This window comes from Cellulosimicrobium sp. TH-20 (assembly GCF_002105775.1).
GTDB lineage: Bacteria > Actinomycetota > Actinomycetes > Actinomycetales > Cellulomonadaceae > Cellulosimicrobium > Cellulosimicrobium funkei.
This window is the reverse complement of the sequence record NZ_CP020857.1, coordinates 2,976,923-3,033,218: the sequence shown is the minus strand read 5'-3', so window position 1 is coordinate 3,033,218 and position 56,296 is coordinate 2,976,923. Positions and strand designations below refer to the sequence as shown.

Sequence of the window (56,296 nt, the reverse complement as noted above, 5' to 3'; positions counted from 1 at the left end):
GTGCGCGGCCCGCACGAACGCCGAGTCCACGACCCGGACCCAGCCCTCGCGCACCGGCACCTGGAGGCAGTCGACCGAGCGGGCCGCGAGGCGAGCGAGCGCGTCCGCCCGCGCGCGCCCCGCGAGCAGCATGCCCACGACCGCGCCTCGCGCGCCGGACACGGTCACGGGGCGCGAGAGCCGCGCCACGGTCGCCTCTCGCCGCGACGCGGCGAACGACGCGACGCACACGCGGTCGTGCGTGCGCGTGCGCTCGATCGCGCGCGCGACGGGCTCGGCCGCCGCGGCCGACTTGACGTCGACGTTCACGCGGAGGTCCGGCCACGTCCCGAGGACATCCTCCAGCGACGGTACCGGCTCGCGACCGCCGATCCGGGCGGTGCGCACCGTGCGCCACGGGAGGTCGGCGACCAGGCCGCGCGCGTCGGTCGTCCGGTCCAGCGAGGCGTCGTGGAGCGCCACGGCGACGCCGTCCGACGTCGCGTGGGCGTCCGTCTCGACGTACCGGAGCCCCAGCTCGCGGGCCGCCGCGAACGCCGCCATCGAGTTCTCCAGGCCGTCGCGCGAGAAGCCGCGGTGCGCGAGCGCCGCGAACGGGGCGTCGAGGTAGCGCGTCGCGCTCATGCTGCTGTCCGCGGACGCGCGCCGGACGGCGCGGGGACGGGCGCGGAGCGCAGGTGCGGGTGCCGTGCCGGAGGTCGGGGGCGGGCAGCGCTGAGGGTCACCCCGCCAGCCTGCCCGAGGCCGTGATCCGTCGCCCGTCGGGAGCGGCCCCGGACGTGTCGCCGTCGCTCGCTCCGGCACGGCTAGGCTCGGGCGCCATGGAACGCGTGCTCGTCCTCAACGGACCCAACCTCGGCCGGCTCGGCGTGCGCGAGCCGGAGATCTACGGCTCGGCCTCGATGGCGGACCTCCGCGAGTCGGCGACGACGTGGGGGAGCGCGCTCGACCTCGCCGTCGACGTGCGGCAGACCGACGACGAGTCCGAGCTCGTCGGCTGGCTGCACGAGGCCGTCGACGCGCGGGCCCACGTCGTGCTCAACCCGGCCGCGTTCACGCACTACTCCTACGCGGTGCGCGACGCCGCCGCGCAGGTCACGACGTCCGGCCTGCTGCTGGTCGAGGTCCACCTCAGCAACCCGGCGGCGCGCGAGGCGTTCCGCAGCCACTCCGTCGTGGGGGCGGTCGCGACCGGCACGGTCGCGGGCTTCGGGTTCGACTCCTACCGGCTCGCGCTCGAGGCCGTCGCCGCGCGCCTGCGCGCGAGCCAGGCCTGATCTGCCCTGATCAAGCCTCAGGGCTTGATGGTCGACGAACAAGGGTCTAGCCTTGATGTCATGTACGTACTGACTGTCGACCAGCGGGGGAGCACAGGTCGTCCCGACCGCGTCCCCGAGGTGCTCGCGCGGCTCGACGAGATGCTGGCGGGCCGCGGCGTCGTCGTCCCGTTCGCCCGGACGGTCGGCGACGAGGTCCAGGGTGTCCTCGACGACCCGGAGGCCGTCGTCGAGGTCGTGCTCGACCTCCTGCGCGACGGCGGCTGGAGCGTCGGCCTCGGCGTCGGGCCGGTCGACGAGCCGCTGCCCGCGGTCTCGCGCGAGGCGTCGGGCACGGCGTTCGTGCGCGCCCGCGAGGCGGTCGAGCAGGCGAAGTCGCGCGCGGCCACGGCGCCCGTCGCCGTTCGCGGGGAGCCCGCGGCGCGCGCCGCGGAGGTCGAGGCGCTCCTGCGCCTCCTCGCGGCCGTCGTGGACCGGCGCACCGCGCCCGGGTGGGAGGCCGTCGACGCGCTGGCGCGTGTGGGTGGGACCCAGAAGGATGTGGCTCGCGCGCTCGGCGTGTCCGAGCAGGCGGTCAGCCAGCGGCTGCGCACCGCGCTGTGGCCCGAGGAGGCGGCGGCGCGGCCCGTGGTCGCGAGGCTGCTGGGCGAGCTCCACGAGGGGCCGCCGGCGGATCGGCAGGAGGAGAAGGCGTGACGGACCCGGTGACGGTCGTGCTCGTGGTGCTCGTCTGGGTGGTCGCGCTCGCCGCGAGCGTCCTCGGCGGCGGCCCCGTGACCCAGGGGGTCCTGCGCGCGGCGGCGCGTGCGGGCGGCTCCGCCGCCCCGGGCCGCGCCGGCCGGCCGCGGCGTGGTGCCCCGGCGGACCCGGCGGCCGTCCCGGTGCCCCCGCCGCCCCCTCCGACGACGGGGCCGATCGGGACGGAGGCCGTCAAGGCCCTGCGCGGCGGGACGTGGATCGGGATCCTCGAGCGGTTCGCGATCACCGGCTGCCTCCTCGCGGGCGAGCCGGGCGGCATCGCCTTCGTCGTCGCGATCAAGGGCCTGGGCCGCTACCCCGAGCTGCGTGAGCACCCCGTCGCGTCGGAGCGCTTCGTCATCGGGACGCTCGCCTCGATGTGCTGGGCGGCGACCCTGGGCGTCGTGGCGAACGCGGTCCTCGCCGCGCTCCGGTAAGATCGTCAAGGCCCATTTCCGCATCCCGCTCTCGTGGCCCCGTCGTGCCGTCCCGGCACGCGGCAGCGCGTCGACGGGACCGCTGACCCTCCGACAGGAAGACGAACGTGGCGACCACCAACGACATCAAGAACGGCACCGTGCTGCGACTCGACGGCCAGCTGTGGACCGTGATCGAGTTCCAGCACGTCAAGCCCGGCAAGGGTGGCGCGTTCGTCCGCACCAAGATCAAGAACGTCATGACGGGCAAGACGATCGACAAGACGTTCAACGCCGGCCTCAAGATCGAGACCGCCAACGTCGACCGCCGTGACTTCCAGTACCTGTACCAGGACGGCGCGGACTACGTGTTCATGGACACCTCGACGTACGACCAGATCACGGTCGGTGCCGAGATCGTGGGCGACGCCAAGGACTACATGCTCGAGAACCAGAACGTGCTCATCGCGTCGAACGACGGCCAGCCGCTCTACATCGAGCTGCCCGCCTCGGTCGTCCTCGAGATCACGTACACCGAGCCGGGCCTGCAGGGCGACCGCTCGACGGGCGGCACCAAGCCCGCGACGCTCGAGACGGGCGCGCAGATCCAGGTCCCGCTCTTCCTCGAGCAGGGCACCAAGGTCAAGGTCGACACGCGTGACGGGTCGTACCTCGGCCGCGTGAACGACTGACCGCCGGCACCGACGGACAGACGACGGACTGACATGGCCGCACGCACCAAGGCGCGCAAGCGCGCGCTCGACGTCCTCTTCGAGGCGGAGCAGCGTCACGTGGACCCGACGACCCTCCTCGCGGAGCGCGTCGCCGACCCCGGGACGGCGCAGACCGCGCTGCCGCAGTACGCGGTCGACATCGTCGAGGGCGTGCTCGCCCACCGCGAGCGCATCGACGAGCTGCTCGAGACGTACTCCCACGGGTGGACGCTCGAGCGCATGCCCGCCGTCGACCGGGCGCTGCTGCGCATCGGCGGCTGGGAGATCCTCTTCAACGACGACGTCCCGGACGTCGTCGCGATCGACGAGGCCGTCGACCTCGCGCGCTCCCTGTCGACCGACGACTCGCCGTCGTTCGTCAACGGGCTGCTCGCGCGCATCGTCGAGATGAAGCCGACGATCACGGCCTGACCGCGGCGCCCGGCCGCGGCCGGGCGCCGCCTCGCGCGGCGTCGGTCACGGGTGTGACCGACGCCGCGTCCCACCGGGCGGGACGCGCACCCGGCCGCCGGACCACCGGCGGTAGGGTGGGTGACCGTCAGACATCCTTTAAGGCCCGTCCTGTGAGGCGGGGAAGGAGGTCGCCGGACATGAGCTCTGGCGCTGCTGTGCCCACACCATCCGCACCCCGGCCGGGGTCCGACCCCGAGACGGGTCCGACCGCCGGGACCGTCGTCCTCACGGCGGCGGACATCTCCCGCGCGCTGACGCGCATCGCCCACGAGATCGTGGAGCGCAACAAGGGAGCCCACGACCTCGTCCTCCTCGGCATCCCGACGCGCGGCGTCCCGCTCGCGGCCCGGCTCGCCGAGCGTCTCGCCGCGATCGAGGCAGACGGCGCGCCCGACCCGCACGCGATCGTCGGCGAGCTCGACGTGACGATGTACCGCGACGACCTGCACCGTCACCCGACGCGCACGATCGGCGCGACGCGCCTGCCCGCGTCGGGGATCGACGGCAAGGTCGTGGTCCTCGTCGACGACGTCCTGTACTCCGGCCGCACGATCCGGGCCGCGCTCGACGCGATCAGCGACCTCGGCCGCCCGCGCGCGGTGCAGCTCGCGGCGCTCGTCGACCGCGGCCACCGGGAGCTGCCGATCCGCCCCGACTTCGTGGGCAAGAACCTGCCCACGTCGACGTCCGAGCGCGTGAGCGTGCGCCTCGCCGAGATCGACGGCGCTCCCGCGGCGGGCGACGCGTCCGCCGACGCGGTGGTCATCCGGCCCGCTGCTGCGCAGCCGGGCTCCTCCGAGGACGGGGAGGCCCGCGCATGAGGCACCTGCTCTCGACCCAGGACCTCGGGCGTGCCGACGCGATCCGCATCCTCGACACGTCCGCCCAGATGGCCGCGACGCAGTCCCGCGAGATCAAGAAGCTCCCGACGCTGCGCGGTCGCACGGTCGTCAATCTCTTCTACGAGGACTCCACGCGCACGCGCATCTCCTTCGAGACCGCCGCGAAGCGGCTGTCCGCGGACGTCATCAACTTCTCGGCCAAGGGGTCGAGCGTGTCCAAGGGCGAGTCGCTCAAGGACACCGCGCTGACGCTCCAGGCGATGGGTGCGGACGCGGTCGTCGTGCGGCACCAGGCGTCGGGCGCCCCGCACCTGCTCGCGCACGCGGGCTGGCTCGACGCGGCCGTGGTCAACGCGGGCGACGGCATGCACCAGCACCCGACGCAGGCGCTCCTCGACGCGTACACGCTGCGCCGCCACCTCACCGGGACGGGCCTGACGTCGCCGGGCGCGAGCGGTCCCGACGACGCCGCGGCGCGCGGCGCGGGCCTCGACGGGCGCCACGTCGCGATCGTCGGCGACGTGCTGCACTCGCGGGTCGCGCGCTCGAACGTCCACCTGCTGCACACGCTCGGGGCCCGCGTGACGCTCGTCGCGCCGCCCACGCTCCTGCCGGTCGGCGTCCAGACGTGGCCGTGCGAGGTCTCCTACGACCTGGACGCGGCCCTCGCGGGAGACACGGCGCACGGCGGCCCCGACGCCGTGATGATGCTGCGCGTGCAGCGCGAGCGCATGAGCGGCGCCGGCGCGGGGGGCGGGGCCTTCTTCCCGAACCCGCTCGAGTACAGCCGCAAGTACGGGCTCGACGCTCGGCGCCTCGGGCTCCTCGCCGAGCACGCCGTCGTCCTGCACCCCGGCCCCATGAACCGCGGCCTCGAGATCTCCGCGCAGGCGGCGGACTCGCCGCGCGCGGTGATCGTCGAGCAGGTCGCGAACGGCGTCGCCGTGCGCATGGCCGTGCTCTACCTCCTCCTCGCGGGCAGCGACGAGGCCGACGCCGCGGCGTCGGCCGCGCCCCTGCCCTCCGCCCAGCCCGTCCCCGCCGTCGAAAGGGTCTCCGCCTCGTGAGCAGCGCCGCAACCACCACGTACGTCCTGCGCGGCGCGCGCCCGCTGGGCGGCGACCCCGTCGACCTCGTCCTCGCGGACGGCGTGGTCGCCGAGCTCGCCCCGGTCGGCGCCGCGCGCGCCGCGGACGACGACGGCACCGTCGTCGTCGACGCGACGGGCCTCGTCGCCTTGCCCGGGCTGGTCGACCTGCACACCCACCTGCGCGAGCCGGGGCGCGAGGACGCCGAGACGATCGCGTCCGGCACCCGCGCCGCGGCGGCGGGCGGCTTCACGGCCGTGCACGCGATGGCGAACACGACCCCGGTCGCGGACACCGCGGGCGTCGTCGAGCAGGTGTGGCGTCTCGGGCGCGACGCGGGCTGGGTCGACGTGCACCCCGTGGGCGCCGTCTCCGTCGGGCTCGCGGGCGAGCAGCTCGCCGAGCTCGGCGCGATGGCCGACTCCGCGGCCCGCGTGCGGGTGTTCTCGGACGACGGGAAGTGCGTCGACGACCCGATCCTCATGCGCCGCGCCCTCGAGTACGTCAAGGCGTTCGACGGCGTCGTCGCCCAGCACGCGCAGGAGCCTCGCCTCACCGAGGGCGCCCAGATGAACGAGGGCGTCGTGTCGGCGGAGCTCGGCCTGGCGGGCTGGCCCGCGGTCGCCGAGGAGGCGATCATCGCGCGCGACGTGCTCCTCGCGGAGCACGTGGGCTCGCGCCTGCACGTGTGCCACCTCTCGACCGCCGGCTCGGTCGAGATCGTCCGCTGGGCCAAGGGCCGCGGGATCGACGTCACGGCCGAGGTCACGCCGCACCACCTCGTGCTCACGGACGACCTGGCGCGCGGCTACGACCCGACGTTCAAGGTCAACCCGCCGCTGCGCACGGCCGCGGACGTCGAGGCGGTGCGCGAGGGCCTCGCCGACGGCACGATCGACATCGTCGCGACCGACCACGCGCCGCACGCGCGCGAGGACAAGGACTGCGAGTGGGCCGCGGCCGCGTTCGGCATGACGGGCCTCGAGACGGCGCTGAGCGTCGTGCAGCAGACCATGGTCGACACGGGCCGCATGACGTGGGCCGACGTCGCTCGCGTGCTGTCGAGCGCGCCCGCGCGCATCGGCCGCATCGACACGGGGGAGCGCGCCCAGGGCCGCCCGCTCGAGGTCGGCGAGCCTGCCAACGTCACGCTCGTCGACCCGGCCGCGCGGCGCGTGGTCGACGGGGCCGGGCAGGCCACCGCGAGCACCAACACGCCCTTCCAGGGCCGCGAGCTGCCCGGTGCGGTCGTCGCGACGTTCCTGCGGGGCCGGGCCACCGTGCTCGACGGCGCGCCCGTCGAGGCGGTCGCGGCCGGTCGGGGGGTGGGGGCGTGAACCTGCCGCAGCCCGTCGCGGCCGGGATCTGGATCGTGCTCGGCGTCGTCCTGCTGACGCTCGTGCTCGTCGGCCGTCGCCGGCTCGTGCGCCGCTCCGCGGGCTTCGTCCCGACGCCGCCCGCCGTGCCGGCGGAGGCCGCGCGCGGCGGCGTCGTGCTCGGCCCGCTCGACGCGCTGTACGTGTCGAGCACGCTCGCGGGCGACTGGCTCGCGCGCGTCGGCGCCCACGGCCTCGGCGACCGGGCGCAGGCCCAGGTCACCGTGCACGACGCCGGCCTGCACGTCGCGCGCCGCGGCGCCGACGACGTGTGGGTCCCCGCCGCGGCCGTCGAGGACGTGGCGCTCACCCCGGGCATGGCGGGGAAGTTCGTCGGGAAGGAAGCCATCGTCGTGGTGACGTGGTCCGTCCCCGCCGAGCCGGTCCCGGCCGACGCCCCCGAGGCCCCGCCGCACCCCGAGGTGCGGCTCGACACCGGCCTCATGCCGCGCCACGACCACGACGTCCCGCGTCTCCTGGAGGCCGTGCGCGACCTCGCCGGCCGCCCCCGGGACGCGGGCGGCGACGGCACCCGCGAACGACGAACCGGGGCGCCGAGCAGCGCCACCGACGCACCCACCGACCAGGACGGCCCGGCGCCGACGCGCGAGAGCGCGGCACCCGGCACCGACGAGAACGACGAGGAAGCACCTTGACCGCCTCAGCGAACGCAGTGAGCTCACCGACCGCAGTCACCTCGGTGACCGGCGCACCCGCCCCCGACCGGGCCCTGATCGTCCTCGAGGACGGCACCGTGCAGCCCGGCCGCGCGTACGGCGCGCGCGGCACGACCGTCGGCGAGATCGTCTTCAACACCGGCATGACCGGCTACCAGGAGACCCTCACCGACCCCTCCTACCACCGGCAGATCGTCGTCATGACGGCCCCCCACATCGGGAACACGGGCGTCAACGACGAGGACCCGGAGTCCGGCAAGATCTGGGTCGCCGGGTACGTCGTGCGCGACGCGGCCCGTCGCGCGTCGAGCTGGCGCGCGCAGCGCACCCTCGACGAGGAGCTCGCGGCCCAGGGCGTCGTCGGCATCAGCGACGTCGACACGCGCGCCCTCACGCGCCACCTGCGCGAGCTCGGCGTGATGCGCGCGGGCATCTTTTCCGGCGACGCGCTCGTGCGCGACGGCTACCCGCGCACCGTGGAGGACCTCGTGGCCGAGGTGAAGGCGGCGCCCGCGATGGCCGGCGCCGACCTCGCCCGCGAGGTGAGCACCGACACGGCGTACGTCGTCGAGCCCTTCGAGGGCACGACGCCGGACGGCGAGCCCGTCGCTACCGTCGTCGCCGTGGACCTCGGCATCAAGTCGATGACGCCCCAGCGTCTCGCCCAGCGCGGCGTGCGCGTGCACGTGGTGCCCGCGGCCTCGACGATCGCGGACATCGAGGCGTACGCGCCCGACGGCGTCTTCTTCTCCAACGGCCCGGGCGACCCGAGCGCCGCGACCCACGAGGTCGAGCTGCTGCGCGACGTCCTGGACCGCGGCACGCCGTTCTTCGGCATCTGCTTCGGCAACCAGATCCTCGGGCGCGCGCTCGGCTACGGCACGTACAAGCTCGCCTACGGCCACCGCGGCATCAACCAGCCCGTCATGGACCGCCGCACCGGCAAGGTGGAGGTCACGGCGCACAACCACGGGTTCGCGGTCGACGCGCCGCTCGACGGCGAGTCCGTCGCCCCGCACGACGGCGGCCGCTACGGGCGCGTCGTCGTGTCCCACGTCGGGCTCAACGACCAGGTGGTCGAGGGGCTCGAGTGCCTCGACCTGCCCGCCTTCTCCGTCCAGTACCACCCCGAGGCCGCGGCCGGCCCCCACGACGCCGCGTACCTCTTCGACCGCTTCGTCGAGCTCATGACGTCGCGTCGCGCCGCCGGCGCGGCGGGCGCGGGCTCCGACGCCGTCGAGCAGACCACCAAGGAGAGCTGACCGTGCCTCGCAGAACCGACATCTCCAGCGTCCTGGTCATCGGGTCCGGCCCGATCGTCATCGGCCAGGCGTGCGAGTTCGACTACTCCGGCACCCAGGCGTGTCGCGTGCTCCAGGAGGAGGGCCTGCGGGTCGTCCTCGTGAACTCGAACCCGGCGACGATCATGACCGACCCCGAGTTCGCCGACGCGACCTACGTCGAGCCGATCACGACCGAGGTCCTCACGTCGATCATCGCCAAGGAACGCCCCGACGCGCTGCTGCCGACGCTCGGCGGTCAGACGGCGCTCAACGCGGCGATCGCGCTCGACGAGGCGGGCGTCCTCGCCGAGTACGGTGTCGAGCTCATCGGCGCGAACATCGCGGCGATCCAGAAGGGCGAGGACCGTCAGCAGTTCAAGGACGTCGTCGAGACGTGCGGCGGCGAGTCCGCGCGCTCGGTCATCGTCCACACGGTCGACGAGGCGATCGCGGCCGCGGGCGACCTCGGCTACCCGATGGTCGTGCGCCCGTCGTTCACGATGGGCGGCCTCGGCTCGGGCTTCGCGTACGACGAGGACGAGCTGCGCCGCATCGTCGGCCAGGGCCTGCACTACTCCCCGGTGACGGAGGTGCTCCTCGAGGAGTCGATCCTCGGCTGGAAGGAGTACGAGCTCGAGCTCATGCGCGACAAGAACGACAACGTCGTGGTCGTGTGCTCGATCGAGAACGTCGACCCCGTCGGCGTGCACACGGGCGACTCGATCACGGTCGCGCCCGCGCTCACGCTCACCGACCGCGAGTACCAGAAGCTGCGCGACATCGGCATCGCCGTCATCCGCGAGGTCGGCGTCGACACGGGCGGCTGCAACATCCAGTTCGCCGTCGACCCGGACACGGGCCGCGTCATCGTCATCGAGATGAACCCGCGCGTCTCGCGGTCGTCCGCGCTCGCGTCCAAGGCGACCGGGTTCCCCATCGCGAAGATCGCGGCGAAGCTCGCCGTCGGCTACACGCTCGACGAGATCCCCAACGACATCACGCAGGTCACGCCGGCCTCGTTCGAGCCGACGCTCGACTACGTGGTCGTCAAGGTGCCGCGGTTCGCGTTCGAGAAGTTCCCGGCCGCGGACCCGACGCTCACGACGACCATGAAGTCGGTCGGCGAGGCGATGGCGCTCGGGCGCAACTTCACCGAGGCGCTCGGCAAGGCGCTGCGCTCGATCGACAAGGGCGGCTCGGTCTTCCACTGGGACGGCGAGCCCGTCTCCGGCGCGGAGCTCGACGAGCTGCTCGTGCGCATCGCGCGCCCCACGGAGAACCGGATCATCGGCGTCCAGCAGGCGCTGCGCGCCGGGGCGAGCGTGGAGCAGGTGTTCGAGGCCACGAAGATCGACCCGTGGTACCTCGACCAGATCCAGCTGGTCAACGAGGTCGCGGCGGCCGTCGCCGACGCGCCCGCGCTCACGGAGGACGTGCTGCGCGAGGCGAAGAAGCACGGCCTGTCCGACGCGCAGGTCGCGCGCCTGCGCGGCATGGGCCCGGCGGGCGAGGCGACCGTGCGCGAGGTCCGCTACGCGCTCGGCGTCCGGCCCGTCTACAAGACGGTCGACACGTGCGCGGCCGAGTTCGCCGCCCGCACGCCGTACCACTACTCGTCGTACGACCTGGAGACCGAGGTCGCCCCGCGCGAGCGCGAGGCCGTGATCATTCTCGGCTCGGGCCCGAACCGCATCGGCCAGGGCATCGAGTTCGACTACTCGTGCGTGCACGCGGCCCTCACGCTGCGCGAGCGCTACGAGACGGTCATGGTCAACTGCAACCCGGAGACGGTCTCGACCGACTACGACACGTCCGACCGCCTCTACTTCGAGCCGCTGACGTTCGAGGACGTGCTCGAGGTCTACCAGGCGGAGCTCGCCGCGGGACCGGTCAAGGGCATCATCGTCCAGCTCGGCGGTCAGACGCCGCTCGCGCTCGCGCAGCGCCTCGCGGACGCCGGCCTGCCGATCCTCGGCACGAGCCCCGAGGCGATCGACGCCGCGGAGGACCGCGGCGAGTTCGGCCGCGTGCTCGTCGAGGCGGGCCTGCCCGCCCCGGCGTTCGGCACGGCGCGCTCGCTGGACGAGGCGAAGGACGTCGCGGCCGGCATCGGCTACCCGGTGCTCGTGCGCCCGTCCTACGTGCTCGGCGGGCGCGGCATGGAGATCGTGTACTCGGCCGAGCAACTCACGGGCTACGTCGAGCGCGCCCTCGTGGCGGCCGCGGCGGAGGACCGCACGGCCGGGACGCTGCCCGCGCCGCTGCTCATCGACCGGTTCCTCGACGACGCCATGGAGATCGACGTCGACGCGCTCTACGACGGCACCGAGCTCTTCCTCGGCGGCGTGATGGAGCACATCGAGGAGGCGGGCATCCACTCGGGCGACTCGGCGTGCGTCCTGCCGCCCGTGTCGCTCTCGGAGCAGGAGATCGAGCGCATCCGCCGCTCGACCGAGGCCATCGCGAAGGGCGTCGGCGTGCGCGGCCTGCTCAACGTGCAGTACGCGCTCGTCTCCGACGTGCTCTACGTCCTGGAGGCCAACCCCCGCGCGTCGCGCACGGTGCCGTTCGTCTCGAAGGCGACGGGCACGTCGCTCGCGAAGGCCGCGGCGCGCGTCATGGCGGGCGAGTCGATCGCGGAGCTGCGCGCCGCGGGCGTGCTGCCCGCCGAGGGCGACGGCGGCACGCTCCCGCTCGACGCGCCGATCGCGGTCAAGGAGGCGGTCCTGCCGTTCAAGCGCTTCCGCACCGCGGACGGCGTCGTGGTCGACACGGTGCTCGGCCCGGAGATGCGCTCGACGGGCGAGGTCATGGGCTTCGACCGCGACTTCCCGCACGCGTTCGCCAAGTCGCAGGCCGCCGCGTTCGGCGGGCTGCCGACGTCGGGCCGCGTGTTCGTCTCGGTCGCGGACCGCGACAAGCGCTCGATCGTCTTCCCGGTCAAGCGCCTCGCGGAGCTCGGCTTCGAGATCCTCGCGACGGACGGCACGTCGAGCGTGCTGCGCCGCAACGGCATCGCGTCGCGCGTGGTGCGCAAGTTCTCCGCGGGCCGCGGGGCGGACGGCGAGCCGACGATCGTCGACCTCATCACGGCCGGCGAGGTGGACATGGTCATCAACACGCCGTCCGGGCAGGGCGCGCGCGCCGACGGCTACGAGATCCGCGCGGCCACGACGGCGGCCGACAAGCCGATCGCGACGACGGTCGACCAGCTCGCCGCCGCGGTGCAGGGCATCGAGGCGGTCCTCGCGGGGCCGTTCGCGGTCGCGAGCCTCCAAGAGCACATGGCGGGCGAGGGCCTGACCGACGGCGTCGAGCTGCCCGCTCCCGCCGCGGAGCGGGTGGGTGCGTGAGCGCGGGCTTCGGCGCGCGCCTCGCGGCGGCGACGGCGGACCACGGGCCGCTGTGCGTGGGCATCGACCCGCACCCGGGCCTGCTCGCGGACTGGGGCCTGCCCGACGACGCCTCCGGGCTGCGCGAGTTCGGCCTGCGGGTCGTCGAGGCGGTCGGGGGCCGCGTGGCCGCGGTCAAGCCGCAGTCGGCGTTCTTCGAGCGCCACGGGTCGCGCGGCGTCGCGGCGCTCGAGGAGGTCCTCGCGGCGGCCCGTGCCGCCGGGACGCTGACGATCATGGACGCCAAGCGCGGCGACATCGGCTCGACCATGGCCGCGTACGCCGACGCGTACCTGCGCGACGGCTCGCCGCTCGCGGCGGACGCGCTGACCGTGTCGCCGTACCTGGGGTTCGGATCGCTGCAGCCCGCGGTGGACGCGGCGCTGGAGACGGGGCGCGGCCTGTTCGTGCTCTGCCTGACGTCGAACCCCGAGGGCGCCGAGGTGCAGCACGCGCGCCGGGGCGCCGGGGCGGGCGTGGAGTCCGTCGCGGCGCACGTCGCGCGCGAGGCGGCCCAGGTGAACGCCCCGGTCGTCGCCGCGGGCGACGCGCTCGGGCCGGTCGGGCTCGTGGTGGGCGCGACGATCGCGGACGCCGCGGCGCGCACCGGCACGGACCTCGCGGCCGTGCGCGGGCCGCTCCTGGCGCCCGGCGTGGGCGCGCAGGGCGCGGGCGCGGCCGAGCTCGCCGCGGTGTTCGGCGACGCGCGGCGCCAGGTGCTCGCGTCGTCGTCGCGCGGGGTGCTGCGCGCCGGGCCGGACGCGGACGCGCTGCGCGCGGCGGCCCGCGCCGCCACGGACGAGGCGGCGCAGGCCCTGCGCGGCTGAGCCCCGCACCTCCCGGGACCGGGCCGGCACCCTCGCGGGTGCCGGCCCGGTCGCCGTCGTGCCCCGCGGTCGCGTGCCAGACTGCGCCCATGACCTCCCGCGACGAGACGACCGACCCCGCCCCGACCGCTGCCGGTACGCCTCCGGAGCTGCCCCCGCCGGGAGCCGTGCCGGGTGCCCTGGACGTGCCGGGCACGTGGAACGCGCGCGACGTGGGCGGTCGGGCGGTGCCGGCCGGTCACGACGAGCCGCTGCGGACGGGCGTGCTGCTGCGCACGGCGAGCCTGTCCCGGCTCACCCCCGCGGGCCAGGCCGCGCTCGTCGACCTGGACGTGCGGACGGTCGTGGACCTGCGCGGCGGGGACGAGCTCGCGCGCGACGGCGCGGACGCCGTCCCGGGCGGCGTACGCGTGCTGCGCCGGGGCATGGACCCGACGCCGGGCCTGGTCGACGGGGGAGCGGGCGCGGGCGCCTCGGCGGACCCGGCGGCGCTCGTCGCGGGCCTGCTCGCGGCCGACGACCCGGCCGCGGTCGCGCGGCGCCTCATGCACGGCGTGTACGCGACGTTCGTCACGGACCCGGGCATCCGGGAGACGGTCGGCCACGTCCTGGCGGACGTCGCCGCGGCCGACGGCGCGAGCGTCGTGCACTGCTCGGCGGGCAAGGACCGCACGGGCTGGGTCGTGGCCCTCGTGCAGTACGTCGCGGGGGTCTCGGAGGAGGAGCGCATGGCCGAGTACCTCGCGAGCGCGGCGGCGGCCGAGGGGCTCGCCGCGCTCGTGCCCCCGCTACCGGGGCTGTCGCCCGAGGCGCTGGCGCCGGTCCTCACCGTCGAGCCCGCGTACCTGGAGGGCGCGTGGGAGCTCGCGGTGCGCGAGCACGGGAGCATCGACGACTACCTCGTGGCGTGCGGCGTGACGACGGCGGTGCGCGACGCGCTCGTGGCGCGCCTCGTGGCGTCCTGAGCCGCCCCCGATCCGCGTTCCGCCCTCGTTCCGCCGTCGTTCCGGGCCCGCCGCCGGGGCCGTTGCGGAGACCGTCCCGCGTACGGCCGCGGACGACGCGCCATGCCCAGTCGTTGCCCGATCGCCCGAGGCTCGCTACTTTCGAGGGGTCGGCTCCGTGCGTCGGCGCAGGTCGCCCGGGTGATCCACCCGGTCGGGGCTCCACCTGCGGGCACGCCGGGACGACTGAGTGGGCCCATCCGCCTGACGACGAGTAGGTGACTTGCGTGGCACTTCCACCCCTGACCCCAGAACAGCGCGCGGCGGCGCTCGAGAAGGCCGCGGAGGCACGACGCGTGCGCGCCGAGGTGAAGAACCGGCTCAAGTACTCCCAGGGCTCCCTGAAGGAGGTCATCGAGCGCGGCCAGACGGACGACATGATCGGCAAGCTCAAGGTCGTCTCGTTGCTGGAGTCCCTGCCCGGCGTGGGTAAGGTGAAGGCTCGGGCGATCATGGAGGAGATCGGGATCGCCGAGACACGTCGTGTCCGCGGCCTCGGCCCCCACCAGTCCGCGGCCCTCATCGAGAGGTTTGGCTGACATTTCCGCGCACCCGTCCGAGCCGACGCCGTCCGTCCCCGCCGGGGAGACCACGGGGCCGGCGTCGCCGCCCGTCGTCCCCGGCCCCGCCCGCCTGACCGTCCTGGCCGGCCCGACCGCCGTCGGGAAGGGCACGGTGTCGGCCGACATCCGGGCCCGCTACCCGGAGGTGTGGTTGTCCGTGTCGGCGACGACGCGCGACCCGCGGCCGGGCGAGGTGGACGGCGTGCACTACCTGTTCGTCGGCCCGGACGAGTTCGCGCGCATGGTCGCGGACCGTGAGCTGCTGGAGTGGGCCGTCGTGCACGGGCGCAACAGCTACGGCACGCCCCGGCGCGCGGTCGAGGAGAAGCTCGCCGCGGGCGTGCCGGCGCTCCTGGAGATCGACCTCCAGGGTGCGCGCCAGGTCCGCGCGTCGATGCCCGAGGCCCGGTTCGTGTTCCTGGCGCCGCCGAGCTGGGACGAGCTCGTGCGTCGCCTGGTCGGCCGCGGCACGGAGGACGCGGAGGAGCGGGAGCGCCGTCTGACGACGGCCCGGGTCGAGCTCGCGGCGGAGTCGGAGTTCGACCACGTCATCGTCAACGACGAGGTGCACCGCGCGACGGACGAGCTGGTGCGCGTCATGGGGCTCGAGCCCCGTCCCGTCCCGGCGGAGGGCTCGTCCCCGGCGTCGTCCCCCGTGCCGTCCGGGCACGGCGAGGGGCACAGCGAGTAGACTGTCCTGCGGTGCCCGTGCGCGGGCGTTCCCCCGTGGGCCCGAGGCCCGGTCGGCGGCCCGTCCTGCGACGTGGTGCCGCGGCCGCCCGGTCCCGGACGGGGGCGCCGTGCGCGCCGCCGCTATCGACCAGCTGCAGCGCCCGCTGCAGACCCTTGAACCCACGGAGCGAACTGTGTCCGGAACCGTCGCCGCCCCCGAGGGCATCACCGACCCGCCCATCGACGATCTGCTCGAGCACGTCGACTCGAAGTACGCGCTGGTCATCTACTCGGCCAAGCGCGCGCGCCAGATCAACGCGTACTACTCGCAGCTCAGCGAGGGCCTCCTGGAGAACGTCGGGCCGCTGCTCGAGACGCGCAACCAGGAGAAGCCGCTCTCGATCGCGATGCGCGAGATCAACGCGGGCCTGCTGACGATCGAGGCCGAGCCCGACGAGGCCCCCGAGGCCTGAGCCCGCACGCCGCGCACCTCCACCGGAGGGCGCGGCGTTCGTGCGTCCGCGCCCGGGTGCGCGGGCCCCTTCCCCGCCGCGGTCGGCGGCGGGTCTGAGCCGGACCTCCAGGAGGAACGACATGCGGATCGTGCTCGGTGTGAGCGGCGGGGTCGCGGCGTACAAGGCCGTGCTGCTGCTGCGGCTGCTGCGGGAGCAGGGCCATCGGGTGCGGGTGGTGCCGACGGCGTCGGCCCTGCGCTTCGTGGGCGCGCCCACGTGGGAGGCGCTGTCGGGCGAGCCGGCCACGGACCAGGTGTTCGAGGACGTCGAGCACGTGCCGCACGTCGCGCTGGGCCAGGGTGCCGACCTCGTGGTCGTGGCGCCTGCCACGGCGGACCTGCTGGCGCGCGCGGCGGCCGGGCGCGCGGACGACCTGCTGACCTCGACGCTGCTCACCGCGCGCTGCCCGGTGGTCATGGCGCCCGCGATGCACACGGAGATGTGGGAGCACCCGGCGACGGCCGCGAACGTGGCGACGCTGCGGGCGCGGGGCGTGCACGTGATCGAGCCGGCGTCCGGCCGCCTCACGGGGGCGGACACCGGGCCGGGGCGCCTGCCCGAGCCGGACGAGATCGCGCGCGTCGCGCTCGCCGTCGTGGAGGACGCGTCCCGCGCGACCGCCGCCGACGCGGGCGCGGAGCCGGGCCACGGGCCGGACCACGGGCTCGCGCAGGATCTCGCGGGCCGGCGCGTCGTGGTGTCGGCGGGCGGGACGCGCGAGCCGATCGACCCGGTGCGGTTCATCGGCAACCGGTCGAGCGGGCGCCAGGGCGTCGAGCTCGCGCGGGCCGCGGCGGCGCGCGGCGCGCACGTCACGCTCGTGGCCGCGAACCTGTCCCCGGACGTGGCCGCGCTCGTGCGCGCGCCCGGGGGCGTGCCCGACGCCGTGGTGGAGGTCGAGACGACGGCGCAGCTGCGCGACGCGGTGCGGTCGGCGGCGGCCGGGGCGGACGTCGTCGTCATGGCGGCGGCCGTCGCGGACTTCCGCCCGGCCCACGCGCCCGACGCGAAGATCAAGAAGGTGCCGGGCCAGGGGCCCGAGCCGATCGCGCTCGTGGAGAACCCGGACGTGCTCGCCGAGCTCGCCCGCGACCGGCTGCGCCCCGGCCAGGTGGTGGTCGGCTTCGCGGCGGAGACCGGTGACGCGCACGGGTCCGTGCTCGACCACGGCCGGGCCAAGGCGCGGCGCAAGGGCGCGGACCTGCTCGTGGTCAACGCCGTGGGCGAGGGGCGCGGGTTCGCGGTCGACGCGAACGACGTGACCGTGGTCGACGGCGCGGGGGACGTCGTCGCGACGGCGAGCGGGTCGAAGGGCGAGGTCGCGGACGCGGTGTGGGACGTCGTCGTGCCGCGCGTGGCGCCGTCGGTCGAGCGGGCCGGGGCGGGCGAGTGACCCGCGTCTCGTCTCGCCTGCCGGATACGCTCGCTCACCTTTCGGGACAGTAGGCTGTGCGCCATGGCTGAGCTGCGTCTCTTCACGTCCGAGTCCGTCACCGAGGGGCACCCGGACAAGGTCTGCGACCAGATCTCCGACGCGATCCTCGACGCGCTCCTCGCGCAGGACCCGACGTCCCGCGTGGCGGTGGAGACGATGGTCACCACGGGCCTGGTGCACGTCGCCGGCGAGGTGACGACCGACGCGTACGTCGAGATCCCGCAGATCGTGCGCGACGTCGTGCGCCGGATCGGGTACACGTCGTCGGTGATCGGCTTCGACGCGGACTCGTGCGGCATCTCGGTGTCGATCGGCCAGCAGTCGCCGGACATCGCGCAGGGCGTCGACAAGAGCCTCGAGGAGCGCGACGACCAGGGCGACCACGACCCCCTCGACGCGCAGGGCGCGGGCGACCAGGGCCTCATGTTCGGGTACGCGAGCGACGACACGCCGAGCCTCATGCCCCTGCCGGTGTGGCTCGCGCACCGTCTCGCGGAGCGCCTGGCGGCGGTGCGCCGGGACGGCACGGTGCCGGGACTGCGCCCGGACGGCAAGACGCAGGTCACCGTCGGGTACGACGGCGACCGCGCGGTCAGCCTCGACACGGTGGTCCTCTCGACGCAGCACGACCCGGACGTTCGTCAGGACGAGCTGCACCGGCAGGTCGCGGCGCAGGTCGTGGCCCCCGTGCTGGACGCCGCGGGCCTCGACCTCGACGTGCGCGCGACGCGCCTGTTCGTCAACCCCACCGGCACGTTCGTCGTGGGCGGCCCGCAGGGTGACGCGGGCCTGACGGGCCGCAAGATCATCGTCGACACGTACGGCGGCATGGCCCGCCACGGCGGGGGCGCGTTCTCCGGCAAGGACCCGTCGAAGGTGGACCGCTCGGCCGCGTACGCGACGCGCTGGGTCGCGAAGAACGTCGTCGCGGCGGGTCTGGCACGGCGCTGCGAGGTGCAGGTCGCGTACGCGATCGGCAAGGCGCACCCCGTCGGCCTGTACGTGGAGACGTTCGGCACGGAGAAGGTCCCGGTCGAGCGCATCACGGCCGCGATCCGCGAGGTGTTCGACCTGCGCCCGGCGGCGATCATCCGCGACCTGGACCTGCTGCGTCCCATCTACGCCCCGACGGCGGCCTACGGGCACTTCGGGCGCGAGCTCGAGCAGTTCACGTGGGAGCGCACGGACCGCGTCGCGGACCTGCAGTCCCAGGTGTGAGGAGCGTCGTCGCGCCGGTCGCGGGCGACGGCCTCGTACCCGGGCGGCACGGCACCGCGGGTGCCGGGCGCACTGCCCGGTGCATCGTCGTGAGTGAGGTCGTGAGCGCGCCGGTCGTGACGGCGGCGCGTGGTTCGATGGCGTCGTGAGCGAGCCGGAGGACACGTCGCGGGCGGTGCAGGACACCCTGCTCACCGTCGCGCCCGCCGCGCCCCGTCGGGGGCCCGCGCCGCCGGCGTCGCACCAGATCGCCGCGCACCTGCCGGTGGCGCGCCTCGCGCTCGACCTCGCGCCCCCGCACCTGGACCGCCCCTTCGACTACCTCGTGCCCGCCACGATGTCCGACGACGCGCGCCCGGGGGTGCGGGTCAAGGTGCGGTTCGCGGGCCGGGACGTCGACGGGTACGTCCTGGAGCGCCTCGACCGCTCGGACCACGACGGGCGCCTGCTGCCGCTGCGGCGCGTCGTGTCGGCCGAGCCCGTGCTGGCGCCCGCCGTCGCCCGGCTCGCGCGGGCGGTCGCCGACCACTACGCCGGCACGCTCTCGGACGTGCTGCGCCTCGCCGTGCCCCCGCGGCACGCGCGCGCCGAGCAGTCCTTCGCGGCACGGACGGCCCCCGGCGCGGTGCCCGCGCCAGGAACTGCCCCGGCCGGGGACGCCCCGGTCGCCACGAGCGCGGGCGCCGTCGCCGCCGAGGCGGCTCCTGCGGGTCCTCCCGTCGCCGAGCCCGTCCCCGCGCCTGCCGAGCCCGTTCCCGCGTCGGTACCCGCTGCGGCGCGGGCACCGCACCAGGAGTCCGTGTGGGCCCCGTACCGGGCCGGCGCCGCCTTCCTCGCGCACGTCGCGGGCGGCGGGTCGCCCCGGGCCGTGTGGACCGCGCTCCCCGGGCTCGCGCCCCCGGCGCCCGAGGCGGTGCCCGAGGTGGTGCCCGAGGGTCGGCGCGGCGGGGGCCGCTCGCGCAAGGAGCCCGACGCGCTGCCCGTCACGCACTGGGCGGCCGCGGTCGCCGAGGCGGTGCGCGCGGCCCGGTCGGGCGGGCGGGGCGCGCTCGTCGTCGTGCCGGACGCGCGCGACGTCGACCAGGTCTGCGCGGCGCTCGCGGCCGCCGGGCTGCCCGCGTGGGACGCGGCGACCGGGGGCGAGGTGGTGCGGCTGACGGCCGACGAGGGGCCCGCGCCGCGCTACCGCGCGTTCCTCGCCGTCCTGCACGGTGACGCGCGCGTCGTCGTGGGGACCCGTGCGGCGGCGTTCGCGCCCGTGGTCGACCTCGGGTTGGTGGTCTGCTGGAACGACGGCGAGGACACCCTCGCCGAGCCGCGCGCCCCGTACCCGCACGCGCGCGAGGTGCTGGCGCTGCGCAGCGACCAGGAGGGCGCGGCGTTCCTGCTGGGGTCGCACGGGCGCACGGTCGCGGCGCACGCGCTCGTCGTGCGGGGGTGGGCGCACGAGCTCGCGGCGCCGCGCGACGTCGTGCGGGCCCGGGCGCCGCGCGTGCGGGCGCTGACCTCGGTCGAGCTGGCGGCGGAGGGACCGGGCGCCGCGGCGCGCATCCCGACGGCCGCGTGGCGCACGGCGCGCGCGGCGCTGGAGCAGGGGCCGGTGCTGGTGCAGGTGCCGCGGTCCGGGTACGTGCCCGTGGTGGCGTGCGCCCGGTGCCGCACGCCCGCGCGCTGCACGGTGTGCCACGGGCCGCTCGCGCTGTCCGGTCCGCAGGCGACGCCGCAGTGCGCGTGGTGCGGGGCGCTCGCGGGCGGGTGGTCGTGCGCGGAGTGCCACTGGACGGGGCTGCGGTCGGTGCGCGTGGGGTCCCAGCGCACGGCGGAGGAGCTGGGGCGCGCGTTCGCGGGGGTCCCGGTGCAGGTGTCCGGTGCCGCGGCGGCGGGCGGGGTGCTGGGAGCGGTGTCCGCGCGGCCTGCGCTCGTGGTCGCGACGCCGGGTGCCGAGCCGGTCGCCGAGGGCGGGTACGCGGCGGCGCTGCTGCTGGACGCGGCGGTGAGCACGGCGCACGTCGGGCTCGACGTCGCGCAGGACGCGCTCGCGCGCTGGCTCGCCGCGGCGGCGCTCGTGCGGCCCGCGACGGCGGGCGGGCAGGTGCTGCTCGTGGGCGACGCCGCGCCCGCGCCGACGAACGCGCTCGTGCGCTGGGACCCGGCGCTCCTCGCGGACCGCGAGCTGGACGAGCGGGTCGAGCTGTCGCTGCCGCCGGCGGTCCGGGTGGCGGCGGTGACGGGCGACCGTCCCGCGGTGGCGGCGGTGCTGGGCCGGGTGGCGCTCGCGGGCCCGGAGACGGTGCTGGGCCCGGTGGAGGTGGCGGCGTCGCCCCGCGGGCGGGGTGCCGACGGGGTGGACGGCGCGGCGCCCGGGCTGGTGGACGCCCCACCCGTGCGGGCGGTGGTGCGCGTCCCGGTGCGCGACGGCCGTCGGCTGGCGCGCGAGCTCGGCGCGTCCGTCGCGGTCCGGTCCGCGCGGCGCGAGCCGGGTAGCGTCCGGGTGGAGCTCGACCCGAAGGAGATCCTGTGACGCACCGCCCCGCGCCCGACGCCCCGACCGTCGCCCCCCTCGTCGAGGCGTCCGCCGACGCGAACCCCGACCGGGACCCGGCACCCGCCGCCCGCGAGATCGACGCCGTGCTGTACGACTTCGGCAACGTCCTGGTGGGCTGGGACCCGTACGGCGCGTACGACGGCGTCGACCGCCGCGACGTGGACGCGTTCTTCGCCGACGTGGACTTCCGGGTGCTCAACCACGAGCGGGACGCGGGCGCGACGTGGCAGGACGCGCGCGACCGCGTGGCGGCGACCCACCCGCACCACGTCGCGCTGCTCGACCGGTACGTCGAGCGGTTCCCCGCGACGCTCACCGGCCCGGTCGAGGGCTCCGAGGAGCTCGTGCGCGAGCTGCGTGACCTGGGCCTGCGGCTGTACGGCCTGACGAACTGGTCCGCGGAGCTCTTCGGGCACGCCGCGCCGGCCGCGCCCGCCACGGCCCTCATGGAGGACGTGCTGGTCTCGGGGCGCGAGGGACTGGCCAAGCCCGACCCGGCGATCTTCACGCTCGCGGTCGAGCGGTTCGGTCTCGACCCGGCCCGGACGTTGTTCACCGACGACAGCCCGGCCAACGTCGAGGCCGCCGCGCGTCTCGGGCTGCGCACCCACCTCTTCGACGGCACGGTCGGCCTGCGCGCCGCGCTGCGCGACCTGGGCGTGCCGGTCGGCCCCGAGGGCTCGGGGTCGTGATGGGCGCCGCGTCGTGACGGGTGCCGGGGTGCCGCGCGCGCTCACGGCCCCGGAGCGCGACGTCCTCGTCTGGATGCTCCGTCACGGGTGCCGCGACGAGGCCGTCGCGCCCGACCAGGACGCGGCCGACCGACGGCGGTGGCTCGCCCAGGTCGACGCCGTGCGGGTGCACGGCACGTGCGCGTGCGGGTCCTGCCCGACGATCGACCTCGGCGACGACGCCGGTCCCGTCCCCGCGCAGGGCCCGCGCGTCGTGCTGGAGGCGGGCACGGAGCGCTTCCTCCTGCTGCTGTTCGTGGACGGTGACCGGCCCAGCTGCCTGGAGCTGGCCCCCGTGGACGACGAGACGTTCCCCGTGTTCCCGCCGGTCGCCACGTTGGCGAGATGACGCCCGCGCCTGGACCGGGCGCCTGCGCACACCGGGCGCCCGACCCGTGCACCGGGCCGCTCCCGGGTCGGCCGCGCTGCACGGCCACCTAGAATCGGGCCCATGCGCCTGCTGTTCGCGGGGACCCCGGATACCGCGGTCCCGTCCCTCGACGCCCTCCTCGACTCCCGCCACGAGGTGGTCGCCGTGCTCACGCGCGCCGACGCGCCGTCGGGCCGCGGACGGCGCCTGACCCCCAGCCCCGTCCGCGTGCGTGCCGAGGAGGCGGGGATCCCCGTCCTCACGGACCGGCCCCGCGGCGAGGAGTTCCTCGCGCGCCTCGCCGCGCTCGACGTCGACGCGGCGCCCGTCGTCGCGTACGGGGAGATCCTGCGCCCCGACGTGCTCGCCGTGCCCCGGCACGGGTGGGTCAACCTGCACTTCTCCGTCCTGCCCGCCTGGCGCGGCGCGGCGCCCGTGCAGCGCGCGATCATCGCGGGCGACGAGGTGACCGGGGCGACGACGTTCCTCATCGAGGAGGGACTGGACTCGGGCCCCACGCTCGGCACCACGACCGAGACCATCCGCCCCCGGGACACCGCGGGCGACCTCCTGGGCCGCCTCGCCGTCTCGAGTGCGGACCTCCTCGTCGCCACCCTCGACGCCCTCGAGGACGGCACCCTGCGCCCCCAGCCCCAGCCCGCCGACGGCGTCTCGCACGCCGCCAAGCTCACGACCGCGGACGCCGAGGTCCGCTGGGACCACCCGGCGCTCGCGGTCGACCGCCTGGTGCGCGGCTGCACCCCGGCCCCCGGGGCGTGGACGACCCTGCCCGGCGCCGACGGCACGCCTGCGCGCCTGGGGCTCGGCCCGGTCACCCTGCGACCCGACGTCGTCGACCTCGCCCCCGGGCGCGTGCGCGCCGGGAAGAAGGAGGTGCTCGTCGGGACCGCGACCCACGCCGTCCAGCTGGGGGAGGTGGCGCCCGTGGGCAAGAAGCACATGGCCGCCGCGGACTGGGCGCGCGGTGCCCGGCTCGACGACGCCGCGGTCCTCGGTGCGGAGGCCGCCCGATGAGCGCCGAGCGCCGCGACCGCGGCGGTTCGAACGCGCGTTCGAACAAGAACGGGCGACCGCAGGGCCAGGAGAGCGCCGCGTCGAACAAGCGTTCGAGCGGTGTCGGCCAGGGTGGGGGCAACAACTCGAACGCACGTTCGAATTCTGGAGCGGCGCCGGCCGGCGGGGGAGACGAGCGCCGCGACGCCCGGGGGCGCCAGCGCGGCGCCGCCCGCTCTCGCGGAGAGGTGCACCGCGGCTCCGCGGCACCCTCCCAGCGCCGCAAGGGCACCGACCCCGCACGGGCCGTCGCGTACGACGTCCTGCGCCAGGTCGACGGCTCCGACGCCTACGCCAACCTCGTCCTGCCGCCCCTGCTGCGCGAGCGCGGCATCCGCGGGCGCGACGCCGGCTTCGCGACCGAGCTCGCCTACGGCACGCTGCGCCTGCGCGGCCGCTACGACGCGATCCTCGCGCACTGCCTCGACCGTCCCCTCGACCGCCTCGATCCGCCCGTCCTCGACGTCCTGCGCCTCGGCACCCACCAGCTCCTCGCCATGCGCGTCCCGCAGCACGCCGCCGTCTCCGAGGCCGTCGGCCTCGCCCGCGAACGCACCGGCGCCGGCAGCGCCCAGCTCGTCAACGCCGTCCTGCGCCGCGTCGCGCGCACCCCCCTCGACGACTGGCTCACGACCCTCGCCGACGACGCCCCCGACCCCCTCGCGGCGCTCGCGGCCACCCAGAGCCACCCCGTGTGGATCGCCCGCGCCCTGCGCGACGCCCTCGCCGGCAACGGACGCCCCGTGGACGAGCTCGACGCCCTCCTCGCCGCCGACAACGACGCCCCCCGCGTCACGCTCGTCGCGCGTCCCGGCCTCGCCGACCCCCACGAGCTCGCCGATGACGACGGCCGCGTCACCCCCGCCCGCTGGGCGCCCACCGCGCTCACCCTCGACGGCGGCGACCCCGCCGCGTTCGGCGCCGTGCGCGACGGCCGCGCCGGCGTCCAGGACGAGGGCAGCCAGCTCGTCGCCCTCGCGCTCGCCGCCGCACCGCTCACCGGACCGCAGCCCGGCTTCACCGGCGACGACGCGCGCTGGCTCGACCTGTGCGCCGGCCCCGGCGGCAAGGCCGCGCTCCTCGCGGCGCTCGCGGCCGAGCGAGGGGCGCGCCTCGTCGCCAACGAGGTCCAGCCGCACCGCGCACGCCTCGTGGAGAAGGCGCTCGCCGCCGTGCCCGCGGACGCCGTGGAGGCCGTGCGCACGGGCGACGGGCGCGCCGTCGGGCAGGACGAGCCGGGCGCGTACGACCGCGTGCTCCTCGACGCCCCCTGCACGGGCCTCGGGGCCCTGCGCCGCCGACCCGAGTCCCGGTGGCGCCGCACCCCGGCGGACCTCGCGACCCTCACCGGGCTCCAGCGCGAGCTCCTCGACTCCGCGCTCGACGCCGTCCGCCCCGGGGGAGTGGTCGGGTACGTCACGTGCTCGCCCCACCTCGCCGAGACCCAGGTCGTCGTCGCCGACGTGCTGCGCCGCCGCGACGACGTCGAGGTCCTCGACGCCCCGGCCGTCGTGCGCGACGTCGTGCGCCCCGAGGTGCGCGACACCGTCGAGCTCGGGGACCGTCAGGACGTCCAGCTCTGGCCGCACGTCCACGGCACCGACGCCATGCACCTCACGCTCCTGCGCCGCACGGTGTGAGTGCCGCGCCACGCGTCGTGATGTCGGCATATCTCGACAACGCGGGGGTGTCGGAGTAACCTGACAACGTGCCGTGTCGGGGAATCCCGACACGGCAGCACGTCAGCGCACCCCACGGCAGGAGAGCCAGCATGGCCGACACCTGGACCACCCCCCGCAGCCCCCGCGACCTCGGCGCCTACCTGAGCCGCGTCCGCCGAACCCGCGGACTCACGCAGGCCCAGGTCGCCGACGAGCTCGGCATCACCCGCCAGTACCTCTCCGAGCTCGAGAACGGCGTCGAGAACCTCTGGGTCCAACGCCTCTTCGAGCTCCTCGACACCCTCGACGTCGACCTCCGACTCCAGGAACGCCGATGACCACCCTCACCGCCTGGCTCTACGGCACCCCCGTCGCGACCCTCGCACCCACCGGCCTGCGCACCACCGACGGCACACCCCGCGTCACCCTCACCTGGACCACCGACGCCCTCGACCGCTGGGGGCACGACGCCCGCGTCCTGTCCCACCTGCTCCCCATCACCCCACCCGACGACCCCCCGCCCCACCCCGCGCGCGTCGCCGCCTGGCTCGACGGACTCCTCCCCGAGGGCCGCACCCGCGACGCCATGGCCATCGACGCCGGCATCGACCCCGACGACGCCCTCGCCTTCCTCGTCCACTACGGCCACGACACCGCCGGCGCCGTCCTCCTCGCACCCGAAGGACAACCCCTCCCGACCCCCCGCACCCCCGAACGCCTCGACGACGCCGCCGTCGCACGACTCCTGCGCGCCGCCGTCGCACGCAGCGGGGGAGAAGGCCGCGCCGACCACCTCACCAGCTCCTTGCCCGGCATGGAACCCAAGATCACCCTCCTCCACGACGAGCACGGCTGGGCCCGACCCCACGGCACCGCACCGACCACCCACATCCTCAAGGTCGCCCGCCCCTCCGACTCACCCACCGCCGACCTCGTCAACACCGAGGCCGCCGCCCTCGACCTCGCCCGCCGCATCGGCCTCACCGCCGTCGACGCCCACGTCACCGAGCTCGACGGCGAACGCGCCATCGTCGTCACCCGCTACGACCGCGTCCCCGACCCCACCGACCCCACCGGCACCGCACGCCTCCACCAGGAGGACGCCGCCCAGGCCCTCGGCATCAACACCCGCGACCCCGAACGCAAGTTCCAGCACGGCCGCCGCTTCCCCTCCCTCGCCGCCATCGCCCGCACCCTGCGCGACGACGGCACCCGCCCCGACCCCCTCCTCGCCCTCACCACCCTCAACCTCGCCCTCGGCAACACCGACGCCCACGCCAAGAACATCTCCGTCCTGCGCCACGCCGACGGCACCGTCCGCCTCGCCCCCGCCTACGACATCGCCATGCACCTCCACCACGACCACGCCTCCCGCGTCTTCGCCATGGACGTCGCCGGCGAACGCGACATGGACCGCCTCACCGCCGACCACCTCGTCACCGAGGGCACCACCTGGGGACTGCCCCGCCGACGCGCCCAGCGCGCCGTCGCCCAGACCCTCGACGGACTCCTCGCGGCGCTCGCGGACATCGACCGCGACGCCCACCCCGGCGTGAGCCGTCACGCCTGGCGCACGGTCGAGCGCCGCACCGCCGACCTCCGCCGACCCCTGGTCGTCTAACGGTCCCCTTCTCCCGCCGAGCAGGTGGTCGTGGCGGGTCCGGGCGGCCCCACCCACCAGGACCGCCTGCTCGACCGAGTGGGTCGGGGCGCCCCAGGGTGGTCAGAGGGTGCGCTGGAGCAGGATCGTGTCGACCCAGCGGCCGTGCTTGAACCCGACGGCGGTGAGGCGGCCGGCCTCGACGAAGCCGAAGCGGCGGTGCAGCGGGAGCGACCCGGCGGCCTCGGGGACGTCGGCGACGACGGAGACGACCTGGCGGACCCCCGCGGCGGCGAGCGCCTCCAGGAGCGCGGCGAGCAGCGCGGTGCCCACCCCGCGCCCGGCGTGCTCCGGGTCGAGGTAGATCGTGTCCTCGGCGGTGTGCCGGTAGGCGGGCTTGGGGCGCCAGGCCGACGCGTACGCGTAGCCCGCGACGACGGCGCCGGTCGGGGAGCCCGGCCCGCCCGGGGCGTCGACCTCGGCGACGAGGAACGGCAGGCCGCGCGCGGTGACGTCGTCGAGCTTGCGGTGCCACGCCGGGACGTCCCAGACCTCCTCCTCGAACGTCACGCACGTGTCGCGCACGAACGGGGCGGCGATCTCCGCGACCCGCGGCAGGTCGTGCACCGTGGCCGGGCGCACCGTCACGGCGGGTGCGGAGGCGTGCGTGTCCCCGGGGCGGTGCGGCGTGCCGCGGACGGAGGCAGGGGCCGGGCCGGGGGAGGGGGAGGAGAGGTCGCTCACGCGACGAGGGTACGAGCACCGGGCTCCGGCACGCGCCCCTAGGCTGGGCCCATGGCAGCCCTCATCGCACCGAGCATCCTGTCCGCCGACTTCGCGAACCTCGAGCGCGACCTGAACGCGATCGCCACGGCGGACTACGCGCACGTCGACGTCATGGACAACCACTTCGTGCCGAACCTGACGCTCGGGCTGCCGGTGTTCGAGCGCCTGGCGCAGGTGTCGCCCGTCCCGATCGACGCCCACCTCATGATCGAGGACCCAGACCGCTGGGCGCCGGCCTACGCGGAGGCGGGGGCGGCGTCGGTCACGTTCCACGCCGAGGCCGCTGCTGCCCCTGTGCGGCTCGCTCGCGAGCTCCGCCGTCTGGGAGCCCGCGCAGGCGTCGCGCTGCGTCCTGCGACGCCGGTGGAGCCCTTCCTGGACCTGCTGACCGAGGTGGACATGATCCTCGTCATGACGGTCGAGCCGGGCTTCGGCGGGCAGTCCTTCATCGAGGGGACGCTGCCGAAGATCCGGCGGGCACGCGAGGCCGTGAGCGAGTCGGGCCTCGACGTGTGGATCCAGGTCGACGGGGGAGTGTCGCGCTCGACGATCGAGCGGGCCGCGGACGCGGGGGCGAACGTCTTCGTCGCCGGGTCGGCGGTCTACGGGGCGGAGAGCGTGCCCGGGGAGATCCAGGCGCTGCGCGATCTGGCGGAGGCGTCGGCGCACTCTCACTGACGTCAGGACGGGAAGGGGCCCTCTTCGGGCCCCTTCTTCGTTCCACATAAAATAGTGTGCCAAGCGCACATCTTCCATCCACAAGACCGCGAGAACCTCACCACCGAGCAAGGAGAAAGAGTGGAGCCAGCCGTCGGACGGCGAAGCTCGACGGCTCAGGGGGAGGCGGTGCTCGCGAGCGGCGACCTCGACGGGAGCGGGCGAGGTCGCGTCGGACCGCCGGTCGCACCCGCGCGGGGCGCACCCGGAGTAACATCGGCGGTTGCAGTACGCAGTACGCACGAACGTGCTCCGGGGTCGGTGCAATTCCGAGCCGGCGGTGACAGTCCGCGACCCGCGCCCACGCGCGGTTGACCTGGTGGAACTCCAGGACCGACGGTGAAAGTCCGGATGGGAGGAAGCACGTGCGGCGTGGCCACGCCTCGGCGCGTGGTGCTCCGGCGACCCGCCGGTGCACCCGTCCGGGACGGTGACGGCCTCGCCGTGGTGAGCGACGCCGTCGAGCCCTCGTGGCTCGACCCGCCGCCCGCCCTCACCCCGGAGCGCCCGTGCCCGGGAGGAGGACGATGGGCGAGCATCCCCGCACCCTGACGGTCGACGACGCGATGACGCGCGCGCTCGAGCTGGCGGCCCGAGGGCCGGCGCACGGGCCGAACCCCCGCGTCGGGTGCGTCCTGCTGGGCCCTCCGCCCGGCGCGACCCTGCCCGACGGCGCCGCGCCCGGTTCGATCGACCCGCACCCGCGGCCCGTGCTCGCCGAGGGGTGGCACCGTGGCGCGGGGACGCCGCACGCCGAGGCGGCGGCCCTCGCGGACGCCCGGGCGCGCGGCGTCGACGTGGCCGGCGCGACGGCGGTCGTGACGCTCGAGCCGTGCGCCCACACCGGTCGCACCGGCCCGTGCGCCGACGCCCTCGTCGCCGCGGGCGTGGCGGAGGTCGTGCTCGGCGTCGACGACCCGAACCCCGTCGCCACGGGCGGCGCGCACCGGCTGCGGGCCGCGGGGGTCCGCGTCGTGCGCGGCCTGCGCGCCGCCGAGGGCGAGGAGCTCCTGCGGGTGTGGCTCACGGCCGTCCGGCGCGGCACGCCGTACGTGACGCTCAAGACGGCTACGACGCTCGACGGCTACGTGGCCGCCGCGGACGGGACGAGCCGGTGGATCACCGGGCCCGCGGCGCGCGAGCACGCGCACCGCGTGCGGGCGGAGGTGGACGCGATCGTCGTCGGCACGGGCACGCTCCTGGCCGACGACCCCGAGCTCACCGCGCGGGTGCCCACCCACGGCTCGTCCCACGAGGCCGCGAGCGCCGCGCGTCTGGCGGAGCACCAGCCGTTGCGGGTGGTCGTGGGCCTGCGGGGGATCCCGCCGACGGCGCGGGTCCACGGGGAGGGTGGCGAGCTGGTGCACGTGCTGACGCGGGACGTCGGTGAGGTGCTGGAGCGGCTCGCGGAGCGCGAGGTGCGGCACGTGCTGGTGGAGGGCGGTCCGACGCTGGCGACGGCGTTCCTGGCCGCGGGCGCGGTGGACGAGCTGCACGCGTACGTGGCCCCGGTGCTGCTGGGGGGCGGGCGGCGAGCGGTGGACGGGTTGGGTGTGGCGACGATCGCCGACGCGCACCGGTTCCGCACGGTGGAGGTGAGGCGTGTCGGGGACGACGCGCTGGTGGTGTCCAGGAAGAGCACGGAAGGACGGGTGGGTTGATGTTCACGGGGATCGTGGAGGAGATCGGCAGGGTCCGGGGGATCGCGTTCCCTGGCGGCGCGGGGGAGGACGCGGTGCTCACGGTCGAGGGGCCGCTCGCGGCGTCGGACGCGGCGCTCGGTGACTCGATCGCGGTGAACGGGGTGTGCCTGACGGTCACGAGCCTCGGGGGCGACGGGTCGTTCACGGCGGACGTGATGCCGGAGTCGTTGCGGCGGACTGCGCTGGGTGACCTCGTGGCGGGGTCGCCGGTGAACCTGGAGCGGGCCGTCCGGGCGGACGCGCGGCTGGGCGGTCATGTGGTGCAGGGCCACGTGGACGGCGTCGGGACGCTCGTGAGCCGCGCGCCGGGGGAGCGGTGGGACGACCTGGTGCTCTCCGCCCCTGCGGGTCTGACGCGCTACGTGGCGGAGAAGGGCTCGATCGCGGTGAGCGGGGTGTCGTTGACGGTGACGCACGTGGACGACGAGACGTTCGGCGTCTCGCTGATCCCGACGACGCTCGAGGCGACGATCCTCGGGCGACTGGTGCCGGGCGACCGGGTGAACCTCGAGGTGGACGTGCTCGCGAAGTACGTCGAGCGCCTGCTGGTGTCCGGCGTGGTCCCCGGGAGCGCGTCGTGACGGGCGCGGGGTCCGCGAGCGCCGCGGTGCCGGAGGGGTCGGGGGCCGTGCGGCTGGGGTCGGTCGAGGAGGCGTTGGCGGCGATCCGGGTGGGGCGTCCGGTGCTGGTGGCGGACTCGCCGGACCGGGAGAACGAGGCGGACGTGGTGTTCGCGGCGCAGGGGGTGTCGGCGGAGTGGGTGGCGTGGACGATCCGGCACTCGTCGGGGTACCTGTGCGCGCCGATGCCGGCGGCGCGGGCGGACGCGTTGGAGCTGCCGTTGATGGTGCCGCACAGCCAGGATCCGCGGCGGACGGCGTACACGGTGACGGTGGACGCGGCGACGGGGGTGTCGACGGGGATCTCGGCGGAGGACCGGGCGCGGACGTTGCGGGTGCTGGCGGACCCGGCGTCGGGTGCGAGTGATCTGATCCGGCCGGGTCATGTGCTGCCGTTGCGGGCGGTGCCGGGGGGTGTGCTGCATCGTGCGGGGCACACGGAGGCCGCGGTGGACCTGGTGCGTCTGGCGGGGAGGGGTGAGGTCGGGGGTATCGCGGAGCTGGTGCACGACGACGGGACGATGATGCGTCTGGGGGACGCGGCGGCGTTGGCGGAGCGTGACGGGTTGGTGCTGATCACGATCGCGGACCTGGTGGCGTGGCGGCGGGTGCACGACTCGGCGCCTGCGGTGGCCACGGAGGTGCCGGATCGGGAGGCGGTGGCGCGGCGGGTGCACCGCACGTCGTCGGCGGAGCTCCCGACGGTGCACGGCCGGTTCCGGGTGGTGGGGTACCGGGACCTGCGTACGGGGGCGGAGCACGTGGCGCTGGTCCCTGCGGTCCCCCCTGCTGGTGCCTCGGGTCGGGGTGAGGCTGGTGCGGAGGCCGCGAGCGCCGTCGGGACGGAGGTGGTGCCGGTGGTGCGGGTGCACTCGGAGTGCTTGACGGGGGACGCGTTCGGGTCGTTGCGGTGCGACTGCGGTCCGCAGCTGGGGGCGGCGTTGGGGCGGGTCGCGGCGGAGGGGGGTGCGGTGGTGTACCTGCGGGGGCACGAGGGTCGGGGGATCGGGTTGCTGGCGAAGATCGGGGCGTACGAGCTGCAGGACGCTGGTCTGGACACGGTGCAGGCGAACCTGGAGCTGGGGTGGCCGGTGGATCGTCGGGAGTACGGGGCGGCGGCGGCGATCCTGGCGGACCTGGGGTTGTCGCGGGTGCGGTTGCTGACGAACAACCCGGCGAAGGTGACGGGTCTGGTGGCGTCGGGCATCGACGTGGTGGGGGCGGAGCGGATCGAGGTGGGTCACGGTGAGCACAACCGGGCGTACCTGGTGACGAAGAAGGTGGCGATGGGTCATCTGCTGGACACGGTGGCGGTCCCGGACGGGGCTGTCCTGGTGGAGCCGGGCGACGAGCCGGGTACGGAGACGAAGGAGGACGAGGGATGAGCGGGGCAGGTGCGCCGACGGTGAGCGTGGACGGGTCGGGGCTGCGGGTGACGGTGGTCGCGGCGAGCTGGCACACGGAGGTGATGGACGGGTTGCTGGCGGGCGCGCGGCGGGCGTTGGCGGCGGCGAACGTGTCGCACGTGAGCGTGGTGCGGGTGCCGGGGTCGTTCGAGCTGCCGGTGGCGGCGGCACGCGCGGTGGAGCACGGCGCGGACGCGGTGGTGGCGCTGGGCGTGGTGATCCGTGGGGGGACGCCGCACTTCGAGTACGTGTGCCAGGCGGCGACGTCGGGTCTGACGGACGTGAGCGTGCGCACGGGGGTGCCGGTGGGGTTCGGTGTGCTGACGTGCGACGACGAGCAGCAGGCCCTGGACCGGGCGGGCCTGGAGGGGTCGCGCGAGGACAAGGGTGCGGAGGCCGCGGAGGCGGCGGTCGCGACGGTCGTGGCGCTGCGCGACCTGTGACGGACCGGGTCGGGGCGTGCCCGCTGGGCGGACACGCCCCGGCCGGGTCCGGGCGGCGGATACCCTGGAGCCCGTGAAGACGTTCGAGTCCCTGTTCGCGGAGCTGTCCGAGAAGGCCACGACGCGACCTGCCGGTTCCGGCACGGTCGCGGAGCTGGACGCCGGCGTGCACGCGATCGGGAAGAAGGTGGTCGAGGAGGCCGCCGAGGTGTGGATGGCCGCCGAGTACGAGGGCGACGTGAAGACGGCGGAGGAGATCTCCCAGCTCCTCTACCACCTGCAGGTCCTCATGCTGGCGAAGGGTCTGAGCCTGCAGGACGTGTACGAGCATCTGTGAGCGGCCGCGCCGGTGAGCGTCCCCCGCTCCCGGCCGCGAGCGCCGCTCGCCCCTCGCTCGTCCCTGCTGTTCCCCTCTTCCTGCCCGATCCCCTGAACGAAGGTCCTGTCATGCTGCGTATCGCCGTCCCCAACAAGGGGTCCCTGTCCGAGCCCGCCGTCGAGATGCTGCGCGAGGCGGGGTACCGCCAGCGCCGTGACCCGCGCGAGCTGGTGCTGGCGGACCCGGACAACGACGCCGAGTTCTTCTTCCTGCGCCCGCGCGACATCGCGGTGTACGTGGGGTCGGGCACGGTCGACGTCGGGGTCACGGGTCGGGACCTGCTGCTGGACTCGGGCGCGGACGCGGTGGAGCACATGCAGCTCGGGTTCGGGGGGTCGACGTTCCGCTACGCGGCGCCGGCGGGGACGATCACGTCGTTGGAGCAGGTGCAGGGGCTGCGGGTCGCGACGTCGTACGAGGTCCTCGTGGAGGGGCACCTGCGGGCGCACGGGGTGGACGCGACGGTGGTGCACCTGGACGGTGCGGTCGAGTCGGCGGTGCAGCTCGGGGTGGCGGACGTCGTCGCGGACGTGGTCTCGACGGGCACGACGCTGCGGGGCGCCGGCCTGGAGGTGTTCGGCGACCCGATCCTGGTGTCGGAGGCGGTGCTGATCCGGCCGCGCAAGGTTGCGGAGGCGGACGTCCCGGCGGGGGTGGAGGTGCTGTCCCGTCGTCTGCAGGGGGTGCTGACGGCGCACGAGTACGTCCTCATGGACTACGACGTGCCGGTGTCGCTCGTGGACCGTGCGGTCGCGATCACGCCGGGCCTGGAGTCGCCCACGGTGTCGCCGCTGCACGACCGGGACTGGGCGGCGGTGCGGGCGATGGTGCGCCGCGACCGCACGAACCAGGTCATGGACGCCCTGTACGACGTGGGTGCGCGCGCGATCCTCGTGACCCGGATCCACGCCTCGCGCCTCTGAACCTCGGCCCCCGGTGGGTGGTCGGCGGGTGTGAGACGGTGGCGGCATGAGCACCGACCCGTTCCCCGACCCCGGCCTGCCGGGCGACCGCGACGACGACCCGTACCGCACGTTCCGGCCCCGGTTCGGCCTGGTGTCGGCCTGGGCGACGGGCGTGGTCGTCGTCGGCGGGTGCGTCGTGGTGGGGCTGTCCGCGACGGGGCCGCTCGGCACGTCGTGGGTGAACCGGCTGTCCATCGCGGCGTTCGCGCTGTTCGCGGCGTGGCTGCTGTGGCGCCTGGGCGGCGTGCACGCCGTCCCGACGCGCGAGGGCCTGCGGGTGCGCAACGTCATCTACACGCGCCGCCTCGCCTGGCCCCAGATCGTGTCGGTCCGCTTCGGCTCCGGCGACGCGTGGGTGCGTCTCGACCTCGCGGACGGGTCCACCCTCGCCGTCATGGGCATCCAACGGGCCGACGGCGCCCGGGGCGAGGCGGAGGCGCGTCGCCTCGCCGCCCTGGTGAAGGCGCACGGCGAGGCCCACGAGTAAGGACCGCAGGCGCGGGCCTCCCGTGCCCGCGCCACGGGTCACCCCGTACCGACGACGACGGCCCCCGGATCGAGGAGATCCGGGGGCCGTCGTCGTGCGCCGGCGGGATTGCCGCCGGCGGCGCGGGTCAGAACGCGGCGCGGTGGCGCGGCTTGCGCTCGCCCCGGTCGTCGGCACGGTCGAACCGGTCACGACGCTCGTCACGACGACCCGACGGGCCGTGCCCGGCACGCGGGCCCCGGGACGCGGGCGCGCCCTCGTCGAGACGGATGCGCAGCGCCTTGCCCGCGACCCGCGCCCGCGAGATGCGGTCCATCGTGTCCGCGTCGAGCGGGGCGGTGATGTCCACGAGCGAGAACGACGGGAAGATGTCGATCTTGCCGACGTCCGACCCGGCCAGACCCGCCTCGTTCGTCAGCGCGCCCACGATCCCGCCCGGCATCACGCCGTCCTTGTGCCCCACGGACAGGCGGTAGCGCGTCCCGACGGCGTCGCGGCGGATACCGCGCGTCCCGTCGCCCTCGCGCCGGCCCGACGCACGGTCACCGCGCGACGGACGCTCGCCCGCGCGCTCCGTACGACGCGCCTTCGACTGCTCGCGCGCCGCGGCCCGCTCCGCCTCGAACCGCTCCTGCTCCTCACGGGCACGCGGCCCGTCGTCACCGACCGCGAGCGCCGCCATGGCCGCGGCGAGGTCGACCGGGTCGACGTCGTGCTCGGCGAGGAAGGTGCGCACCATGTCGGCGTACATCGACAGGCGGCCTGCCTCCTGGCGGGCGGGGACCTGCCCGAGCAGGGCCCGCACCTTGTGCGCGGACACGTCCGCGGGGGAGGGGATCTCGATCTCCTGCAGCGGGGTGCGGGTCGTGCGCTCGATCGCGCGCAGGCGCCCGCGCTCGTGCGGGGTGACGAAGCTCAGGGCCTCGCCGGTGCGGCCCGCGCGGCCGGTGCGGCCGATGCGGTGCACGTACGCCTCGGGCTCGCCCGGCAGGTCGAAGTTCACGACGAGACCGATGCGGTCCACGTCGAGGCCGCGCGCGGCGACGTCGGTCGCGACGAGGACGTCGAGCGCACCGGAGCGCAGGCGCTCCACGATCCGCTCGCGCTCCTTCTGCGCGACGTCGCCCGAGATGGTCGCGGCCGAGATGCCGCGCTCGACGAGCGCGGACCCGACCTCCTCCGCGGCGCCGCGCGTGCGGGTGAACACGATCGCGGCCTCGGCGTCGGACGTGGCGAGGACGCGCACGAGGGAGCCGGTCTTGTGGCGGAACGGCACGACGGCGTACGTCTGGCGCACGCTCGTCACCGTGGAGGACTGGCGGGCGACGGCGATCTCGACCGGGTCGGTGAGGTGCTCGTTCGCGACGCGGCGGATCGGGGCGGGCATCGTCGCGGAGAACAGCGCGACCTGACGCTCGCGCGGCGCGCGGGAGAAGATCGTGTCGACGTCCTCCGCGAAGCCCATGCGCAGCATCTCGTCGGCCTCGTCGAGCACGAGGAAGCGCACGTCGTCGAGCACGAGGGTGCCGCGCTCGATGTGGTCGATGACGCGCCCGGGCGTGCCGACGACGACCTGCGCCCCGGCCGCGAGCGCCCGCTGCTGCGGCTGGTAGGGCGAGCCGCCGTACACGGCGACGACGTCGACCTTGGGCAGGTGCGCCGCGAACGACTCGACGGCGTCGGCGACCTGCATCGCGAGCTCGCGCGTCGGGGTGAGGACGACGGCCTGCACGCGCCGCAGCGTGGGGTCGATCGCGGCGAGCAGCGGGAGGCCGAACGCGGCGGTCTTGCCGGTGCCGGTCTGCGCGACGCCGGTGATGTCGCGGCCCGCGAGGAGCGCGGGGATGGCCTCGGCCTGGATCGCGGACGGGGTGACGAACCCGAGGTCGGCGACGGCGCGCTCGAGGGGCGCGGGCAGGCCGAGGTCGGAAAACACGGGGCCGGTGGGAGCGGTCTGCTCCGCGACGGCGGGGGAGGTGTCGGTGGAGTGGTCGAGGGCGTGCGAGGGCGCGACGACGTCAGCAGTCATGAAAGGGTGAGGACCGTTCGTTTCGGGGTGTGGAGTGGCGTGCGGTCACCGGGTCGGTTCTCGCAGGTCGCACTCCCGAACACACCAGGCCGGCCACCGCCACGATCGGGGAGATCAGGGGGGTCGGCCACTCTCACGGACACACGCGGGACGAGCGACGAACTCCAAAGGTCCACCCATCGTACCGGAGGGCGCGGGCGGGCCGCGGGGCCGGGCCCGGTGACGTCCCTCACCCGCACCCGCCCCGCCGGTGCCCGGCCCGCCCCGGACACCGGGCGAAGCGGGTGATTTCGGGCCCTGCGGGGCGCCGCGCCGCGAAATGAGGGCCCAGGTCACCGGGGCCGGTACGTAGGATGGTCGCGCGCGGCAGGTCGCCGCGACGGCGCGACGCGAGCACGGGGCGGTGGGTGTGACGGCAGGGCAGCAGGTCAGCTCGCGCGTCCTGACCGTCCCGAACGTCATCAGCCTCCTGCGGCTGCTCCTCGTACCCGTGTTCGCGGTCCTCATCGTGCGCGGCGACGACGTGTGGGCCCTGGTCGTCCTCGCCGTGTCCGGGGCGTCGGACTGGCTCGACGGCGTGCTCGCGCGCCGCCTGGACCAGGTGAGCCGCCTCGGGCAGATGCTCGACCCCGCCGCCGACCGCCTCTTCATCCTCGTCACCCTCCTCGGGCTCGCGTGGCGCGACGTCGTGCCCGTGTGGCTCGTCGTCGCGATCGTCGCGCGCGACGTCCTGCTCGCGGGCCTGCTGCCGCTGCTCGCCCGCCACGGCTACGGGCCGCTGCCCGTGAGCTTCGCGGGCAAGGCCGGCACGTTCGCCCTGCTGTACGCGTTCCCGCTGCTGCTCCTCGCGGAGATGCCGGGCTGGCTCGGCGACGTCGCCGCCGTCACCGGGTGGGCGTTCACCTGGTGGGGCGTGGGCCTGTACTGGCTCGCGGGCGCGCAGTACGTGCTGCAGACCCGGGCGCTCGTCCTGCGCGACCGCGCCGCCCGCACCGACCGGCCCGGGACCGCGACGAAGGAGACGCCGTGACCGACACGCGACCGGACCAGCCCGCCGCCGCGCGCCGCGCACCCGTGGACGCGTCCATGACCCTCCTCAACGAGGTCATGCACCGCCCCCTCGACCCCGGGTACGCCGCCGCGGCCGCGCGCCGCGCCGCTGGGCAGACCCCGCACCGCGGCCGCACCGGCACCGTCGCGCTCGTCGCCCTCGCCGTCGTCCTCGGCGTCGTCACCACCGCCGCCGCCGTGCAGCTGCGCGCCCCGCAGCCCGGCGTCATCGCCGCACGCGAGACCCTCGAGCAGGAGATCCTCGAACGCCAGGCCACCGCCGAGGAGCTCTCCACCCGCGGCGCAGAGCTGTCCGGCGAGATCGAGCAGCTCCAGGGCGCGGCCCTGAGCGGCGCGAGCGCCGACGTGCTCGACAGCCTCCAGGAGGAGGGCGCGCTCACCGGGACGCAGCCCGTCGAGGGCCAGGGCGTCGTCGTCACCCTCGACGACACCGGCGGCGGCCTGTCCTCCGGGGCCACCGACGCGAGCTCGCTCGTGCACGACTCCGACCTGCAGCGCGTCGTCAACGCCCTGTGGGCCGGCGGCGCCGAGGCCGTCGCGATCAACGACCAGCGCCTGACCGGCCTGTCCGCGATCCGCAGCGCCGGCGACGCCGTGCTCGTCGACCTGCAGCCCCTCGTCGGCCCCTACCGCGTCGAGGCGATCGGCGACCCCGACGCGATGCGCACCTCGCTCCTGCGGTCCGGCACGTCCGACTTCCTCCAGCTCCTCGGCACCCAGTACGGCATCCGCTCCGGCGTGACGACGCAGAGCCGCCTCGACCTGCCCGGCCGGTCCGCGCCCACGCTGTTCTTCGCGCACGCCCCGGAGACGACCGTAGACTCCGACGCACCCGCCGAGGAGACCGGCCCCGCGCCGGGCACGACCGACGGGTCCGGGACCCCATCCGCACCGCACGAGACAGGGCAGGAGATCGTCGAATGATCGCAGTCGTCGGACTGGTGGTGGGCATCGTCGCGGGCCTCGTCCTGCAACCCACCGTGCCCGTGTCGCTGCAGCCCTACCTCCCCATCGCCGTCGTCGCCGCCCTCGACGCCCTGTTCGGCGGCCTGCGCGCCCGGCTCGACGGCCTGTTCGACGACAAGGTCTTCCTCGTGTCGTTCCTGTCGAACGTCGTCGTCGCCGCCCTCATCGTGTTCCTCGGCGACCAGCTCGGGGTCGGCAGCCAGCTCTCGACCGCCGTCGTCGTCGTCCTCGGCATCCGCATCTTCTCCAACGCCGCCGCGATCCGGCGCCACATCTTCAAGGCGTGAGCATGAGCCGCGACCCCCGCGACCAGGCTCCGGGCGACCGGCCCGAGCACCCCACCACGCCCGCGGACGGTGACGACGCCGCCGTCGGCACCCCCGCCGTCCCCGGCACCGAGCCCGGGACCGACGACGACGCGCGCGACACGGAGCACGTCCCGCCCCGCACCGACGACTCCGACGAGGACGCCACCACCCCCGTCGAGACCGGCCCGGGCCCGGGTGCGCCGCCCGGCGCGCCCCACGACGACCCGGACGAGCCCGCAGCGGTCCCCGGCGACCCCACGACGCCGAGCGACGCACCGGCGGCCGGCGAGACCGTGGCCACCACCGGCCACCTCGAGGACGACGGCAGCACCGCGGCCGACACGACCCCGACCGGTGCCGCGCCGACCGGCACCAGCGGCACCCCCGGCACGGCCGCGCCGAGCGACCCGGACAACACGGTGCCGAGCGACACCACCGTCCCGGCCGCAGCAGCGGGGGAGCGCCCCGCACCCGACGACCGCGCCGACCAGCCCGACGACCCGAGCCCCGCCGCCAACACGCCGGACCCTGCGACGCCCGACGCGACGACGGGCGCGACGACCACCCCGGAAGCCGCGGCGCCCGAGCAGGACGCCGAGACCTCGCCCACCGCCGAGCCGGACCCGGTCACCGGGGCGACGGCCACCGTCGGGCGCCACGGCACCCCCACCCAGCCCGAGCCGCGCGGGCTGCGCGGCCTCGGCCGGGCGATGCGACCGCGCGCGTCGCGCTCCCAGGTCATGGTCGGCGTCCTGTGCGCGCTCCTCGGCTTCGCGCTCGTCGTCCAGGTGAGCCAGACGCAGGAGGACCAGCTCTCCTCCCTGCGCCAGAGCGACCTCGTGCGCCTGCTCGACGACGTCACCCAGCGCTCCGGCGAGCTCGAGGACCAGGTGTCCTCGCTCGAGGCCACGCGCGACGAGCTGCAGTCCGGCTCCGGCCGCGAGCGCGCCGCGCTCGAGCTCGCCGAGCAGCAGGCCGAGACGCTCGGCATCCTCTCGGGCCGGCTGCCCGCCGAGGGCCCGGGCGTCGAGATCGAGGTCGTCGAGGGTGCCGAGCCGCTCAAGGCGTTCGGCCTGTTCAACGTGCTGGAGGAGCTGCGCAACGCGGGCGCCGAGGCCATGGAGGTCAACGGCGTGCGCCTCGTGGCGAGCAGCTACTTCGAGGACACCTCCGACGGCGTGGTCGTCGACGGGCAGGTGATCTCGTCCCCGTACCGGTGGACCGCGATCGGCGACCCGTCGACGCTCGAGACCGCGCTCGAGATCCCCGGCGGCGCCATGGCGTCCCTGCGCGCCGACGGCGCGCGCACCACCGTCACCCAGCAGGACCGGGCCGAGGTCTCCGCGACCGTCGAGCCCCGCGCACCCCGGTACGCGACCCCCGTCCCCGCCGACGAGTGACCCGGCTTCCCGCGGGCCCACGGGCCGGGGTAGGTTGGGACGACCGAGGGTCGCACGCACCGCGTGACCTGCAGGTGTAGTAGTTTTCGAGCACCAGTTTCCCGCACCCGGGGCTCGCCCCCCGGTGCGGTTTCCGAGCTCGAGCACGACGTGCGTGAGCCCCGAGGAGGCGTGATGAGTGTCCCAGGCGGTCCTGAGGTGCCGAACCGGGCGACCAGCGACACGACGGTCAGCTTCGGCCGGATCGAGGCCCCGATCGAGGAGGGCGTGCAGCCCGGGGGCCTGAGCCCCGAGGAGCACGCCGCCGTCGCCGCCCTGCCCCGCCACTCGGCCCTGCTCATCATGCAGCGCGGCCCCGGCCAGGGCTCGCGCTTCCTCCTCGACGCCGAGCGCACCGTCGCCGGGCGCTCCGAGCACGCCGACATCTTCCTCGACGACGTCACCGTGTCACGCAAGCACGCCGAGTTCGTGCGCGAGGGCGAGCACTTCGTCGTGCGCGACGTCGGGTCCCTCAACGGCACCTACGTGAACCGCAGCCGGATCGACGCCGTCGCGCTCGGCACGGGCGACGAGGTCCAGATCGGCAAGTACCGGCTCACGTTCCACGCCAGCCCGCACGCGGCGGCGTCGGCGGGCGGCGCGGCCTCCCCGTCGTGAACATGTCGACCGGCGCCGCGCACGCCACGGCCCCGGAGCCCGCGGACGGGCCCGAACCGTGGCCCCAGGGGATCTCGCGCCGCGCGACCATGCGCATCTCCGACGTGCTGCGCGCGCTGCGGGCCGAGTTCCCCCACGTCAGCCACTCCAAGCTGCGCTTCCTCGAGGAGCAGGGCCTCATCGAGCCGGTGCGGACCGCGTCCGGCTACCGCCAGTACAGCCCCGCCGACGTCGAGCGCCTGCGCTTCGTGCTCGTCGAGCAGCGTGACCGCTACCTGCCGCTGAAGGTCATCAAGGACCGTCTCGCCGCGCTCGACGCCGGGACCGACGCCGAGACGCTCGCCCCCCGCCTCGCGACCACCGACGGCGAGCCCGGGTCGGCCGCCGTCCGCCAGCGCTACACCGTCGACGCGCTCGTCTCGGCCGCCGGGGTCGAGCGCGAGCTCGTCGAGGGCCTCATCGAGGCCGGCGTGCTCCGCCAGGCACCGGGCGGGCAGCTCGACGCGCGCTCGCTCGACGTCGTCGTGCTCGCCGCCGGCCTCGCGGACTACGGCATCGAGCCCCGCCACCTGCGCTCCCTGCGCACCGCCGCCGACCGCCACGTGAGCCTCGTGCAGCAGGTCGTCTCGCCGTGGCGCGGGCAGCAGAGCCCGTCCGCGCGCGCCCACGCCGGCACCGTCGCGTCCGAGGTCGGCGAGCTGTGCGCGCAGTTGCACACCGTCTTCGTGCGCCAGGGCGTCGACGACCTCACCCGCTGACGCCCGCACCCGCCCCGCCGCACCTCCCGCGACGCCCTCCGCGTGTCGCGCGCACGCCCGGTGCGCACCCCCTGCCGGATGCCGGGCGGAGTCGTACGGTGGTGGAGTGAGCGACGACGTCCCGATGGTCCCGGTGGAGGTGCTGGGGGTCCGTCAGCAGCAGCGCGACCAGGAGATCGTGGTGCTGCTGTTCGACGACGCGTCCGAGCTCGTGGTGCCGATCGTCATCGGCCCGCGGGAGGCGAGCGCGATCGCCATGGCGCAGGCAGGGCTGCCCACGCCGCGGCCCATGACGCACGACCTGCTGCGGGACCTGCTCGACGCGGTGGGCGTGCGGCTCGAGCGGGCGGAGATCGTCGCCCTCGACGGCGGCATCTTCTTCGCCGAGCTCGTGCTCAGCAACGGCGTGCGGCTCGACTCGCGCGCGTCGGACGCGATCGCCGTCGCGGTGCGCACCGGGAGCCCGGTGCTGTGCTCGGCGGAGGTCGTGGCGACGGCGGGCGTCGAGGTCGTCGACGTCGCGCAGCAGGAGGAGGTCGAGAAGTTCCGCGACTTCCTCGACCACGTCCAGCCCGAGGACTTCTCGGTGGACGAGTAGAGCGGTCCCGGTGCGCGGCGGCCCGACCCTCGGGTCGTGGTCGAGGCTTCGGGACACACCGGACAAGACAGACCTTCGACCTCAGGTCGAGGGTTCAGCGGTCGGCGCGACGACGTGGCGGGCGCGACACGCCCGCACGCCCGGGGCGTCGGTCGTTGACGGCCCCCGACGGCGCCCATAGTTTGGTCGTGACATCACCCCAGGAGGCGACAGTGAACAGCAGCGGTGAGGCGAGCGTCGGTGTCGGCGCGGCAGTTCCGCAGGGCGCGCAGGGCCTCCTCTTCGGGGAGGACATCACCGAGCAGGACACCACGACCGGCTACCGCGGCCCGACGGCATGCCGCGCGGCAGGCATCACGTACCGCCAGCTCGACTACTGGGCCCGCACCGGCCTCGTCGAGCCCACCGTCCGCCCGGCGTCCGGCTCGGGCTCGCACCGCCTGTACAGCTTCCGCGACATCCTCGTGCTCAAGGTCGTCAAGCGCCTGCTCGACACCGGGGTGTCGCTCCAGCAGATCCGCACGGCCGTCGAGCACCTGCGCGAGCGCGGCGTGGACGACCTGGCGCAGATCACCCTCATGAGCGACGGCGCGAGCGTCTACGAGTGCACCTCGCCCGACGAGGTCGTGGACCTCGTCCAGGGCGGCCAGGGCGTGTTCGGGATCGCCGTCGGGCGCGTGTGGCGCGAGGTCGAGGGCACGCTCGCCGAGCTGCCGACCGAGTCCCTCGAGGACGAGGACGGCACCGCGACGAGCCCGCAGGACGAGCTCGCCCAGCGCCGTCAGGCCCGCACCGCGGGCTGACCCCTCGCCCGGCCGGACCACGGGCGGACCGACCGCGAGCGCCGGGGCACCCCCGCGAGGCGTGTGGACCTCGTCACAGCGGGTGCGGTGACCCGTCCGGCGACGCCGTGGGAGGATCGCCCGGTACGCGGTGCGTGGCGCCCTCCCCGGCCCGACGACGCCGCCACGCTCGACGGATGGAGTGCCGGTGTTCTCGAAGGTCCTGGTCGCCAACCGCGCGGAGATCGCCGTCAGGGCGTTCCGCGCCGCCTACGAGCTGGGGGCCCGCACCGTCGCGGTGTTCCCGCAGGAGGACCGCAACTCCGAGCACCGGCTCAAGGCCGACGAGGCGTACCTCATCGGGGAGCCCGGTCACCCGGTGCGGGCGTACCTGGACATCGAGGAGATCGTGCGCGTCGCCCGGGAGGCGGGCGCGGACGCCGTCTACCCGGGGTACGGGTTCCTCTCGGAGAACCCCGACCTGGCGCGGGCGTGCGCGGAGGCGGGGCTGACGTTCGTCGGGCCGCCGCCGGAGGTGCTCGAGCTCGCGGGCAACAAGGTGCGGGCGCTCAAGGCGGCGCGCGAGGCGGGCCTGCCGGTGCTCGCGTCGAGCGAGCCGTCGGCGGACGTCGACGAGCTCGTCGCGGCCGCGGACGAGATCGGGTTCCCGGTGTTCGTCAAGGCGGTCGCGGGTGGTGGCGGTCGCGGGATGCGGCGCGTCGACGTGCGCGAGGACCTACCCGAGGCGCTGGCGGCGGCGATGCGCGAGGCGGACGGCGCATTCGGCGACCCGACGGTGTTCCTGGAGCAGGCGGTGCTGCGGCCGCGGCACATCGAGGTGCAGATCCTGGCGGACGGCGCGGGGAACGTCGTGCACCTGTACGAGCGGGACTGCTCGTTGCAGCGTCGTCACCAGAAGGTCATCGAGATCGCGCCGGCGCCGAACCTCGACCCGGCGGTCCGGGACGCGCTGTGCGCGGACGCGGTGCGGTTCGCGCGGCACATCGGGTACCAGAACGCGGGCACGGTCGAGTTCCTCGTCGACACGGTGGGCGAGCGTGCGGGGCAGCACGTGTTCATCGAGATGAACCCGCGCATCCAGGTGGAGCACACGGTGACCGAGGAGGTCACGGACGTCGACCTGGTGTCCGCGCAGATGCGGATCGCGGCGGGCGAGACGCTGGGGGACCTGGGCATCCGGCAGGAGGACGTGCGCGTCAACGGCGCGGCCCTGCAGACCCGGATCACGACGGAGGACCCGGCGAACGGGTTCCGTCCCGACACGGGCCGGATCATCGCCTACCGGTCCCCGGGCGGGGCGGGCGTCCGGCTCGACGGGGCGACGGCGACGGCGGGGTCGGTCGTGTCGGGCCACTTCGACTCGATGCTGGTGAAGCTCACGTGCCGGGGGCGGGACTTCCCGACGGCGGTGCGGCGCGCGCGTCGCGCGCTGGCGGAGTTCCGCATCCGCGGCATCCGGACGAACATCCCGTTCCTGCAGGCGGTCCTCGCCGACCCGGAGTTCGTCGCGGGCAACGTGGCGACGTCGTTCATCGACGAGCGGCCCGAGCTGCTCGCCGCGCGCGAGAGCGCGGACCGGGGCACGCGCCTGCTCGCGTACGTGGGGGACACCACCGTCAACCGGCCGCACGGGGAGCCGCGGGTCACGAGCGACCCGGCGGCGAAGCTGCCGCCGTTCGACCTGACGGTCGAGCCCCCGCCCGGGTCGCGCCAGCAGCTCCTCGAGCTCGGCCCGGAGGGGTTCGCGCGGGCGCTGCGGGGCGAGCAGCGGCTGCGCGTCACGGACACGACGTTCCGCGACGCGCACCAGTCGCTGCTCGCGACGCGCGTGCGCACGCACGACCTGGCGGCCGTCGCTCCGTACGTGGCGCGGGCGACGCCGCAGCTGTGGTCGGTCGAGGCGTGGGGCGGGGCGACGTACGACGTCGCGCTGCGCTTCCTCGGGGAGGACCCGTGGGAGCGGCTCGCGACCCTGCGTGCCGCGATGCCGAACCTCGCGATCCAGATGCTCCTGCGCGGGCGCAACACGGTTGGGTACACGCCGTACCCGACGCGCGTCACGGAGGCGTTCGTCGAGGAGGCCGCGGCGACGGGCATCGACGTGTTCCGCATCTTCGACGCGCTCAACGACGTCGACCAGATGCGTCCGGCGATCGAGGCCGTGCGCGCGACCGGCACGACGGTCGCGGAGGTCGCGCTGTGCTACACGGGCAACCTGCTCGACCCGGCCGAGGACCTGTACACGCTCGACTACTACCTGCGCCTCGCGGACCGCATCGTCGACGCCGGTGCGCACGTCCTCGCGATCAAGGACATGGCCGGGCTGCTGCGCCCCGCCGCCGCGAGCCGGCTCGTGACCGCGCTGCGCGAACGGTTCGACCTGCCGGTGCACCTGCACACCCACGACACGTCCGGCGGTCAGATGGCCACGCTGCTCGCCGCCGCCGCGGCGGGCGTCGACGCGGTCGACGCCGCGAGCGCCGCGATGGCGGGGACGACGAGCCAGCCGCCGCTGTCGGCGCTGGTCGCCGCGCTGGAGCACACCGAGCGCGACACCGGGCTGTCGCTGCCGGCGGTCGCGGACCTCGAGCCGTACTGGGAGGCGGTGCGCCGCGTGTACGCGCCGTTCGAGTCGGGTCTGCCCGGGCCGACGGGGCGCGTGTACGAGCACGAGATCCCGGGCGGTCAGCTGTCGAACCTGCGTCAGCAGGCGATCGCGCTGGGTCTGGGGGACCGGTTCGAGCAGATCGAGGCGATGTACGCGGCCGCGGACCGGATCCTGGGGCGGCTGGTGAAGGTGACGCCGTCGTCGAAGGTCGTGGGCGACCTCGCGCTGCACCTCGTGGCGGCGGGCGCGGACCCGGCGGAGTTCGCGGCGGACCCGCAGTCGTTCGACATCCCGGACTCCGTGGTCGGGTTCCTGGGCGGCGAGCTGGGCGACCCACCCGGTGGCTGGCCGGAGCCGTTCCGGTCGCGCGCGCTCGCCGGCCGTGCGGCGCGCGCGGGGGTCACGCCGCTCTCGGCCGAGGACGAGGCGGAGCTCGCGCAGGAGGGCGAGGTGCGCCGTCGTCGGCTCAACCACCTGCTCTTCGCGGGGCCGACGAAGGAGTTCGAGCAGGTGCGCCAGGCGTACGGGGACGTGTCGGTGCTCGACACCCCCACGTACCTGTACGGGCTGGAGCCGGGCCAGGAGGTCGCGGTCGCGCTCGGCAAGGGCGTGCGCCTGCTCGTGGGCCTCGAGGCGATCGGCACGCCCGACGAGCGCGGGATGCGCACGGTGATGTTCACCCTCAACGGCCAGCTGCGCCCGATCCAGGTGCGCGACCGCGCGGTGGACGTGGACGCGCGCACCGCGGAGAAGGCGGACCCGACCCAGCCGGGCCAGGTCGCGGCGCCGTTCGCGGGTGCGGTGACGCCGGTCGTCGTCGTGGGCGACGTCGTCGAGGCGGGGCAGACGGTCGCGACCGTCGAGGCGATGAAGATGGAGGCGGCGATCACGACGCCCGTCGCGGGCACGGTCCAGCGGGTCGCGATCGGCGCGGTGCAGCAGCTGGAGGGCGGCGACCTCGTCCTCGTGGTGGGCTGAGGGGCCGGGCCCCGCACGGGCGGGGCGGGTAAGGACGACTCGAGGAGGTTCCATGCAGGTCACGTTCCACGGGCACGCGTGCGTCACGGTGCGCCACGGCGGTCAGGTCGTCGCCATCGACCCAGGCACGTTCAGCGACGCCGCGGCCGCGCTGGCGGACGCCGGCACGGTGCTCCTCACCCACCAGCACCCCGACCACGTGGACACCGGCGCCCTCGGCGACGCCCTCGCGGCCCGGCCGGAGCTCACGGTGTGGGCGCCCGAGGAGGTGGCCGCCGCGGTGCGTCCCGCGCTGCCCGACGGCGCGGCGTCGCGCGTGCACGTCGTCGCGCCGGGGGACGGCCTGGACCTCGGCGGCCTGGAGGTCGGGGTGGGCGGCGGCCGGCACGCGGTGATTCACCCGGACGTCCCGCGGATCGCGAACGTCACGTACCTCGTGCGCGGGGACGGGGCGACGCTCCTGCACCCAGGCGACTCGTTCGACGCCCCGGACGCGGGCGTGCTGGGCGGGCAGCGGCTCGACGTGCTGCTCGCGCCCGTCTCGGCGCCGTGGCTCAAGCTCGCCGAGACGATCGACTTCGTGCGCGCGCTCGACCCGCGGGTCGTGGTGCCGGTGCACGACGCGCTGCTGTCGGACGTCGGGCACGGCCTCGTGAACCGGCTCCTGGGGGAGCAGCGCACCGGCGGCACGTACGAGTACCGACCCCTGGCGACCGGGGAGTCGATCGACGTCGCCGCGGGCGCCCTGGACGGCGCGGCCGGGGTCGTCGCGCGCGAGCTGCGCGACGAGCACCCCGAGTTCGGGGAGGTCGCGCTGCTCGAGACCGACGAGACCGTGCCGCCGCGGCCGGAGGAGGAGGCGGCCGACGTGCTGCGCTCCGACCCGGCCCGCTGAGCCGCGGACCCCGCCCGCCGTCGTCGTCGCCCTCCGGCGGCGGCGACGGTGGTGCTGCTAGAGCAGCGGGCGCAGGGGAGTGAGGACGATCTCGCTGAGCTTCGCCGCCACCGAGCGGGAGTCCCACTCGTCGAGCGTCAGCTCGCGCGAGTTCGACAGGTCGACCTCGAAGACCTTCTCCATCTGCTCGGCCACTCCCGGGTCCGTGATCTCGAGGTTCACCTCGTAGTTCCCCGTGAGGGACAGCCTGTCGATGTTCGCCGTGCCGATCGTGGTCCACGCGCCGTCGATGGTCGCGGTCTTCGCGTGCACCATGGCGTTGCGGTACAGGTGGATGCGGACCCCGCCCTTGAGCAGCGCCGTGTACAGGCCGCGCGACAGCCAGTCCGCGAGCACGTGGTTCGAGCGCTCGGGCACGAGGACCCGCACGTCGACGCCGCGCGCCGCGGCCGCGAGCAGCGCGGCCAGGATCTCCCGGTCGGGGATGAAGTACGCCTGCGTGATGTAGACGTGCGAGCTCGCGCGGTCGATCGCGTCGAGGTAGATCCCGCGGATCGGGAACACCAGGTGCGCCGGTGCGTTGCGGGCCGCGCGCAGCCGCGGCTCCCAGTGCACCGACCCCGGGTCGGCGAGCAGCGGCTGGTCCGACGCGCGGTTCGCGTTCCAGAAGTCGACGAACGCGTTGCGCAGCTCCCACGCGCTCGGTCCCACGAGGCGCACGTGCGTGTCGCGCCACTGCGTCGCGTACAGGGCGCCGATGTTGTACCCGCCCACGAAGGCGATCTCGTCGTCGACGACGAGGATCTTGCGGTGGTCGCGGCCGGACTTGCGCACGTTGAGCATGAGCACGCCCGGGCGGAACACCGGGTACCGGATGACGTGGATCGGCTCGGGCAGGTCGAAGAACGCCTGCGGGACGACGAGGTTCGCGAAGCCGTCGTACACGACGAACACCTCGACGCCGCGCTCGCTCGCCTCGACGAGCGCCTGCTTGAACTCCTCACCGAGCGCGTCGGCCTTCCAGATGTACGTCTCGAGCAGGATGCGGCGCCGCGCACCGCGGATCGCGCCGAGCATCTCCCGGTACACGTCCTCGCCGTACGTGAAGACGGTCGTCGTGGTGCCCGCGACCTCGACGTCGGCGGGGGCCGAGCGCGGGAACGACGCCTCGGTGGCGTTGCGGCGCTTGCGGATCGCGTCCGCGGTGACGAGCACGCCCGCGACCGTCACGGGCGCCGCGACGGCGACCACGAGCGCACGGGAGAGCAGACGGCGGGCGGTGCGCAGGGCGGAGTCGGCGGACAGGTGCACGCACTCACCGTAGCGGGCGGCACCCCGGGCGCGACCGGAAGACGGTCGCGCCGCGGGTGAGATCCCGCACGGGCCGTCCCCGGCGCGTCCCCGGGCTGTCCGCGGTGCGTCCCTGGGCTGTCCGCGGTGCGTCCTCAGTGCGAGCGCAGCGCGCGGACCAGCTCCGCCTTGCGCATGGAGGACCGCCCCTCGATGCCGATCTCCGCGGCGCGCTTGCGCAGCTTCTCGACGGTCCAGTCCTCGTAGTCGCCGGCCTTGCCGCCCTTACGGCCCACGCTCGTGCGCGACGAGCCCGCCGCGGCGTTCGCGATGCGGGCCGCCTTCTCCTTCGAGTCGCCCTCGTCCCGCAGCTTCTCGTACAGGTCGGGGTCCTTCACGCTCGGACCCGGGTCACGCTTCGGCACGACGGCCTCCTTCACCTCGGTCCGGCGGCCCGGACGGCTGCGCCGGTCTCCCGACAGGTTCTCGCCCTCGGCGCCCTCTCGCACGCGGACGCCTCCGACCGCGCGGACGTCGCTCCAGCACGACGACGCGCGACGACCCTGCGTCCACGTGCCCCACGTGCCCCGCCAGGGCGGTGAACCCCGACGGGTCGCCGTCGCCGACGACGTCCCAGCGCACGTCCCCGTCCTCGAGGGAGAGGGCGACCGTCCGCGAGCGCCGCGACGAGCCGTCGGAGACGACCAGGGCGAGCGTGGCGCCGTCGGTGAACGCGGCCGCGACGCCCCGGGTGAGATCGACCCGGACGCCCGTGGTGCCCGGGCCGTCGTCCGCCGTCGTGGTGGTGCTCCCGGGCGCCGTGACGACGCCCGGCGCGGCAGGGCGACCGGCGGGGGAGCTGCGCGGCCACGACCACACGGGCTCGCCCGAGCGCGCGTCCAGGGCGACGACGCGCTCACCGGTGACGACGACAGCGCGGTCGGCGGCGAGCGCGACGACCTGGGCGACGGGCTGTGCGAGGCGCCACCGCTCGCGCAGCCCGTCGCCGGTGCCGTCCGCGGCCGCGAGGGCGCGCACGCCGTCGGCGGTGGCGACCAGCCACGGGGCCGCGTCGTCCTCGGGGCCGACGAGCGGCCGCAGGAGCCGACCGTCGACGGCGGCGAGCACCGCCGCGTCCGGGGCGACGCGCTCGGTCGTCGCCTCCCGCCCCGGCGGCAGCACGCGGGTGCGCAGGAACGTCCCGTCGGGCAACGGGACGACGTCGGTCGTGACGGCCGGGCCTGGCGCGTCGAGACGGGTACCCCCAGCGGTGAGGACGGCGCTGACGCGACAGCCCCGCACGACGAGCAGGCCGTCCTCGACGGTGGCGGCGGCCTGCCCGGCGACCTGGGGCCGGCACATCGGGGTGCGTTCCGCGTCGTCGGGCGGGACGTCGTGCCGCCAGCGCACGCGCGCCGTGCGGGCGTCCTGGAGCGCGAGGTGCACGACCCCACCGGTGCGGGCCCACCGCAGCACGGTCCCGTCGGGCGCGGGGACCGCGCGGCCGAGCGTGTCGCCCAGCGGCACCGGCCCGGTGACCGGGCCGTCGGGGCCGACGACGTGCGCGACCGGGGCGAGCGCGGGTCCCGTGAGGCACACGAGCACGTCGGTCACCGGGCCCGCCGACTCGTCGGGGGTCGGTCCGCACGTGGCGGTGGCGTCGAGAGCGAGCCAGCGCCGGTCGCCCGAGGCGGCGTCGCGCCCTTCGACCCCGGCGGCGGTAATCGTGACGACCACCTCGTCGACGACGGCGACGCGCGGGGTGGCGGCGTCCGCGGACCAGGCGGGGGCCGGGGGCACGGCGAGCGAGCGGACGGCGCCGGGGTGGGCGAGGCGGGCCTGCTCCGCCGTCGAGGCGCGCCACGAGCCGACGGCGCCGAGCGCGACGGCGAGCGCGAGCAGGGGCGCTCCGACGCGCGCGAGGAGGGCGCGTCGTCGGGCAGGGGCCGCGCGCCCGGGTGCCCCCTCCGCGGGTGTGCCGCGCCCGCCCGGCGCGGGCTCGTCGTCGGGGACGAGCTCCACCCGGTGGAGCGGGGCCATGCCTGTGACGCTACGCCCCGCCCGGCCGGGTGTCAGCGCCCCTGAGGGCACGCCCGCGTACGGGGCGGTCAGGCCTCGCTGGGTTCGAGCGCCGCGGAGAGCGGGTGGGCCCGGATCGCGGCCGCGAGCTCGCCCTCGATGCGGTCGAGGTAGACGCCGGTGGTCGCGATGGACGCGTGCCCGAGGAGCTCCGCGACGACCTTGACGTCCCAGCCCTCCGCGGCGAGCAGCGTCGCGGTCGTGTGGCGCAGCGCGTGCGGCGTCGCCTCGCGGCGGTACTGCGCGGGCATGCGCTCGACGCAGCGCCGCAGCAGCCCGCGCACGGCCTGGGCGTCGATCCGGCGGCCTCGCCATGACAGCAGGAGGGCGCGCTGCGCGTCCGGGTCGTCGGGCCGGCGGGCGAGGAGCGTCGGGCGCAGGCGCGCGAGGTACTCCTCGAGCGCGTCCGCGAGCGGGGGAGAGAGCGTGACGGTGCGGACGTGGCCGCCCTTGCCCTGGATGCGCCACCGCGTCTGGTCCGGCTCGCGGGAGAAGTCGTCGAGGTTCGCCCGCTCGAGCTCGGACACGCGCGGGCCGAGGACGAGGAGGAGCGCGACGACGAGGCGGTCGCGGAGCTGGAGGTCCTGGTCGCGGCGCGAGACGGCGGGCTCCCCGGGCGCGCGGGCGGCGGACACCTCGAGCAGCGACGCCGCCGAGCCCGCGGACAGCGCGGTGCGCGCGACGCGCAGCCCGTCGCGCAGGCGGGCCGGGGGAGCGGCCCACTGCATCGGGTCGGCCTGCACCCAGCCCTCGCGCGCGGCGTGCGCGAAGAAGCGCGTCACCGACTGCCGGAACCGGTTCACCGTCGCTGCCGAGCGGCCCGTGCTGCCGGGCTTGCGCGACGCGTCGGCGTACCGGCCGTCGGGCGTGGTTTGGTAGCGCAGCAGCACGTCGTCGACGTCCTCGCCCGTGACGTCGTCCAGGACCCGGGCGGGTCCCGCGAGGCGCGCGAACTCCGCGACGTCCCGCTCGTAGCTGCGGCGCGTCGTGGGGGACAGGATGCCGCGCAGGGTCTGCGCGGCGACGGACGCGAGATAGCGGTCGGCTGCCTCGGCGACGGTGATCCGCTCGAGGCGGGGCGGGGCGACCATGGTGCGGGCCTCCTGGGGGACGGGTCGCCGTCAGCCTAGGACGCGCCACCCACAGCGCTGCCCGCCTGCGGCGCGCTGACCTGCACCGACGCTCTCGTGGTCGTCAGCCGCGCGCCTCGGTGCCCGCGGCGAGGTGCGCGACGTCGCCCAGGGCGACGACGGCGCGATTGTGGAAGTAGCCGTCCTCGCGCAGCGTCGTGATGCTGCCCGAGGGCACCGGGAAGGCGACGTGCCCCGCGGCGTCGACGGGCATGCCGATCCAGGCCGCGACGACGAACGTGGCGGCGAAGCCGTGCGTCACGACGACCTGGTGGTCCACGTCCCGGCGCAGGAGGTCCGTCGTCGCCGCGTACACGCGCAGCGCGACGTCGAGGCGGGTCTCGGCGCCGGCGACACCGACGTCGTGCCGCAAGCGGTCGCCCGTCGCGGGCGGCGGGACGAACCGTGCGTCGAGCCACGCCTGGGGGCGACCGCCTGCCTCGCCGTAGGACGCCTCGCGCAGCCGCGGGTCGAGGCGCACCGCCGTGCCGAGCGCGTCGGCGACCGCGGTCGCGGTGCGGCGCGTGCGCAGGAGGTCGGACGTGACGACGTCCGTGCTCGCACCGGCCGGGACACGCGCGCGCAGCGCCGCCGCGACGAGGTGCGCCTGCCGCAGCCCGGCGGGCGTGAGGTCGGAGTCGTGCTGGCCGCCGACGAGTCCGTCGACGTGGTGCGTCGCCTCCGGGTGGGTCACGACGTGCACGGTGCGTTCGCGCACACCGACGAGGTCGGGCAGCGGGGGAGCGAGGAGTGGTCGGGGAGCGTCGGGCACCGGGACAGGGTGGCACACGGCCCGGAGGACGGTGATGCCGAGGGGAGCGTCGCGGCGGACGGCGTGCACCCTGACGCAGGGGGAGCGGCGCCTGGGGCGGAGATTGATGACTCGGGCACACTCGGCAGCGGGAGGGCGGCCCGAGCAGCGGCGATGATCCGATGCGCGGTCACCGCGCGCACTTGCGCGTCACCATGGTGTTGACCTAAACACAATGGTTTGGGGCCTATGTCCGATTCTAGGCATCGTAGCCGATGGTGCGGTCCCGAACCACCCGTCGGGTGCGCGGCGCTGCGACGGGTCGCGGCGAGCTCGCGGACGGCGGTCGGTCGGCAGGCTCGTCGGCGGGGTCCGTGGGTCGAGCCCGCACGGGGGACACCGTGCGCCAGGTCCACACGCCGGCCGCCGCGAGGCCACCGGCGGCGCCGATGACGAGGAACGCCAGGACGGTCAGGACGAGCACGGGCAACCAGACGAGCGTCGCGCACGTCGTCAGGACGCGTCCAGACCGACGGGCGTCCGGTGCGGGGGCCGCGAACACCGACGTCGCCGAGCCGAAAGCCGCCGAGACGGAACCCGAGGACGCTGGTGCGATCGTCGTGTCGATGCCGGTCCGTGACGCACGCCGCAGGGATCGCGCCGCGCGGTCAGTCGCTCGGGGATCGGCGCCGCGGCTGGCGGGGGCGAGACGCTGCGGTGCGTACGTCGTCGTGCTCATGTCGAAGGGGAGTCCACCAGGGCGCCTCGTGATGCGCTGGAGGGCGCTTCGTTCCGGCGAAATGACATAATGTACATTATCGGCGCGCCTCGCAACGAGGTGTATCCGTAGGAGTCCGCGCGTGGACGCGATCCACATCCCGGCCACCCAGCACAACGCATCCCCGGTGTCCTGGGTCTGCCGTTGCCGTGCGACTCTGCCATCTCGTCGCAGGAACCCTTGGAGGTCGATCTCGAGCGCCATCTCCCTGGACCGGGATCTCGCGCAACGCTGACGCCGGCTTCTGGCTACGGACGTGGTGAACCTGGACCTTGCCTGACGCGCCGTACCCGGCTGCGGCCATCAGGAGTTCGACACCACGAGGTCAGACCCGATTCCTCGGAGGTTGATCTCGAGCACCACGCCCCTGGACCGAGATTCTCCACAATGCTGACGCCGCCGCACGCCGCGAGGCCCAGTCCCCTGTGAGCGCCAACTTGCTGAGCGCTGACCTTGCCTGGCGGCACCGCATCTCGCCAAGAGCTTCCGCAGCGAAAACACCGACGCTCCGGTCTTCGAGCAGCTTCAGCAGAACCTCAGGCACTCCTTCGTCGCGCAGCTTTGACAGGTTGCGGATGATCTCGAACCGAGAGCCTCCGAGTTCGTGGTCGCCCGCGAGGTCGAGGAACACGTCGGTCCAGTTCGGTGTGACCAGCCGACCCAGGGCTGAGCCGACATACTCGCGGATTCGCTCCTGCCACGTCGGGCCGCCCTCGTGCACCATCTCGGCCTCGACGGGATCGCGATAGTCGGCAGGAACGCGGCGAATGAAGAAGGCGAGCTGCGGAACGGCATGGTTCGCAGCCTGCGGCACGGCGACCTTGTCGATGAGCACCTGGACGAGCGGAGGATATCGAGCAGAAAAGACGTGCGCGAGGAGCAACGGCGCTAGCGCCTCGACGTTCTCCTCGTCGAGGAGGACGTCGTCGATGGTCGCGACCGTGATCTTCCGAGATTTCAGTTCGCCGAGCAGTTCCATGGCTGCCTCGTCGAACAGGCGCTGCGACTCCAAGGCACTGCCGAGAACTCGCCGCTCACTGCGGCCGACGCCGTCCATGCGCCTGAACGTACCGTCCACCGGTGACTCCGCGACCGATCCGGAACCAGGCACGGCGTTCGGGCCTGATCCTCCGAGCAGCACGTCGACCTGCTTGCCAGGACGCGCGTGCTGCCTGGTGGAGCGCTGCACGACGACACGCCCCTCCGTCGCCCGGGTCTCTCCCTCCGCCTCCGCTCAGAGAACCCCCCGAGCGACCTCTCCCCCGCCGACCGCGGCCTGTTCATCTCGAGGCCTGCCTGCCAGCATGTCGACTGGTGCGTGCATGGAACCCTGTCGCGTCGTACGGCCCGCGCGGGTCCTCGGGTGTGTACTGGCCGCATGGGATCCGCCGGCCTGGAACCGTCCACCCGCTGCGCGATCGACGCGGTCACCGCGCTGCGTCTCGTGCTCGACGACGTGACCCTCGGGTCGCGCCGCCCGCTCGTCGGGCCGTCCGTCCTGCGCAGCCACGCGCTGTCGATGCTGTACCAGGACGTGCGGCGCGGCGCCCTCGACGAGAAGACAGCGCGCGAGCGTCTCGAAGGTGTCGCCTCGCTGCGGATCCGCCTGCTCGGCGATCGGGTCTCGCGCGCGACGGCGTTCCGCATCGCGCGCGAGCTCGACGCCGACGACACGGCGGTCGCCGAGTACGTCGCGGTCGCGACGCTCCAGGCCGACGTCCTCGTGGCCGGTGACGAGCAGGTCACCGCCGCGGCGGACGGCCGAATCCCCCTCGTCGCGTACGAGGACCTCCTGGGCTGAGGCGCTCGGGCGCTCGTGTCCCGCGCCCTTCTGGTCGCCCCGTCCGAGCCGGGCCCGGGGTCAGTCGTCGAACACGTGCCAGCAGATCGCGCTGCGACGCCGCTGGTCGTCGAGCACGAGCTCGCGCAGCTCGGCCGGGATGCGCCCGCGCTGCCGGTCCCGTTCCGCGAGGCGCGCCGCCTCGGCGTCCTCCCCCCGTGCTGCGGCGTCCGCGGCAGCCGCGCGGATCGCGTACGCCGCCGCGCCCAGCCCGTGAGCGGCGACGTGCGCCACGGCGACGGCCTGACCGGCCGCGAGCGCCGCGTACTTGACGGGTGCGGCCTGGTCGCGGCCGGCGGCGTTGGCGACGAAGGCGGTGGTGTGGGCGGTCTTCATGGGGACGTCGCCGCGGATCCAGGCGCGGGCGACGTCGAGGGCGTCCCGGGGTCGGGTGTCGTCGGGTCGTGCGCGTTCGAAGATCGGCAGGACGTGCTCGGCGCAGTCGACGGCCCACCGGGCGATCTGGTGGTGGTGCTCGTCGGTGAGGGTGCCTCCGCGTCGGATGGTGACGAGGCGGGGGTCTCGGTCGGTGGGCAGGATCGGCATGGTGCGATGCTCCCCCGGCCCGGTGTCGGGGCATCAGCCCTGGGAGCGCGCGGGGCTGGCGGCCGGGGGTGCTCTGGTGGGGCGAGGGCCGGGCGGCGTACGGTGCGAACGTCCCCGTTCGTCGTCCGTCCGGGAGGTGCTGGCGCCTCTCCCCCGGGCTGGGACCCTCGTGCCGTGTCGTCGGCGCGATGGGTCCTCTCCCCCGGGTCTGGCGTGTCCTGTCGGGCGGGCCGTTCTCGAGGAGGCGCTCATGGTCCGGTTCACCCGTTCTGACGATCTGCGGGGTGCGACGTTCGAGGGTGTGGACCTGCGGGGCGCGCGGTTCGTGGAGCCGGACCTGTCGGGGGTCGTGGTGCGGGGTGCGCAGGTGGAGGGTCTGGACGTCGACGCGCCGTGGTTGTCGGACGGGGATGCTCCGGTGCTGGTGAACGGGGTGGACGTGCGGGGGTTCGTGGAGGCGGAGCTGGACCGGCGGTTCCCGGGCCGGGAGCTGCGGCGGGCGGCGGATCCGGAGGGTCTGCGGGTGGCGTGGGCGGCGCTGGAGTCCACGTGGGTGGCGACGCTGGAGCGGGTGGCGGCGCTGCCTGTGAGCGCCGTGGACGTGTCGGTGGGCGGTGAGTGGTCGTTCGCGCAGACGGTGCGGCACCTGGTGCTGGCGACGGACGCGTGGCTGGGGCGTGCGGTGCTGGGGGTGGAGCAGCCGTTCCATCCTCTGGGGCAGCCGGGCCCCCAGGCGGCGGAGGACGGGTTGGACCTGTCGCTGTTCGCTGTGGGGACTCCGTCGTTCGGGGAGGTGCTGGAGGCGCGGGCGGGC

The 56,296-nt window shown here is 75.2% G+C and carries 55 protein-coding genes and 1 riboswitch (2 of these 56 cut by a window edge); of the genes, 45 read left to right on the top strand and 10 right to left on the bottom strand.

Annotated features, from left to right (window positions below):
• Positions 1-624: the 5' portion of a glycerophosphodiester phosphodiesterase family protein gene (locus B8281_RS13435; RefSeq protein ID WP_085387984.1), read on the bottom strand. It extends 144 nt beyond the left edge of the window; the window shows 624 of its 768 coding nt (coding positions 1-624); the start codon lies at positions 622-624; its stop codon lies off the left edge, out of view.
• Between the two features lie 197 nt (positions 625-821).
• On the opposite strand from B8281_RS13435, the gene B8281_RS13430 reads away from it, so the two are divergent.
• The 25 genes from B8281_RS13430 (at position 822) to B8281_RS13310 (ending at position 26,512) form a co-directional block, all read left to right on the top strand.
• Positions 822-1,277, top strand: coding sequence for a type II 3-dehydroquinate dehydratase (locus B8281_RS13430; RefSeq protein ID WP_043658422.1), 456 nt, complete (start codon positions 822-824; stop codon positions 1,275-1,277).
• Positions 1,278-1,337: 60 nt separating this feature from the next.
• Positions 1,338-1,973, top strand: a complete 636-nt coding sequence (locus B8281_RS13425) for a hypothetical protein (protein ID WP_085387983.1) — start codon at positions 1,338-1,340, stop codon at positions 1,971-1,973.
• On the top strand, positions 1,970-2,452 hold the full coding sequence (locus tag B8281_RS13420) for a hypothetical protein (protein WP_206153989.1): 483 nt from the start codon (positions 1,970-1,972) through the stop codon (positions 2,450-2,452). Before B8281_RS13425 ends, B8281_RS13420 begins: the two co-directional genes overlap by 4 nt.
• Before the next feature lie 107 nt (positions 2,453-2,559).
• Positions 2,560-3,123 carry an elongation factor P gene (gene efp, locus B8281_RS13415; protein WP_021482610.1) on the top strand — a complete coding sequence of 188 codons (564 nt, stop codon included), beginning with the start codon at positions 2,560-2,562 and terminating at the stop codon, positions 3,121-3,123.
• 33 nt (positions 3,124-3,156) lie between these two features.
• The gene (nusB, locus tag B8281_RS13410) at positions 3,157-3,576 is read left to right on the top strand and encodes a transcription antitermination factor NusB (protein ID WP_021482611.1); all 420 of its coding nucleotides are present in this window, start codon (positions 3,157-3,159) and stop codon (positions 3,574-3,576) included.
• A gap of 179 nt (positions 3,577-3,755) precedes the next feature.
• Positions 3,756-4,439, top strand: coding sequence for a bifunctional pyr operon transcriptional regulator/uracil phosphoribosyltransferase PyrR (gene pyrR, locus B8281_RS13405; protein ID WP_085387982.1), 684 nt, complete (start codon positions 3,756-3,758; stop codon positions 4,437-4,439).
• The gene (locus tag B8281_RS13400) at positions 4,436-5,527 is read left to right on the top strand and encodes an aspartate carbamoyltransferase catalytic subunit (RefSeq protein ID WP_061267283.1); all 1,092 of its coding nucleotides are present in this window, start codon (positions 4,436-4,438) and stop codon (positions 5,525-5,527) included. The genes pyrR and B8281_RS13400 overlap by 4 nt, the downstream gene beginning before the upstream one ends.
• The gene (locus tag B8281_RS13395; RefSeq protein ID WP_051028381.1) at positions 5,524-6,885 is read left to right on the top strand and encodes a dihydroorotase; all 1,362 of its coding nucleotides are present in this window, start codon (positions 5,524-5,526) and stop codon (positions 6,883-6,885) included. The genes B8281_RS13400 and B8281_RS13395 overlap by 4 nt, the downstream gene beginning before the upstream one ends.
• The gene (locus B8281_RS13390; RefSeq protein WP_051028380.1) at positions 6,882-7,580 is read left to right on the top strand and encodes a hypothetical protein; all 699 of its coding nucleotides are present in this window, start codon (positions 6,882-6,884) and stop codon (positions 7,578-7,580) included. The genes B8281_RS13395 and B8281_RS13390 overlap by 4 nt, the downstream gene beginning before the upstream one ends.
• A 44-nt stretch (positions 7,581-7,624) precedes the next feature.
• On the top strand, positions 7,625-8,863 hold the full coding sequence (carA, locus tag B8281_RS13385; RefSeq protein ID WP_076404893.1) for a glutamine-hydrolyzing carbamoyl-phosphate synthase small subunit: 1,239 nt from the start codon (positions 7,625-7,627) through the stop codon (positions 8,861-8,863).
• A gap of 2 nt (positions 8,864-8,865) precedes the next feature.
• Positions 8,866-12,237, top strand: coding sequence for a carbamoyl-phosphate synthase large subunit (carB, locus tag B8281_RS13380; protein ID WP_034656344.1), 3,372 nt, complete (start codon positions 8,866-8,868; stop codon positions 12,235-12,237).
• Positions 12,234-13,103, top strand: coding sequence for an orotidine-5'-phosphate decarboxylase (gene pyrF / locus B8281_RS13375; protein WP_085387981.1), 870 nt, complete (start codon positions 12,234-12,236; stop codon positions 13,101-13,103). The genes carB and pyrF overlap by 4 nt, the downstream gene beginning before the upstream one ends.
• Positions 13,104-13,192: 89 nt before the next feature.
• Entirely contained in the window at positions 13,193-14,068 is an 876-nt protein-coding gene (locus tag B8281_RS13370) for a tyrosine-protein phosphatase (RefSeq protein ID WP_034653072.1), read from the top strand.
• 266 nt (positions 14,069-14,334) lie between these two features.
• On the top strand, positions 14,335-14,646 hold the full coding sequence (gene mihF, locus B8281_RS13365) for an integration host factor, actinobacterial type (RefSeq protein ID WP_021482878.1): 312 nt from the start codon (positions 14,335-14,337) through the stop codon (positions 14,644-14,646).
• A gap of 103 nt (positions 14,647-14,749) precedes the next feature.
• A complete protein-coding gene (gmk, locus tag B8281_RS13360) occupies positions 14,750-15,361 on the top strand; it encodes a guanylate kinase (RefSeq protein ID WP_198163233.1) in 612 nt (203 codons plus the stop codon).
• 175 nt (positions 15,362-15,536) lie between these two features.
• Entirely contained in the window at positions 15,537-15,815 is a 279-nt protein-coding gene (gene rpoZ, locus B8281_RS13355; protein WP_031316460.1) for a DNA-directed RNA polymerase subunit omega, read from the top strand.
• Positions 15,816-15,936: 121 nt separating this feature from the next.
• Positions 15,937-17,250 carry a phosphopantothenate--cysteine ligase family flavoprotein gene (locus tag B8281_RS13350; RefSeq protein ID WP_085387980.1) on the top strand — a complete coding sequence of 438 codons (1,314 nt, stop codon included), beginning with the start codon at positions 15,937-15,939 and terminating at the stop codon, positions 17,248-17,250.
• Between the two features lie 63 nt (positions 17,251-17,313).
• The gene (metK, locus tag B8281_RS13345) at positions 17,314-18,510 is read left to right on the top strand and encodes a methionine adenosyltransferase (RefSeq protein WP_034653075.1); all 1,197 of its coding nucleotides are present in this window, start codon (positions 17,314-17,316) and stop codon (positions 18,508-18,510) included.
• 145 nt (positions 18,511-18,655) lie between these two features.
• Positions 18,656-21,031: a primosomal protein N' gene (locus B8281_RS13340; protein ID WP_085387979.1), complete on the top strand. Its 2,376-nt coding sequence runs from the start codon at positions 18,656-18,658 to the stop codon at positions 21,029-21,031.
• Positions 21,028-21,747, top strand: coding sequence for an HAD family phosphatase (locus B8281_RS13335; RefSeq protein ID WP_232322571.1), 720 nt, complete (start codon positions 21,028-21,030; stop codon positions 21,745-21,747). The genes B8281_RS13340 and B8281_RS13335 overlap by 4 nt, the downstream gene beginning before the upstream one ends.
• Before the next feature lie 13 nt (positions 21,748-21,760).
• Positions 21,761-22,135, top strand: coding sequence for a hypothetical protein (locus tag B8281_RS13330; protein WP_085387978.1), 375 nt, complete (start codon positions 21,761-21,763; stop codon positions 22,133-22,135).
• Between the two features lie 102 nt (positions 22,136-22,237).
• Positions 22,238-23,191, top strand: a complete 954-nt coding sequence (fmt, locus tag B8281_RS13325; protein WP_085387977.1) for a methionyl-tRNA formyltransferase — start codon at positions 22,238-22,240, stop codon at positions 23,189-23,191.
• The gene (locus B8281_RS13320; protein WP_085387976.1) at positions 23,188-24,870 is read left to right on the top strand and encodes an RsmB/NOP family class I SAM-dependent RNA methyltransferase; all 1,683 of its coding nucleotides are present in this window, start codon (positions 23,188-23,190) and stop codon (positions 24,868-24,870) included. The genes fmt and B8281_RS13320 overlap by 4 nt, the downstream gene beginning before the upstream one ends.
• Positions 24,871-25,001: 131 nt before the next feature.
• On the top strand, positions 25,002-25,229 hold the full coding sequence (locus B8281_RS13315; protein ID WP_031316417.1) for a helix-turn-helix domain-containing protein: 228 nt from the start codon (positions 25,002-25,004) through the stop codon (positions 25,227-25,229).
• Positions 25,226-26,512, top strand: a complete 1,287-nt coding sequence (locus tag B8281_RS13310; protein WP_085387975.1) for a type II toxin-antitoxin system HipA family toxin — start codon at positions 25,226-25,228, stop codon at positions 26,510-26,512. Before B8281_RS13315 ends, B8281_RS13310 begins: the two co-directional genes overlap by 4 nt.
• Positions 26,513-26,614: 102 nt before the next feature.
• Here the strand turns inward: B8281_RS13310 and B8281_RS13305 are convergent, their stop codons facing one another.
• Entirely contained in the window at positions 26,615-27,235 is a 621-nt protein-coding gene (locus tag B8281_RS13305; RefSeq protein ID WP_085387974.1) for a GNAT family N-acetyltransferase, read from the bottom strand.
• Positions 27,236-27,286: 51 nt separating this feature from the next.
• On the opposite strand from B8281_RS13305, the gene rpe reads away from it, so the two are divergent.
• From rpe to B8281_RS13265, 8 genes are all read left to right on the top strand, one after another.
• On the top strand, positions 27,287-27,955 hold the full coding sequence (gene rpe, locus B8281_RS13300) for a ribulose-phosphate 3-epimerase (RefSeq protein WP_085387973.1): 669 nt from the start codon (positions 27,287-27,289) through the stop codon (positions 27,953-27,955).
• A gap of 282 nt (positions 27,956-28,237) precedes the next feature.
• A riboswitch (FMN riboswitch) is annotated at positions 28,238-28,363 on the top strand.
• Between the two features lie 158 nt (positions 28,364-28,521).
• Positions 28,522-29,655 (top strand): bifunctional diaminohydroxyphosphoribosylaminopyrimidine deaminase/5-amino-6-(5-phosphoribosylamino)uracil reductase RibD, encoded by a 1,134-nt coding sequence (gene ribD / locus B8281_RS13295; RefSeq protein ID WP_232322570.1) that lies wholly within the window; start codon positions 28,522-28,524, stop codon positions 29,653-29,655.
• Positions 29,655-30,278 carry a riboflavin synthase gene (locus tag B8281_RS13290; protein WP_085387972.1) on the top strand — a complete coding sequence of 208 codons (624 nt, stop codon included), beginning with the start codon at positions 29,655-29,657 and terminating at the stop codon, positions 30,276-30,278. The genes ribD and B8281_RS13290 overlap by 1 nt, the downstream gene beginning before the upstream one ends.
• A 47-nt stretch (positions 30,279-30,325) precedes the next feature.
• Positions 30,326-31,702 carry a 3,4-dihydroxy-2-butanone-4-phosphate synthase gene (gene ribB / locus B8281_RS13285; RefSeq protein ID WP_232322569.1) on the top strand — a complete coding sequence of 459 codons (1,377 nt, stop codon included), beginning with the start codon at positions 30,326-30,328 and terminating at the stop codon, positions 31,700-31,702.
• Complete coding sequence (gene ribH / locus B8281_RS13280; protein WP_047234219.1) at positions 31,699-32,166, top strand: 6,7-dimethyl-8-ribityllumazine synthase; 468 nt, start codon at positions 31,699-31,701, stop codon at positions 32,164-32,166. The genes ribB and ribH overlap by 4 nt, the downstream gene beginning before the upstream one ends.
• A 73-nt stretch (positions 32,167-32,239) precedes the next feature.
• Positions 32,240-32,503, top strand: coding sequence for a phosphoribosyl-ATP diphosphatase (locus tag B8281_RS13275; protein ID WP_024839663.1), 264 nt, complete (start codon positions 32,240-32,242; stop codon positions 32,501-32,503).
• A 110-nt stretch (positions 32,504-32,613) separates the two neighbouring features.
• On the top strand, positions 32,614-33,468 hold the full coding sequence (hisG, locus tag B8281_RS13270) for an ATP phosphoribosyltransferase (protein WP_009865157.1): 855 nt from the start codon (positions 32,614-32,616) through the stop codon (positions 33,466-33,468).
• 46 nt (positions 33,469-33,514) lie between these two features.
• Positions 33,515-33,997 (top strand): PH domain-containing protein, encoded by a 483-nt coding sequence (locus tag B8281_RS13265; RefSeq protein WP_009865158.1) that lies wholly within the window; start codon positions 33,515-33,517, stop codon positions 33,995-33,997.
• A gap of 127 nt (positions 33,998-34,124) precedes the next feature.
• On the opposite strand, the gene B8281_RS13260 is transcribed toward B8281_RS13265, so the two are convergent.
• On the bottom strand, positions 34,125-36,026 hold the full coding sequence (locus B8281_RS13260) for a DEAD/DEAH box helicase (protein WP_085387970.1): 1,902 nt from the start codon (positions 36,024-36,026) through the stop codon (positions 34,125-34,127).
• A gap of 409 nt (positions 36,027-36,435) precedes the next feature.
• Here B8281_RS13260 and B8281_RS13255 point away from each other — a divergent pair, with 409 nt between their 5' ends.
• The 10 genes from B8281_RS13255 (at position 36,436) to B8281_RS13210 (ending at position 47,068) form a co-directional block, all read left to right on the top strand.
• Positions 36,436-37,056 carry a CDP-alcohol phosphatidyltransferase family protein gene (locus tag B8281_RS13255; protein WP_034656174.1) on the top strand — a complete coding sequence of 207 codons (621 nt, stop codon included), beginning with the start codon at positions 36,436-36,438 and terminating at the stop codon, positions 37,054-37,056.
• Positions 37,053-38,021 (top strand): DUF881 domain-containing protein, encoded by a 969-nt coding sequence (locus B8281_RS13250; RefSeq protein WP_232322568.1) that lies wholly within the window; start codon positions 37,053-37,055, stop codon positions 38,019-38,021. The genes B8281_RS13255 and B8281_RS13250 overlap by 4 nt, the downstream gene beginning before the upstream one ends.
• Positions 38,018-38,350: a small basic family protein gene (locus B8281_RS13245; protein WP_021483549.1), complete on the top strand. Its 333-nt coding sequence runs from the start codon at positions 38,018-38,020 to the stop codon at positions 38,348-38,350. The genes B8281_RS13250 and B8281_RS13245 overlap by 4 nt, the downstream gene beginning before the upstream one ends.
• A gap of 2 nt (positions 38,351-38,352) precedes the next feature.
• Positions 38,353-39,771: a DUF881 domain-containing protein gene (locus B8281_RS13240; protein WP_085387969.1), complete on the top strand. Its 1,419-nt coding sequence runs from the start codon at positions 38,353-38,355 to the stop codon at positions 39,769-39,771.
• Positions 39,772-39,945: 174 nt separating this feature from the next.
• Positions 39,946-40,428 (top strand): FHA domain-containing protein, encoded by a 483-nt coding sequence (locus B8281_RS13235; protein ID WP_021483194.1) that lies wholly within the window; start codon positions 39,946-39,948, stop codon positions 40,426-40,428.
• A gap of 2 nt (positions 40,429-40,430) precedes the next feature.
• Complete coding sequence (locus B8281_RS13230; protein ID WP_061267299.1) at positions 40,431-41,186, top strand: MerR family transcriptional regulator; 756 nt, start codon at positions 40,431-40,433, stop codon at positions 41,184-41,186.
• A gap of 124 nt (positions 41,187-41,310) precedes the next feature.
• Entirely contained in the window at positions 41,311-41,784 is a 474-nt protein-coding gene (locus tag B8281_RS13225; RefSeq protein ID WP_085387968.1) for a bifunctional nuclease family protein, read from the top strand.
• A gap of 212 nt (positions 41,785-41,996) precedes the next feature.
• A complete protein-coding gene (locus B8281_RS13220) occupies positions 41,997-42,587 on the top strand; it encodes a MerR family transcriptional regulator (protein ID WP_021482353.1) in 591 nt (196 codons plus the stop codon).
• Positions 42,588-42,774: 187 nt separating this feature from the next.
• Complete coding sequence (locus tag B8281_RS13215; protein WP_034656186.1) at positions 42,775-46,173, top strand: pyruvate carboxylase; 3,399 nt, start codon at positions 42,775-42,777, stop codon at positions 46,171-46,173.
• Positions 46,174-46,225: 52 nt separating this feature from the next.
• Complete coding sequence (locus B8281_RS13210; protein ID WP_085387967.1) at positions 46,226-47,068, top strand: MBL fold metallo-hydrolase; 843 nt, start codon at positions 46,226-46,228, stop codon at positions 47,066-47,068.
• A 57-nt stretch (positions 47,069-47,125) separates the two neighbouring features.
• Here B8281_RS13210 and B8281_RS13205 read toward each other — a convergent pair whose 3' ends face one another.
• The 6 genes from B8281_RS13205 to B8281_RS13175 form a co-directional block, all read right to left on the bottom strand.
• Entirely contained in the window at positions 47,126-48,373 is a 1,248-nt protein-coding gene (locus tag B8281_RS13205; protein ID WP_369824973.1) for a phosphatidylserine/phosphatidylglycerophosphate/cardiolipin synthase family protein, read from the bottom strand.
• A gap of 140 nt (positions 48,374-48,513) precedes the next feature.
• A complete protein-coding gene (locus B8281_RS13200) occupies positions 48,514-48,783 on the bottom strand; it encodes a Rho termination factor N-terminal domain-containing protein (RefSeq protein ID WP_021482649.1) in 270 nt (89 codons plus the stop codon).
• Positions 48,770-50,398: a hypothetical protein gene (locus B8281_RS13195; RefSeq protein ID WP_085387965.1), complete on the bottom strand. Its 1,629-nt coding sequence runs from the start codon at positions 50,396-50,398 to the stop codon at positions 48,770-48,772. The genes B8281_RS13200 and B8281_RS13195 overlap by 14 nt, the downstream gene beginning before the upstream one ends.
• Before the next feature lie 68 nt (positions 50,399-50,466).
• Positions 50,467-51,528: a tyrosine-type recombinase/integrase gene (locus B8281_RS13190; RefSeq protein WP_085387964.1), complete on the bottom strand. Its 1,062-nt coding sequence runs from the start codon at positions 51,526-51,528 to the stop codon at positions 50,467-50,469.
• Positions 51,529-51,631: 103 nt separating this feature from the next.
• On the bottom strand, positions 51,632-52,339 hold the full coding sequence (locus B8281_RS13185; RefSeq protein WP_198163070.1) for a histidine phosphatase family protein: 708 nt from the start codon (positions 52,337-52,339) through the stop codon (positions 51,632-51,634).
• Between the two features lie 1,082 nt (positions 52,340-53,421).
• Positions 53,422-54,153 (bottom strand): HEAT repeat domain-containing protein, encoded by a 732-nt coding sequence (locus B8281_RS13175; RefSeq protein ID WP_157446634.1) that lies wholly within the window; start codon positions 54,151-54,153, stop codon positions 53,422-53,424.
• A 321-nt stretch (positions 54,154-54,474) separates the two neighbouring features.
• On the opposite strand from B8281_RS13175, the gene B8281_RS13170 reads away from it, so the two are divergent.
• Positions 54,475-54,897, top strand: coding sequence for a hypothetical protein (locus tag B8281_RS13170; protein WP_085387961.1), 423 nt, complete (start codon positions 54,475-54,477; stop codon positions 54,895-54,897).
• Positions 54,898-54,957: 60 nt separating this feature from the next.
• Here the strand turns inward: B8281_RS13170 and B8281_RS13165 are convergent, their stop codons facing one another.
• Positions 54,958-55,482, bottom strand: a complete 525-nt coding sequence (locus B8281_RS13165) for a putative immunity protein (RefSeq protein WP_034656138.1) — start codon at positions 55,480-55,482, stop codon at positions 54,958-54,960.
• 250 nt (positions 55,483-55,732) lie between these two features.
• Here B8281_RS13165 and B8281_RS13160 point away from each other — a divergent pair, with 250 nt between their 5' ends.
• A protein-coding gene (locus B8281_RS13160) for a DinB family protein (RefSeq protein WP_085387960.1) crosses the window boundary here: on the top strand, positions 55,733-56,296 show its 5' portion. It continues 195 nt past the right edge of the window; the window shows 564 of its 759 coding nt (coding positions 1-564); it begins with the start codon at positions 55,733-55,735; the stop codon falls past the right edge of the window.

Excerpts from the sequence above, each read along its gene's own strand:
- B8281_RS13350 (WP_085387980.1), top strand. The coding sequence starts at position 15,937 with ATGCGGATCGTGCTCGGTGTGAGCGGCGGGGTCGCGGCGTACAAGGCC.
- B8281_RS13235 (WP_021483194.1), top strand. The coding sequence starts at position 39,946 with ATGAGTGTCCCAGGCGGTCCTGAGGTGCCGAACCGGGCGACCAGCGAC.
- metK (WP_034653075.1), top strand. The coding sequence starts at position 17,314 with ATGGCTGAGCTGCGTCTCTTCACGTCCGAGTCCGTCACCGAGGGGCAC.
- B8281_RS13245 (WP_021483549.1), top strand. The coding sequence starts at position 38,018 with ATGATCGCAGTCGTCGGACTGGTGGTGGGCATCGTCGCGGGCCTCGTC.
- hisG (WP_009865157.1), top strand. The coding sequence starts at position 32,614 with ATGCTGCGTATCGCCGTCCCCAACAAGGGGTCCCTGTCCGAGCCCGCC.
- B8281_RS13425 (WP_085387983.1), top strand. The coding sequence starts at position 1,338 with ATGTACGTACTGACTGTCGACCAGCGGGGGAGCACAGGTCGTCCCGAC.
- B8281_RS13195 (WP_085387965.1), bottom strand. The coding sequence starts at position 50,398 with ATGGCCCCGCTCCACCGGGTGGAGCTCGTCCCCGACGACGAGCCCGCG.
- B8281_RS13260 (WP_085387970.1), bottom strand. The coding sequence starts at position 36,026 with ATGACTGCTGACGTCGTCGCGCCCTCGCACGCCCTCGACCACTCCACC.
- B8281_RS13230 (WP_061267299.1), top strand. The coding sequence starts at position 40,431 with ATGTCGACCGGCGCCGCGCACGCCACGGCCCCGGAGCCCGCGGACGGG.
- fmt (WP_085387977.1), top strand. The coding sequence starts at position 22,238 with ATGCGCCTGCTGTTCGCGGGGACCCCGGATACCGCGGTCCCGTCCCTC.
- B8281_RS13170 (WP_085387961.1), top strand. The coding sequence starts at position 54,475 with ATGGGATCCGCCGGCCTGGAACCGTCCACCCGCTGCGCGATCGACGCG.
- B8281_RS13320 (WP_085387976.1), top strand. The coding sequence starts at position 23,188 with ATGAGCGCCGAGCGCCGCGACCGCGGCGGTTCGAACGCGCGTTCGAAC.
- B8281_RS13315 (WP_031316417.1), top strand. The coding sequence starts at position 25,002 with ATGGCCGACACCTGGACCACCCCCCGCAGCCCCCGCGACCTCGGCGCC.
- B8281_RS13225 (WP_085387968.1), top strand. The coding sequence starts at position 41,311 with ATGGTCCCGGTGGAGGTGCTGGGGGTCCGTCAGCAGCAGCGCGACCAG.
- B8281_RS13290 (WP_085387972.1), top strand. The coding sequence starts at position 29,655 with ATGTTCACGGGGATCGTGGAGGAGATCGGCAGGGTCCGGGGGATCGCG.
- B8281_RS13370 (WP_034653072.1), top strand. The coding sequence starts at position 13,193 with ATGACCTCCCGCGACGAGACGACCGACCCCGCCCCGACCGCTGCCGGT.
- ribD (WP_232322570.1), top strand. The coding sequence starts at position 28,522 with ATGGGCGAGCATCCCCGCACCCTGACGGTCGACGACGCGATGACGCGC.
- B8281_RS13310 (WP_085387975.1), top strand. The coding sequence starts at position 25,226 with ATGACCACCCTCACCGCCTGGCTCTACGGCACCCCCGTCGCGACCCTC.
- B8281_RS13175 (WP_157446634.1), bottom strand. The coding sequence starts at position 54,153 with ATGGACGGCGTCGGCCGCAGTGAGCGGCGAGTTCTCGGCAGTGCCTTG.
- ribH (WP_047234219.1), top strand. The coding sequence starts at position 31,699 with ATGAGCGGGGCAGGTGCGCCGACGGTGAGCGTGGACGGGTCGGGGCTG.
- pyrR (WP_085387982.1), top strand. The coding sequence starts at position 3,756 with ATGAGCTCTGGCGCTGCTGTGCCCACACCATCCGCACCCCGGCCGGGG.
- B8281_RS13240 (WP_085387969.1), top strand. The coding sequence starts at position 38,353 with ATGAGCCGCGACCCCCGCGACCAGGCTCCGGGCGACCGGCCCGAGCAC.
- nusB (WP_021482611.1), top strand. The coding sequence starts at position 3,157 with ATGGCCGCACGCACCAAGGCGCGCAAGCGCGCGCTCGACGTCCTCTTC.
- B8281_RS13430 (WP_043658422.1), top strand. The coding sequence starts at position 822 with ATGGAACGCGTGCTCGTCCTCAACGGACCCAACCTCGGCCGGCTCGGC.
- rpe (WP_085387973.1), top strand. The coding sequence starts at position 27,287 with ATGGCAGCCCTCATCGCACCGAGCATCCTGTCCGCCGACTTCGCGAAC.
- B8281_RS13165 (WP_034656138.1), bottom strand. The coding sequence starts at position 55,482 with ATGCCGATCCTGCCCACCGACCGAGACCCCCGCCTCGTCACCATCCGA.
- B8281_RS13400 (WP_061267283.1), top strand. The coding sequence starts at position 4,436 with ATGAGGCACCTGCTCTCGACCCAGGACCTCGGGCGTGCCGACGCGATC.
- B8281_RS13190 (WP_085387964.1), bottom strand. The coding sequence starts at position 51,528 with ATGGTCGCCCCGCCCCGCCTCGAGCGGATCACCGTCGCCGAGGCAGCC.
- B8281_RS13210 (WP_085387967.1), top strand. The coding sequence starts at position 46,226 with ATGCAGGTCACGTTCCACGGGCACGCGTGCGTCACGGTGCGCCACGGC.
- B8281_RS13265 (WP_009865158.1), top strand. The coding sequence starts at position 33,515 with ATGAGCACCGACCCGTTCCCCGACCCCGGCCTGCCGGGCGACCGCGAC.